Here is a 56,553-nt window from a genome sequence, read left to right on the forward strand (position 1 = left end):
GGCGCGTCGCAAGACGAAGTCCGCGCGCAGGTCCCATCCGCCGTATGGGACTACATTGTTCAACATCATTTGTATCAACGGTAATCATGGAAATTCAAAAGCTTCAACGCGCGATCATCGACGGTCTCGAAGACGTCAAGGCGCAAGACATCAAAGTGTTCAACACCACTCACCTGACGTCGCTGTTCGACCGCGTGGTCGTGGCGAGCGGCACGTCGAACCGGCAGACCAAGGCGCTTGCCAACAGCGTGCGCGAGCGGGTGAAGGAAGCCGGTGGCGACATCATCAGCACGGAAGGCGAAGAGATCGGCGAATGGGTGCTGGTCGACTGCGGCGACGCGGTCGTCCATATTCTGCAACCGGCGCTGCGCCAGTACTACAACCTCGAAGAAGTCTGGGGCGACAAACCCGTGCGCGTGAAACTGAGCAAGCCGAGCATGTTCGGCGGCGCGAACGTCGAAGCCGACGAGGACGAAGACGAGGAAGATGCCGCACCGGCCGTCAAGCGTCCCGCCCGCAAGATCGCGCGCAAGCAGGCCTAAAGCGCAGCGCGTCGATGAAGCTCGTCATTCTCGCAGTCGGACACAAGATGCCCGACTGGATCACGAATGGCTTCGACGAATACGCGAAGCGCATGCCGCCCGAATTGCGCATCGAGCTCAAAGAGATCAAGCCCGAGCAGCGCTCGTCCGGCCGCAATGCCGAAAGCGTGATGACTGCCGAGAAGCAGCGAATAGAAGCCGCCCTGCCGAAGAACGCCCGCGTGATTGCGCTCGATGAACGCGGCCGCGACTGGACCACGATGCAACTCGCGAACGCCCTGCCCGCCTGGCAACAGGACGGCCGCGATGTCGCGTTCGTGATCGGCGGCGCAGACGGCCTCGCGCCCGAAGTGAAGGCGCGCGCCGAACTCATGCTGCGTATCTCGAGTCTCACGCTGCCGCACGGCATGGTCCGCGTGCTGCTTGCCGAACAGCTTTACCGTGCGTGGAGCATCACGCAGAATCATCCTTATCATCGCGCGTAACGGCAGATGCCCTGATATTCCGTGGTGGTGTCGAAGGCCGGCGCGCTTGTCGAGACCCGCTATCGAATGTCTACTTATCCCTTCGTCTATCTTGCGTCTCAAAGCCCGCGCCGCCAGGAGTTGCTGCGGCAACTGGGCGTGCGGTTCGAACTCCTCTTGCCTCGTCCCGATGAAGACGCCGAAGCGCTCGAAGCCGAGCTGCCCGGCGAAGCAGCGCATGCCTATGTTCAGCGTGTCTGCATGCTGAAGGCGCATGCGGCGCGCGCACGTCTCGTCGCGGGCGATCATGGGACAGCGCCCATTCTCGTCGCGGATACAACCGTGACCATCGACGGACAAATACTTGGCAAGCCCGCGCATGAAGAAGACGCGGTCGCGATGCTGACGAAGCTCGCGGGTCGCGAACATGAAGTGCTGACGGCACTGAGCGTCGTTGATGGCGATGGCGCATGTCACGCCGCGCTCTCGCGCTCGACGGTGCGTCTCGCGCCGGTCGACCGTGCTGCGCTGCAACGATACGCCGCGACGGGCGAGCCTTTGGGCAAGGCCGGCGCATATGGCATTCAAGGCCGCGCGGCAGCATTTATCGAGCGAATCGACGGGTCCTATTCGGGTATCATGGGTTTGCCCCTTTTCGAAACCGCAGCACTCTTGCGCGTGGCACGCGTCGAATTCTAAACAGGCCATGAACGAAGAAATCCTGATCAACGTCACACCGCAAGAAACCCGCGTCGCACTGGTGCAGCAAGCCGCCGTTCAGGAGCTTCACGTCGAACGCACGCTCTCGCGCGGCCGCGTCGGCAACGTCTATCTTGGCAAGGTCGTGCGCGTGTTGCCGGGCATGCAGTCGGCGTTCATCGACATTGGTCTGGAACGCGCCGCGTTTCTTCATGTTGCGGATATATGGCATCCGCGCGTGGCGGGCGAGCCGCATGGATCGTCGCCGCATGTGCCTATCGAGAAGATCGTCTTCGAAGGACAGGCGCTGATGGTGCAGGTCGTGAAGGACCCTATCGGCACGAAGGGCGCGCGGCTTTCCACGCAGGTGAGCATTGCGGGGCGCACGCTGGTTTATCTGCCGCAGGAACCGCATATCGGGATTTCCCAGAAGATCGAGAGCGAGACGGAGCGCGAAGCTATTCGCGCGCGTCTCACCGCCGTGCTGCCCGCCGATGAAAAAGGCGGCTATATCGTGCGGACGATTGCCGAAGATGCATCGAGTGAAGAGCTTGCCGCCGATGTCTCGTATCTGCGCAAGACCTGGGCGACGATAGTTGCTCAAGGGCAGCGCGTACCGCCGACCACTTTGCTCTATCAGGATCTAAATCTGGCGCAGCGCGTGTTGCGCGACTTCGTGAATGACGAGACCACGCGCATTCAAGTGGATTCGCGCGAGACGTATCAGATGCTGGCGGATTTTGCGGCGGAGTTCACGCCGGCGGTGGCATCGCGCGTGCATCACTACACGGGCGAGCGGCCGCTTTTCGACCTGTACAACATCGAGGCGGAAATTTTGCGGGCGCTGTCGCGGCGCGTCGATTTGAAGTCGGGCGGTTATCTGATGATCGATCAGACCGAGGCCATGACCACCATCGACGTGAATACGGGCGGCTATGTCGGCGCGCGCAATTTCGACGACACCATCTTCAAGACGAACCTCGAAGCGGCGCACACCATCGCGCGGCAATTGCGGTTGAGGAACCTGGGCGGAATCATCATCATCGATTTCATCGATATGGAGAACGTCGAGCATCGCGATCAGGTCCTGAGCGAATTGAAGCGCGCGCTGTCGCGGGATCGTACGCGCGTGACGGTCAATGGCTTTTCGCAACTCGGGCTCGTGGAGATGACGCGAAAGCGCACGCGGGAATCTCTTGCGCATGTGTTGTGCGAGCCGTGTCCCACTTGTCAGGGCAAGGGGCAGGTGAAGACGCCGCGAACCGTGTGTTATGACGTGTTGCGCGAGATCATGCGCGAATCGCGGCAGTTCAATCCGCGCGAATTTCGCGTGGTGGCTTCTCAGCAGGTGATCGATCTGTTTCTGGAAGAAGAGTCACAGCATCTGGCGATGTTGATGGACTTTATCGGCAAGCCGGTTTCGTTGCAGGTGGAGTCGAATTTGAGTCAGGAGCAGTATGACATTGTGTTGATGTAGGACTAACTCATACAACCTCTAAAGAAACACGCAGGGGCGCGCGTTCGAACCTTTTGTTCATCGACGCATAACTAAGCAACGAAAGGGCCGAATAGCGGCCCTTCGTCATTACGAAGCTTCATTCGAAGGCAGACCAGAATTTGTCGACATCGAAATCAGCGCCTTAATGGATGGCTGGTATGGTTTTCCAGACGACTGAGCCGAGCGGCTCTTCTGTATCGATGCTGCAAACAGCAAACAGCAAACAGCAAATAGCAAACAGGAGCGCTTGACGCTCCTGCAATTCCACCCTCAAAGATTCCCATCCAACCAGGCAATCCGCCGCGTGAGCCAATCTTTCAGATAAGCTACCTCACCCTGATAAGTACCCGTCACCACCGGATTCGGCCAAAGCTTCTTCCCAAGCACCGGCCATTTATCAAAGTTGCGCTTAGCTGCGCCATTTGCCTGAAGCGCCTGCGCGTTCTCATCGACATAACTCACGATCGTATCGATTTGCGATGCCTTCAGTTGATCCCACCGTGCCCGAACACGTGTCTCGAAGCTCGGATCGATCTGCTTCATGCGTGAAATCCACTGACCATTTGCAACCCACCATCCTTCCGGATACTGCGCGTCGGAAAAGTTAATGTTGCCCGCGCCAATGTCGAAGTCCCACAATGGCCCGAACTTCAATTTGCCGCCGGCATCCTTGTAGAGGTAGATGCTCGCAAAATCCCGCGCATCCTGATTCTTGAAAATCTCATTGACGAGATACCAGTCGATCAGCGAAGCGACATTGAAGTACTGCTCGTATTTTCCCGAATTGGAATACAACGCGTCTTCGGCCTGCTGCATATAGTTTTTGATAAAGGCGACCTGTGTGTCCGATGCCGAATCCGGACTGTCGATGCAAAGCGCAATGCCGTGCGTCGTGCGCCAGCAAACGTCTTCGTCCATGCGCTCGTTGATTTCGACCAGGAAGCCTGTGCTCTCGGGCGCGCCCGCGTTGTCACTATTGGCGATATTCACGCGGTTCTTGTCCACCCGCACCGACTCGACCACGTCATACACGCCCGCATACTGACCGTTGAGCGTGAGTTCGACGGGAACGTCATGCGGCGTCCACGCCATGCCAAAACGCCTACCGAGTTCGAACGCCGTGCGATTGCGCAAAAGCGTCTTGTCGAAGTAATTCGCGAGCAGAATCCAGTTCTTATCCTTCGGCAGCCCAAAAAAACTTGCCTTGCTGTCGAGTTTCAAGCGATATGGCTTCTTGTCCGCCGTCCACGTGCTGTTGCCATGGCCCTTGATGCTCGTCCTGCCTGTGAAGGGATCGACATCGTCCGGCCCGGTGATGCCGAGATCGGCGCCGAGATAAACATCTTTATCGACGATTGGAACACGGCCATCCGTATTAATGGACATGGCCGGCAGCGCGGCCGCGGTCGTTGCGCTCTTGCCCGACGGGTCCGTCGTACCCGTGGTATCCGTCGAATCTTTCGAGGGAGCGCTAGAGCCGCCGCCCGAGCAGGCAGCAAGAACGGTGCTGATGAGAACCACCGCAGCCATCGACGCAAGGCTCGGCCGGCTGCGCGTTTTTGCTTCTACAACGAACTGCAACATCATCTTCGCTTCTCTTTCAATGATCCGGTCCCACGGATTGGGCCGCGGATCATATCAAGGCTAATCGAAGCGTTTGTATCAATAGTTGACCGAAGTCGGGAACAAGCGCCGATGGTCAATAAGCCGATCAAGCCGGCTGCTGCTGATACTGAATCCGGTGCAGATGCGCATACAGTCCTTCCTTGCGCAACAGTTCGGCATGGCTGCCCTGCTCCGCAATTCGCCCGCCTTCCATGACGAGGATGCGGTCCGCGCGCTCGATGGTCGACAAGCGATGCGCGATCACGAGCGTCGTGCGTCCCTTCATCAGCGTTTCGAGCGCGGCCTGCACGTAGCGTTCCGATTCGGAATCAAGCGCCGATGTCGCCTCGTCCAGGATCAGGATCGGCGCGTCCTTGTAGATCGCGCGGGCAATCGCCAAACGCTGCCGCTGTCCACCGGACAAGCGCATTCCGTTGCCGCCGATCAAGGTATCCATGCCATCAGGCAGCGCCTGCACCATATCGATGAGATTCGCCGCCATCAGCGCCGAGAACACGCGGTCGCGATCGGGCTTCTGCCCATAAGCAACGTTCGCCGCAATGGAGTCGTTGAACAGCACGACATCCTGGCTCACCATCGCCATCTGGCCGCGCAGGTCGTGCAGGTCGTAGTCGGTGATCGGCACGCCATCGACGAGCACCTGCCCGCCGCGTGGATCGAAGAAGCGCGGCAGCAGATTCACGAGCGTGGTCTTGCCACTGCCTGACGGCCCCGCGAGCGCGACCATCTCGCCGGGCGCAACCTTGAACGACACGCGGTCGAGAATCATGCGGTCCAGCGAACCGTAGCTGAAAGTGACATCTTGAAACTCGACTTCGCCTTGCGCGCGTTCCAGACGCCGCCCGCCGCCCTTCGGCTCCTCGGGTTCGTCGATCAGGCCGAAGATCAGCTCCGCCGCCGTCATGCCACGCTGCATCGGCTGATTGATGTCAATCAGATGCTTGAGCGGCGAGATAACGAGCAACATGGACGTGACGAAGGCAACGAAGCCGCCTACCGTGGTCTGATCGTTGGTGGACTGCACGACCGCAATCGTGATGACCACCGCGAGCGCGATCGACGCAAGAAACTGCGTGAGCGGCTGCGCGAGGCCGCCGGAAACCTGCATGCGCATCGAGTAGCCGCGCAGGCGCTGGCTCATCTCCGTGAAGCGGTCCATTTCGTACGGTTCGCCGTTATGCACCTTGACGACCTTGTAGCCCGCGACGGTTTCCTCGACGACATAGGACAACTCGTTGGTCAGCGTCTGATGCTCGCGATTGAGCCGCCGCAATCGTCGGTTGATCTTGCTCACGAGCCAGCCGATCACCGGCAGGATGACCGCGACGATCAGCGTGAGCCGCCAGTTGAGGATGAACAGATAGCCGAGCAGAAAGACGACCGTGAGCGAATCGCGCACAAGCGTGACGACGACGCTCGATAGCACGCTCAGAATCTGGTTGACCTCGAACACGACTGCATTGATGACCGTGCTGGCCGTCTCGCGCTGAAAGAAGCCGGCGCTCGTGTGGATCATGCGCTCGAACATCTGCAGGCGAAGTTGCAGCAGGATCTTGTTCGACACGTACGACAGAAAATAGCCCGACGCATACTGCGCCGCGCCGCGTACGAGCGCGAGTCCGATCACCGCGGCCGGCACGAGCCATTTCGCGTGATCGCTGCTTTTGGAGCCAAAACCGTGGTCGAGCAACGGTTTGAGCAGCATCGGGATGCCGGCTTCGGTCGCGGCGACGATACCCATCGTGCCGAGCCCGAGCAACACCATGCCCATGAGCGGGCGGATGTAGGGCCACAGGCGCCGCATGACCGCGGTCGGCGACGAACTTTCCGCGCCGCCAATCGGCTTGCGCAAACTACCTTCTCGTTTCAAGAGCGTATCTCCACTTCGCCCGGCGCTTTCCAGCTCTTCCCGCGGCGCTCGTTGGTTACTTTTGTGATTTCTCGTCAGCCGGAGAATGAAACCGGCCGGCCCGAATTCAGCCGATCGGTCCGCGCCCCGGCTTGCCAAGCGGCTCGCGCGCGTCGTGCGTGATGACCGCAAGCAGCACGGCCCAGAAGAGCGCGATGAGCGACGTGCTCATCACGACTGTGAATACATCGATACTCAGTCCGAAGATGATAACCGACCCCGAGACCGCGATCCCGCAATACGCCGCCGTCGACACATCGGGATGCGGCGACTTCCGGTAGCGCAGGAAATACACGAGCGGCCCGAAATACAGCAACGCAAGACAGACCACGCCCGACGCGCCCAATTCCGCGATCGTCGAGAAAAACTCGCTGTGCGCGCGTTGATTGACGACGAGCGGCGATACCTCGCCGGCATCGGCCATGCCCTTGAGCGAATTCTTCAGATGTCCCTTGCCGACGCCGAAGACCGGATTCGCCTCGAACAGATGAATCGACGCGGTCCACAACTGCAGCCGCGCGCCGAGCGAACTGTCCGCCGCCGCGCCGTGCGACAGGCGCGCGATGTCGGAGCGCGTCGCCTGCACACGTTCACGGCCGATCGGCGAGGCGAGCAAGAGCGCCATCGCCAGAACGGCGACGCCGAGCGCGGTCAGCCAGTGACGAGGGTGTTTGATCCAGCCGAAATTGAGCAGGCACAGTACGAGAAAGAGCGGAATGGCAAGCCAGCCGCCGCGCGTGCCCGACAGATACGACGCGTAAATGCCGCCCACCAGTCCGAGCAGCTTCAGTGCAATGCCGAGGCGCTTCGCCAGCACGTTCGGATAACGATCCCAGCGGATCGACATCACCGAAAGAAAGCCGAGCAGGAGCGCGGTATTTCCGTAGGGAATCGGATTGGTGAAATCGTTGCCGAGGCGATCGAGTTCCGTCACCGTCATGTGGATGGCGCTGTCCACGGCCCAGAAACCCGCGCCGATGGCACCGAGCGCGCAGCCCCAGCCGAGCGCCTTCAGTTGCCGAATCGGCACGTTGACGAGCAGCAGGAAAATCGGCAACGCGAGTGCGAAGCGCGACATGCCGTCGAATTCGCGCGGCAGATAATAACCTTCGATGGCTTGCTGCAACGGCAGATAAACCATGAAGCACAGCATGGCCACCGTATAGAGCGGGAACGCATTGACGAGCAGACCGAGCCTCAGACGAAACGGCTTGCTGAACCCCGCGAAGAGCGCGATGGCAAGCAACACGAAGAAGCAGTAGCCCGTCCCTCCTCGCACGACGAGTGTGCTCGCGGGCGCCAGCAAGACCATGCTGGCGATCATGTAGCGCAGAGTTTTTTCCAAATCGATGAACCTTAAGCGGGATTGACCGGCCGGCCCGGTCGCCTATCCCCAAATCGCGGGTTATTATAGCCGCTGCCGTCTGGCATGAGATTCGCTCTCCGCGAGCGCGCAACGCCGTGGCCAAGACGCGCCGGGCCTTTGAAGCACTCAGAATCGTACATGTCAGGAATATCACAGCCAGAGCAGAACGCGCCGCTCGCGAGTCTCTTGCTCATTACCTTCAATCAGCAGGAAACCGTTGCCGACGCGATTGCCGGGGCGCTCGCGCAAACCTGGTCGCCGCTGGAAATCCTCATTTCCGACGATGCCTCCTCCGACGCCACTTACGCCGTCGCCGAGCGCTGTGTGCGCGAATATCGCGGGCCGCATACGGTGCGGCTGTATCGAAACGAGAAGAACACGGGTATCAGCGCGCATCTCAGTGCGCTCGCGGCGCGCGCATCGGGCGAGATGCTTTTTATCGCGGCGGGCGACGATATCTCGCGACCGGAACGCGTCACGCGCGTCATGGAAGTGTGGCTCGCAAGCGGCAAGCGCCACGACCTCATCGCGACCGACCTGCAAGACCTCGATGCCGAAGGCAATACGCACGACATCCTGCGCGTAACGGACCTCGACGACTATCGCAGCTTCGACGACTGGATGGAACGGCGGCCTCATCTGGTCGGCGCGGCGCATGCGTGGGCGCGGCGTCTCTTCGAGGAGTTCGGGCCGATCGCGCCCGGCATCTACGGCGAAGACCAGATCATGGCGTTTCGCGCGATCATGAGTCACGGCGCGCATACGCTGCACGAACCGCTCGTGCTGTACCGGCGCGGCGGGCTGTCGAGCAAGCGCAAATGGCGCACTCCGGCGGAATTCGTCGCGCGTATCAAGCTTGCGAATATCAACGGATCGGGCGAGACGCGTCAGCTCGAAAGCGACGCGGACAAGGTCGGCGTCGGCGCTCGGATGCGCGCGATGCTGGCGCGAAAGTCGGCGCGCGAGCGCTACGTGAGCGCCGTGTTCGGCGACGCGTCGTTGGCGCGCAAGGTCGCGTTGCTGGCTGGATCGAATGAAGTCAGTCCGGGATTTCGCATCAAGATGTTCGTGTATGCGACGTGCCCGTGGCTGCTTTCGCCGTTCTTCTTCGTGAAATGGCATTTGCGCGGCTAGGCTTTTCCAATCGAACATGACCACGACAAGAATCAGAGGCCGGACTCGGGCAACATGAAATCGCCAACGCTTGGCATCGCCATCATCACCTACAACGCGGCCGCGCGGCTCGCGCAATGTCTCGACTCGGTTTCGTTCGCGGATGACATCGTCATCGTCGATGGCGGCAGCACCGACGCCACCGTGGGTATCGCCCAGGCGCATCGCGCGCGCGTGATCGAAGCGCGCGACTGGCCCGGCTTCGGGCCGCAGAAGAATCGCGCGCTGGATGCGCTCGCCACCGACTGGGTCTTGTCTATCGATGCCGACGAAGTCGTGACGCCCGAACTCGCCGCATCGATTCGAGCCGCCGTCACTCGCCCGCAAGCGGATGTCTATTCGGTCGACCGGTTATCGAGTTTTTGCGGAACGTGGGTGAGACACAGCGGCTGGTATCCGGACTGGATTCCCCGGCTGTTCAAGCGGGGCGCGGCGCGCTTCTCGTCGGATCTCGTGCACGAGCGTCTGGTATTTTCCACGAACGAGCCCGCGATCAGGCTCAATGGCCGGCTGATGCACTACTCCTACGAAGACTTCGAGACCGTGCTGCGCAAGCTGGACGCTTATTCGACCGCTGGCGCCGTGCAGCGTCATGCGGCAGGCAAGCGCGGCGGTTTCGGGGTTGCGCTTACACGCGGCACGTGGGCTTTTTTGCGAACGTATTTTCTGCGCCGCGGTTTTCTCGATGGGCGCACGGGCTTCATGATCGCGCTCTTCAATGCGCAGACGGTGTATTACCGGTTCTTGAAGCTCGAGCATCTGAACGAGAGACGATAGGCGCCACGGCTTGGCTCAGCGGCTTCAACGACCGCCGCTGATTTCTTCCGCCAGCGCCAGCAGCGCATTCACATGCGACGCGACGCTCGCGTCATAACGAACGGCATTGCCGGATACGCGGCGTCGTGAAGCAATTGCCGCAGCGACGACGCGCCGCAGGTCGTCCGCATCGCCAGATTTGAAAACGTGCTTGGCGCTTTCGTCGATGGCATCGCCACAGCCGATGCAGGCCGGAAAGATCACCGGCGTGCCGCACATGACCGATTCGATGCCCACGAGCCCAAACGGCTCGTAGCTCGACGCGAGAATGGTGAAGTCCGCCGCGCGATAAGCGTCCTCGATATTTTTCGCGTAGCCGATATAGCGCACGTTCGGCGCGCTCTTCTCGGGCGCGCGCCCGGCGACGGCGATCACGATCGGCAAGCCTGCGCCGCCGAGCGCCTTCTCGATCAGCGGCAAACCCTTGCGCTCGTGACTGCTCGAAGGAAAGAGCAGCACGATTTCGTTTTCCTTGAAACCGAACCGTTCGCGCAGACGGGCGCGCGAGGTTTCATCGGCTAAGGCGAAACGCGCGCCATCCACGGGCGGATAAAGCACGCGAATCTTCCGTTCGTCGATGCCGTAAAGCCCGCGAAGCTCGTTGCGCATCATGTCCGAGTGCGCGACGATCACGCGCGCGTCCCGATACTGCCTGCGTTCGAGCGCGATCTGCCGCGTATCCGACCGCTTTTCGCGACGCCCGGTTGCGCGCAGAAAGCCGATATGCGTGCCTCCGCAGATGGCAATCTCCGAGCCTTCCACGCGATTGCAGCCGATCAGCACGTCGACCCTGGCCTTATTGCGCGCGCGCTTGAGCGCCCACGAAAAATACACGTCGCGCAGCTTGCCCGGCAGAAACGACACCTTGATGCGATGCGCCTCGACGAGCTTGCTCTCCGGCAACGACGAGTCGATCTTGCGGGCAAAGAACGCAGGCTTTTGGCGGCCCTCGAAGCCGGCGGCGGCAAGACCGCGCACCAGGTCCATGGCGTAGCGTTCGAGCCCGCCGCTCAGTTTAAGCGCGTTCGCCGAGATGCCGATGCGCATCAGTAGACGATTTCGATTGCGCTGCCCGCGAACTCGCCGCGCAGCGCGGTAATGAGTTCGTCGGTGGGCTTGACGCGCCAGGCATCGCCGAGCCGCACTTCGCCTTCCGCATGCTCGCTGCGATAAACGATGCTCACGTTCAAGCCGTTCGGGATGGGTGCGGACTGGCGCTGCCTGCCGTTCTCGCGCGCGGGCGGCGCCACGGCCGCCGGCGCTTCCGCACCCGCCGCATGCGCTTCGAGCACGCGGCGCAGACGCAAGGAATCCGCGTTGCCGTTCATCTCGACCTTTACCGACTGCGCGTAGCGGCTGCGCGCGCGTTCGAGGTCCATCGCGGTATCGACGGTAAAGCGAATGCCGCCGGTGAAGGCGTCGTTACGCGCCTGACCTTGCACCACGAGCAACTCGTCTTCCTTGAAGAGCGCCTTGTTGGCTTCGAACTGCTCGTTGAACACGGTGACTTCGCACTGGCCGGTGCCGTCGTCGAGATTGACGATCAGCATCTTGCCGCGCTGGGTCATTTGCGTGCGCGTGGTCGAGATCACGCCCGCGACGAGCTTGTCGCGCCCTTCCTTCAGTTCGCCGATTTTTTGACGCACGAAGCGGCGCACTTCACCTTTGTAGGCGTCGAAAAGATGGCCCGACAGATAGAAACCGAGCGCGGTTTTTTCTTCCTGCAAGCGCTTCTTGTCGGACCACATGGGTTCATCGACGAGCTGATGCTTTTCGAGCGGCGCGTCGCCCATGTCGAAGAGACCGCCTTGCATGGCGTTGGCGGCGGCCTGATCGGCAGCTTCCATGGCGAGCGGCACGGAGGCCAGCAGTTGCGCGCGGTTCTCGTGCAGGCAGTCGAACGCGCCCGCGCGGATCAGCGCTTCGACCGTGCGGCGATTCACGACGCGCCGGTCGATCCGCTCGCAGAAGTCGAAGAGATCCGCAAACGGCCCATCTTCACGCGCACGCAGGATTTCTTCGATTGCGTTCTGGCCGCTGCCCTTCACCGCGCCCAGACCGTAGCGAATGGTCTTCGAGCGCTTGCCGTCCGCTTCGGCGACCGGTTCGAAGCGATACGCCGACTGGTTGATGTTCGGCGGCAGCACGGCCATGCCATTGCCGATGCAGTCCTCGAACAGAATCTTGACCTTGTCGGTGTCGTCCATGGCGAGCGACATATTGGCCGCCATGAATTCCGCCGGATGGTGCGCCTTCAGCCACGCCGTGTGATAAGCGAGCAACGCGTAAGCCGCCGCGTGCGACTTGTTGAAGCCGTAGCCCGCGAATTTCTCCATGAGGTCGAAGGTGTCGTCCGCCTTCTGCGCGGTGAGACCGTTCTTCGCCGCGCCTTCGCGGAACAACTCGCGATGCACGGCCATCTCTTCGGGCTTCTTCTTGCCCATCGCGCGACGCAGCAAGTCCGCGCCGCCGAGCGAATAGCCGCCGATGATCTGCGCCATCTGCATCACCTGCTCCTGATAGACCATGATGCCGTAGGTCTCCTTCAGGACGGGTTCGACGCGCGGGTCCGGATACTCGACGATCTCGCGCCCGTGCTTACGCGCGCAGAAGCTCGGAATCAGGTCCATCGGGCCCGGACGATACAGCGCCACCAGCGCGATGATGTCCTCGAAGCGGTCCGGCTGCGCGTCCTTCAGCATGCCCTGCATGCCGCGGCTTTCCAGCTGGAACACGGCGACGGTATTCGCTTTCTTGAGGATCGAAAACGAAGCAGGGTCGTCGAGCGGAACCTGCGAGAGATTCCAGTCTCTCTTCGAGGGATCGAGCCGGCGAATATAGCGCTCGGCCCAGTCCAGGATGGTGAGCGTGGTCAGGCCCAAAAAGTCGAACTTGACCAGACCGACGGCTTCCACGTCGTCCTTGTCGTACTGACTGACCACGCCGCCGTCTTCGCCCTGCGTGTAGAGCGGACAGAAATCGGTGAGCTTGCCCGGCGCGATCAGCACGCCGCCCGCGTGCATGCCGACGTTACGCGTGAGCCCTTCAACGCGCTGCGCGAGTTCGAGCAATTGATGCACTTCGTCTTCGTTGTCGAAGCGCTCCTGCAGGGTCGGCTCTTCCTTCATCGCGTCCGCGATGGTCACGTGCTTGCCCGGCTTGAACGGGATGAGCTTGGCGACGCCGTCGGTGAACATGTAGCCGAGATCGAGCACGCGGCCGATGTCGCGCACCGCCGCCTTCGCCGCCATGGTGCCGAAGGTGGCGATCTGCGAAACCGCATCCGCGCCATATTTCTGCTTCACGTACTGAATGACGCGGTCGCGCCCTTCCTGACAGAAGTCGATGTCGAAGTCGGGCATCGACACGCGTTCGGGATTCAGGAAGCGTTCGAACAGCAGGTTGTAGCGCAGCGGGTCGAGATCGGTAATGCCGAGCGCATAAGCGACGAGCGAGCCCGCGCCCGAACCGCGGCCGGGACCCACCGGAACGCCATTGTTCTTCGCCCACATGATGAAGTCGGCGACGATCAGGAAGTAGCCCGGAAAGCCCATCTTGATGATCGTGCCGCACTCGAATTCGAGCCGCGCGTAATAAGTCTCGCGCTGTGCCTCGCGTTCGGCTTCATCGGGATAAAGCTGCGCGAGCCGCACCTCGAGGCCTTCCTTCGACAGCTGCACGAGGTAGTCGTCGAGCGTGAGGCCGTCCGGCGTGGGGAAAAGCGGCAGTTTGGGCTTGCCGAGTTCGAGCGTGAGATTACAGCGCTTCGCAATTTGTACCGTATTGGCGAGCGCGGAAGGAATATCCGCGAAAAGCGCGCACATTTCGTCCTGCGTGCGGAAATACTGCTCGGTCGTGAAGCGCTTCTGACGACGCGGATTGGCGAGGATATCGCCTTCCGAAATGCACACGCGCGCTTCGTGCGCGGTGTAGTCGTCGGGCGTCATGAATTGCAGCGGATGCGTGGCGACCACAGGCAACCCGAGCTTTGCGGCGAGCGCGACGGCCTCCTGAAAATAAGCCTGTTCGCCCGGCTGACCGGCGCGCTGCAGTTCGATGTAGAACGCGTTCGGAAAGAGCGCCGACCAGCGTTCGGCGTTGCGTTGCGCGCTTGCCGCGTTGCCCGCCGCGAACGCCATGCCGATGTCGCCCTGCTGCGCGCCGGAAATGGCGAGCAGACCTTCAGCCAGCCCTTCTTCGAGCCATTCGACGAGCACTTCTGCGCGCCCGCGATATTGATTCGTCAGCCACGCGCGGCTCAACAGTTCGCACAGGTTGAGATAGCCGGTCTTGTCGCGCACGAGCAGGATCAGCCGCGAAGGCTTGTCGCGATCGGCGGGATTGGTGATCCAGACATCGCAGCCGGCAATGGGTTTGATGCCCTTGCTGCGCGCTTCCTTGTAGAAGCGCACGAGGCCGAACGCGTTGGCGAGATCGGTCAGCGCGAGTGCGCCCTGACCGTCTTTCGCGGCGGATTTGACGACGTCGTCCAGCCGCACGATGCCGTCGGCAATCGAGAACTCGGAGTGGACGCGAAGATGAACGAAGCGGGGATCTGACATGACGATATTGTACATGCGGCCCATCGCGAAAACGGCTAAGGGGCGCGCGTTAGCCGAACGGACAAGCCCTCGGCGATTCTCGAAATTGCGCTGGCGCAAACGGCGTGAACGCGGCGGCCCGCGCCTGCGAAAAGACCTGCGCCATTTGCGGGATAATACGGAGTTGCGCGGCGTCCCAGCATCCGCTTTTTGCCGCCATTTTTACCGGCTTTGCCGCGTTATCCGATCATGAGCATTCTGAACCTCTCCGCCTACAAATTCGTTTCCATCGACGACAGCGCCGCGTGGCGCCCGCTCGTCACCGAACGCTGCAACGCGCTTGGCCTGAAGGGAACGATTCTGCTCGCGCCGGAGGGCATCAACCTCTTCATCGCGGGGCCGGTCGCGGAGGTGCGCGAGTTCATCGATTACATTCGGGGCGACGCGCTCTTCGGCGACCGCTTCGCCGATCTGCAGTTCAAGGAAAGCCTCTCCGCAAAGCAACCGTTTCGCCGCATGCTGGTGAAACTCAAGCGCGAGATCATCACCATGAAGAAGCCCGCGATCAAGCCCGAACTCGGCCGCGCGCCCGCCGTCGATCCGGTGACGCTCAAGGCCTGGCTCGACCGTGGTCATGACGACGAAGGCCGTCCGGTCGTCATGCTCGACACGCGCAATGCCTTCGAAGTGGACGTCGGCACGTTCGACCACGCGCTCGACTACCGCATCACGAAATTCAGCGAGTTTCCCGAGGTGATCGAACAAAACCGTGCCGATCTGGAAGGCAAGACGGTGGTGTCGTTCTGCACGGGCGGAATTCGTTGCGAGAAGGCTGCGATTCACATGAAGGAAGTGGGCATCGATCACGTCTATCAACTCGAGGGCGGCATCCTCAAATACTTCGAGGAAGTGGGCGGCGCGCATTACTCGGGCGAATGTTTTGTGTTCGACTACCGCACGGCGCTCGATCCGAACCTGCAGCAGACCTCCACTTCGCAATGCTTCGGCTGCCGCGCGGTGGTCAGCGTGGAAGATCAGCAGTCGCCGTTGTACGTGCCGGGCGCCACTTGCCCCGCGTGTCATCCGGATGCGAAGGCCGCCTAAACCTTGAACAAGCCCTGTAGATGACTTACCGTGGCCGCTTCGCGCCCTCGCCTACCGGGCCGCTGCACGCGGGGTCGCTCGTCAGCGCGCTTGCCAGTTTTCTCGATGCGCGGGCGCATCGCGGTAGCTGGATCGTGCGAATAGAAGATGTCGATGCACCGCGTACGGTGGCTGGCGCGGCCGACGAGATTCTCGCAACGCTCGCGCATTTCGGCATGCATTCGGACGAACCGCCGGTCTGGCAAAGTCAACGCGACGCGGCTTATCAAGATGCATTCGAGCGCTTGCTTGCCGCCGGCTTCGTTTATCCCTGCGGCTGCACGCGACGCGAGATCGCCGACTCGCTCGTTCATGCGCATGCTCGTCACGCGACACTCGCTTATCCCGGTACTTGTCGAAGCGGCTTGCATGGCCGTCCCGCGCGCGCGTGGCGACTGCGCGTGCCGGACGGCGACGCGGCGCGCGTCGGTTTCGTGGATCGCTGGCAGGGAATACAAACGCAAGATCTTGCGGCCGAAGTCGGCGATTTTGCCTTGAAGCGTGCGGATGGGCTGTGGGCGTATCAACTGGCTGTCGTCGTCGACGACGCTTCAGCCGGCATTACGCATGTCGTGCGCGGCGCAGACCTGCTGGATTCGACCGCGCGGCAGATTTACCTGCAGCAATGTCTCGATGTGCCGACGCCGTCGTATCTGCATGTGCCTGTCGTCAGCAACGATGCGGGCGAAAAACTCAGCAAGCAGACGGGCGCGGCGCCGCTTGGTCGTGACGCGCCGCTGGATGCGTTGGTGCAGGCGGCGCGGCATTTGAGTATCGAAGTGGCCGCCGCCGGTTCGCTCGAGTCGTTTTATGCGGATGCGACCGCGCAGTGGGCGCGTCAGTTCGGGATTACTTAGCGGCATGCGTTCGCTTCTGAGGGGCGAATCGCTCGCGCCGCGTAAGCGTTCGACTGACGAGTGCGGTACGAGATTGGGTCTGTTGTCGCCTCAGAACGTTGGCTGCGGCCTTTAAGTGGTCAAGGAGCGGCACAAAAAAAAGCAACCTAACCGGTTGCCCTTTTCATCCCACACATACCGTGCTTAACGGTTCAACGGCAGTCGCAGAGACCACCGTTTCTTAGAGCTTCACGCGCCAACTCAAGTCGACTTACGCAACGCACCCAACCCGCCAAGCAACGCGGCCAACGGCTGCTTCGGCGCGCTCTTGCGCTCCGGCTCGACGCTTTCCTCATGCCGCTTCACCGCCGAGGGCGAGGGCTCGTAAGGCTTGAGGAAGAATTCGTCCACCGGCTGCTGACGCCCGCGCGGCCGATCATACGACGACCCCGACGTGCGCCGGCGCGGACCCGCTTCTTCCCGCGCGCCATGCCGATGTTCGCTGCGCTCCGGGCGGACCGGCCGCTCGTCGCGCCGCGCGCCTTCACGACGCACCGGCGTCGTTACTTCGAGCGTCATCACTTCGAGCGGACGCTTGATCAGCTTTTCGATGTCGGCAAGCTGCTTGCGTTCGTTCGCGCTGCACAGCGACAACGCGTCGCCCGACGCACCCGCGCGCCCCGTGCGACCGATACGGTGCACGTAATCTTCCGCGCTGAACGGCAAGTCGAAGTTGATGACCGCCGGCAATTCGGCGATATCGAGCCCGCGCGCGGCCACGTCGGTTGCGACGAGCGCTTCGATCTCGCCGCGCTTGAACGCGTCGAGCGCCTGCATGCGCTCGCCTTGCGTACGGTCGCCGTGAATCGCGGTGGCGACGATGCCATCACGTTCCAGCACGCGCGCCAACCGGCTCGCGCCGATCTTGCTGTTGCAGAACACGATGACCTGCTTCAATCCGCGCTGGCGGATCAGTTGCGCGACGGCGCCCGACTTGTCGCTCTCGTGCACTTCGAAGACGATCTGCCGCACGTTGGTCGCGGTGGAGTTGCTGCGCGCGACTTCGATGGTCTGCGGGTTGCGCAAATAAGTTGCCGCGAGCTTCTTGATTTCAGGCGAGAACGTCGCCGAAAACAGCAGCGTCTGACGCTCCTTAGGCAGCAGATTCAGAATGCGCTGCAGGTCCGGCAGAAAGCCCATGTCGAGCATGCGGTCGGCTTCGTCGAGGACGAGCATCTGCACCTGGCCGAGATTGAGCGTCTTTTGCTGAACGTGATCGAGCAGCCGTCCCGGCGTCGCGATGAGAATCTCCACGCCACGGCGCAACGCATCCGACTGCGGATTCATGTCGACGCCGCCGAACACCACCGTGCTGCGCAACGCAGTGTGCTTCGAGTAGGTCTGCACGTTGGCGGCGACCTGATCGGCAAGTTCGCGCGTGGGCGTAAGCATCAGCGCGCGCACGGGATGGCGGGCGGGCGAGGCGCTCGTATTGGCCATCGGCAAAAGACGCTGGATGATCGGCAGCGAAAAACTCGCGGTCTTGCCCGTGCCGGTCTGCGCCGCGCCCATCACATCGCGGCCCGCGAGCACGACGGGAATGGCCTGCTCCTGGATCGGCGTGGGCGTGGTATAGCCGGACTCGCTCACTGCCTTGAGGATGTCGGCGGCCAGGCCGAACTGATCGAACGTAGGCGCGGTGGACGGGTTCGTGGCGACGGAATCTGACATGGTGACTATTGGGCTTTCGCTAAAAATCCGCTTGAAGCGGTGCGTAAGCGGGCGTTCGGTCGATTACGCGTGAGTATTTCGGTGACGCGGAGGGTTGTCCGCGCAAGCATTTGTGCGCGGCGCTTGCCATGCACTTGAAGCGCGCCGGGCAGGAAAACGAGCGCCTGACGCAGATTCGGCCGATGGTCGCGGCCTGCGGAACGCCGCAGGTTCGGGCACAAGGCCCGCTGCGATGGAACACGGCTTCGATGACGCCTTCAAGGCGGCCGACGCACGCTCAAGTGGAAGGCCACGCGAGCCGATGCGAACCACGACGCTGCAGGGCAAAAATCTTAGCCGGAAAGCCGCACATTGTAGCATCCGGCGTCGATCCGCCCCTTTCCGCGCTTCATGCGACAGAGGCGCACGACGTAGGCCGCGCTTACTTGTTGTGCGCCTCGCAATCGGCCAGTAGCGGCGGCGAGTCCTTGGCCGCCATCTCGTCATAGAGATTGGCCTGCGGTCCCTTGGTCCACCACGTATATTGATCCGCGACGTATTTGGCCCCGGAACCCGCGATCACGTTGACGAACAGCAGTTTGCGGCCATCCACCGTCAATGCCGCGAAGCTCTGGTGATTGCGTGCGTTGGTGTATTGCACCGACACGCTCTTGCCATCCTTGCAGTCGTAGCGCGTGGTCTGCGTCGAGGCGGTCTGGATTTGCGGCACGGTGAGCGGCATCGCGCGCGCGGTCGTGGCAATCGTGGACGCCATAAGAAGCGCGGCCGAAAGTACGAGAGATCGTTTCATCATCGGGTCCGGAAATCGTGGGAAGCGGCTCGGCGAGCCTTGATGGATGGCCCGAAGATCATGGATCGATCACGTCCGCGCAGGCGTCCGTGGGCGCGGCCGCGACATGGCCGACCACCGGCACGATCTTCAAACCCGCTGACGCGATCCGGCACGGAGCCGCGGCCAGCCCGCAGCCCGAAAGTCCCGCGCACGCCACGATCAACGCGGCCATGATGATTCGCTTCACTATCTTCTCCCTGCCATTTGCAGGCGATGGTCAGCCCGGTCGACTCGATACGGGCTTTACTTTCGACGCCGCCAGCTTCGCGCGCTCACGCGCTTCGCCGGTATCGACGCCAGTAGCGAGCGCGACGCCCATGCGCCGTTTCGCGAAGCTCTCGGGCTTGCCGAAGAGGCGCAGATCCGCGCCCGGCACCGCAAGCGCTTCGGCCACGCCTTCGAAGGCGATACCCGCTTCGTCGAGGCCGCCGTAGATCACCGCCGATGCGCCCGGCGTTTGCAGCGCGGTATCGACGGGCAAGCCGAGAATGGCGCGCGCGTGCAGTTCGAACTCGGAGAAACGCTGCGTGGCGAGCGTCACGAGACCCGTGTCGTGTGGACGCGGACTGACTTCCGAAAACCATACGTCATCGCCGCGCACGAAGAGTTCCACGCCGAAGAGGCCGCGTCCGCCGAGCGCGGTCGTCACCTTTGCCGCGACATCGCGCGAGCGGGCGAGCGCGACGGCGCTCATCGCCTGCGGCTGCCAGGATTCGACGTAATCACCCGCCACCTGCACGTGGCCGATAGGCTCGCAGAAAAAGGTCGCCGTCTCGCCTGTCGCGGGGTCGGCCGCGCGCACGGTGAGTTGCGTGATTTCGTACTCGAAGTCGATGAACCCTTCCACGATCACGCGCCCGTGGTTCACGCGCCCGCCCGCCATCGCGTAGTTCCAGGCGGGCTCGACATCCGCGTCGCTTCCGAGCACGGATTGTCCCTTGCCCGAGGACGACATGACGGGCTTCACCACGCACGGAAAACCGATCTTCGCGATCGCCTCCTTCATCTCTTCGAGCGACTGCGCGAACGCGTACGGCGAGGTCGGCAAGCCAAGCGTCTCGGCGGCCAGGCGGCGAATGCCTTCGCGATTCATCGTCAATTGCGTGGCGCGCGCGGTCGGAATCACGGTGGCAATGCCAGCGGCTTCGATGTCGGCGAGCGCGTCGGTGGCGATTGCCTCGATCTCGGGCACGATCAGATGCGGCGACTCTTGCTCGACGAGCGCGCGCAGCGCCACGGCATCGGTCATGTCGATGACATGCGCCCGGTGCGCGACCTGATGCCCCGGCGCGTTCGCATAGCGATCCACCGCGATCACCTCGACGCCGAGCCGCTGCAACGCGATGATCACTTCCTTGCCGAGCTCGCCCGCGCCGAGCAACATCACGCGCGTGGCATGCGCCGAAAGCGGCGTGCCGATGCGGCGCTCGACGTCGGTCGCGGCATTCGTGCCGGTAGCGGGGTCGCGTTGCGAGTCGGTGTGCATGAGTGCTCCAGAAATCGGATTCGGTGGCGCCTGTTGCTCGAACATTCGATGAGGCGAGAATGGCCCGGATGTTAACACGCACCGCTTAGTGCAACAGCTCTGCCATTCGGTCTATTGACAGGCGCCAAGAGCAGTATGACAAGCGGTATCGCTGCTCAGTTGCAAGGCATTCGCGTGCTTTTCGAAGATCGTCGACGGGAGGAAAGCGCTGCCGATCATTTTGTTGCATCGAGCGCTGGACAAATCGTAGGACGAGTGCGATACCCTTACGGTTTCGCCAGTTTCAGGACTCCCCGATGCCCACGCACTTCATCCGCACACCGTCTTCGTCGCCGCTTTTTCGGGGAGCGCCGGCGTGGCTCACACGTGCATCGCGGCGCGCCGGTGTGCTGCTGCTCGCCACGGGTTTCATCGCCGGCTGCGCGCTCCCCAAGCATCCCGACACGAGCGCGCCGCCCACCGATCCCTACAATCCCGCCGCCACGCAATTGCTCGACGACACGCAATGGCAGCTCACGCGGTGGACCGATGCAAGTGGCAAGCCGCGTGCGCTTCCTCAGGACGCGGGCAGCGCGCAGCCCATCACGCTCGACTTTTCGACGGCGAGCGGCCATCGGCGCGCGAGCGGCTTTTCCGGTTGCAACCGCTTCGCGGGCGCCTATGACCTGAAAGACGGCAAGCTCACGTTCGGCCCGCTCGCCGGTACGCGCATGGCCTGCGTCTCCGGCACGGGCGGTGCGTTGGAGCAGCCGTATCTGGATGGACTCGCACATGTCGCCAGAAGCGGCGTTCAGATGAACCCGCCGCCAGCGTTGCAACTGACGCTCGCCGATGGACAGGTGCTCACGTTCGCGCCGCGGCCAAAGTAAGCGCGAGGTGTTGCGTGCTCGCGCCATACCTATCGGCGCACGCCGCAACCGTTAAACTGCCTGGTTGAACGCGCATGCGTCCGAAGCGGGCAGCGAGTCTGGTCCTGTCTTATACGTCTCACCCAACATTGGTTCTATCTCTAGCATGCAAATGGTAGTTCTCGGCTGGTTCGGTGCATCAGTCGTCTGGATCCTTCCACTCCTCTGGCGCATCGTGAAATCGGTGCTCCCGAGCGGCAGCGGACTGCGCGGCCCCGGCACGATCCGGCTGTGGGTCGGCTTCATCTGCGTATTGCTGTCGAGCAGCGTGCTCGAAGGCCTGCTTGCAAGTGGCGTCGAAACGCAGGCGAATATCAATCGCGGTGGTCGGGCGCTTGCCTTGCTTCTCGTCAATCTGGCTTATCCGGCTGGCGCGATTGCCGTTGCGGCCCTCGTGCTGGCAATGTTCGCGCCGTGGCTCGTCGAGTTCTCGTGGCGCTCGGTGCTGATCTGGTTCGATGAAGCGTTCGGCTTCGATTTGCCGAAGAGCTGGCTGACACCACCCGAAAAAAACGAGCGCGAGCTGCAGCCGAAGAAGGAACGCCGTGGGCGACGCGATGCATCCGGCTGGTTCGAGCGTCGTGCGCGCGACAAGACCAAGACGACGCGCGAGATCCCCGTGCGCGGCATCGGCGCGGATCGTTTCGATGCCTCGTCCGTGCGCGTGCCGCAGGATGAGCCCACGCTCGGTTTGCCGACCGGCAAGCAACGCGGACGCTATCGGCGGCCTACCGCGTGGCGTCCGCCTTCGATCGGCAAGAGCGGCGCGAATCGCGATCAGGCGTCGGCGAGAAATACCGCGTCGACCAACTATGCCGCCGTGCGTCTCAGCCGATCCGCGTTCGAAGCGGAAAGCGCGTCCGGTCGGCCGATGCCCATCGAGCCGGTCGCGCCCGGTGGATGGTTGAATCCGTCCACGCAGCCGCGTGCCTCGGTGTCGCCGGGGGCGCGGCCGGCACAAGGCGCGAATGGCACGACAGCGTCGGCGCGAACTTCCGCGGGAATGGCTGCGGCTTCTGCGTCGCGCAATACTGCCTCATCGGTTGCGGTCGAGCCGCGCGGGAATGTTTCTCGGGCGGGTGCGGCTCCGGCTGCATCGGCTGCACTGGCCCGGGGCGGCACCGCTTCAGTATCGGCAGGAGGCAATGCACGCGGTCCGACGCCCGCACAGAGTCGTGCGGGGCAGACTTCGCCTGGGCTCGTGCGGCGCGCGCCGCCCGCTCGTCCGACCGCAACACCGGCCACGCATGACTTTGCTGGGCGTTCGCTGCCAGCGCCCGCCGACGCGCTGGCGCGTTCGGCACTTCCGCCGCTCGAACCACCTCCGCCGCCCGAGTCCGTTCAGGCGACGCTGCGATCTATCGAGGAGAACGCCGCGTTATGGACGTCGCTCGCCGGAACGGGGCTCGCGCGTGAACCTGAAGCGATGGTGGCGGATATGGCCGCAGCGTCTGGCTCGCAAGTCACATCGCAATCTGCGAGCGACGCCGTGACGCGAGCGCCAACGAGTACGGAACCTGTCGACTTCTCTCCGAAGCCAGCGGACACGTTGATCGACGGCGGTCTGAACGCGAACGGCGCCATTTCAGACGATGCCACCTCCGTTGGGGCAAGCACGCTCGTTTTCTCACGCATGGGAGCCAACGTTGCGTCGCAAGCACCGGCAGCGGTTTCGTTGGACGCGCCCGCAACGCCCGCTACGCCACCGATTCATCGCGAGTTCACGCCGGAGCACGCCGAGCCTGACTTGGTCGAGCCAACGCGTCACACCGAAACGCCTGCACCGCCGTGGCTGGACGAGCCGTCATCGTCGCCGAGATACGAGCCACCTCCGCTGCCGTCGTTCCTGCCGATGGACGAGCCGCCGCCGCTCGTGGACGCATTCGGCGATGCTCGCGACCAGCCCGATCCGTCTGGTGCGGACTCCGTGCGAAACGCGACGGCATTGCCTCCCGACGACACATTCCGAAGCGCATCCACGTTGCCTGGCGACGAAACCGGCCAAAGCGCACCCGCGTTGCCGCGCGACGACACCGTGCGGCACGCGCCCGCGTCGCTTCGAGATGAATCGATCCAAAGCGCTTCGACGTCGCCCGTCCACGAGACCGCGCGCGAGGAAGCCTTCGACGCGCCGGAAAAGCCATCGAACATCGTGCGCTTCCCCATCGCCGTCCCGCTGCAAGAGGCCGAAGCCGAAGCGCCACCCGCCGCAACAACGTTGCCAGCAAGCGCCCCGCGCCCGCCGGTACGCGGTTTCGCGCCCACCGAATTCGAATTCCACGCGCCGCACGCATCCGCAGTTGAATTGCCCACGCTCGACCTGCTCGAACCCGCATCCGAAGACGCCGAACCAGTCTCCGAACAGCAACTCGCCGAAACCGGCCAGCTAATCGAACAACGGCTGCAGGAATTCAAGGTGCCCGTCACGGTCGTCGGCGCGTCCGCTGGCCCCGTCATCACGCGCTTCGAAGTGGACCCGGCGCTCGGCGTGCGCGGCAGTCAGATCGTCGGCCTCATGAAGGATCTATCGCGAGGCCTCGGTCTCACGTCGATCCGCGTCGTCGAAACGATTCCCGGCAAAACCTGCATGGGCCTCGAACTGCCGAACGCAAAACGCCAGATGATCCGTCTGTCCGAGATTCTCGAACAGGACGTGTACCGCGCGTCGAAGTCGAATCTCACCATCGCGATGGGCAAGGACATCGTCGGCAATCCGGTCGTCACCGACCTCGCCAAGGCGCCGCACATGCTGGTCGCGGGCACGACGGGCTCCGGCAAGTCGGTCGCGATCAACGCAATGATCCTTTCGCTGCTCTACAAGGCGACGCCTGAGGACGTGCGCCTCATCATGATCGACCCGAAGATGCTGGAACTGTCCGTCTACGAAGGCATTCCGCATCTGCTCGCACCCGTCGTCACCGACATGAAGCTCGCGTCGAACGCGCTCAACTGGTGTGTCGGCGAAATGGAAAAGCGCTACCGGCTGATGTCGGCGGTAGGCGTGCGCAATCTGCAGGGCTTCAATCAAAAGATCCGCGCCACCGAAGCGGCCGGCAAGAAGCTCACGAATCCATTTTCGCTGACGCCCGATGCACCCGAGCCGCTATCGACGCTGCCGCTCATCGTCGTGATCATCGACGAACTGGCCGACCTCATGATGGTCGCGGGCAAGCAAATCGAACAATTGATCGCGCGTCTTGCGCAGAAGGCGCGCGCGGCCGGCATCCACCTGATTCTCGCGACGCAGCGGCCTTCGGTCGATGTCATCACGGGTCTCATCAAGGCCAACATTCCGACGCGCGTGGCGTTTCAGGTGTCGTCCAAGATCGATTCGCGCACGATTCTCGATCAGATGGGCGCGGAATCGCTGCTCGGCGCAGGCGACATGCTGTTCCTGCCACCCGGCACCGGCTACCCGCAACGCATACACGGCGCGTTCGTCGCGGACGACGAAGTGCATCGCGTGGTCGAATATTTGAAGCAGTTTGGCGAGCCGGAATACGAGGAAGGCATTCTGTCCGGGCCGACGTCCGAAGGCGCGTCGCCAGACCTGTTCGGCGAAACGCCCGAGGCCGAAGCCGACCCGCTCTACGACGAAGCCGTCGCGTTCGTGTTGCGCACACGGCGCGCGTCGATTTCGTCGGTGCAGCGGCAACTGCGTATTGGCTATAACCGCGCGGCGCGGCTTGTCGAGCAGATGGAAACGGCCGGGCTCGTCTCCTCGATGGGCAGCAACGGCAATCGCGAAGTGCTCGCACCGCCGGGCCCGGCCGACTAAGCGTTTTTACCAGAGCCGCAAGCGGCGCAACAGGAAGATCGTGATGGCGGCGCATCCCGCCATCACGCCGACCACCACCCAGAACGAAGCAGGATTGTGCGTGCCCGGCAAGCCCGCGACGTTCATGCCGAAGATGCCCGTCACGAGCGTGGCGGGCAATAACAACGCGGACATGATCGCGAGCCACAAGAGCTTGCGGTTGATGTCCTCGGAGAGCAACGCGGCAATTTCGTCCTGCAAGAGTTTGGCGCGTTCGTAGAGTCCTTCGAGCCCGCCGCCCAATCCGTTGAGCACCTGAATGGCTTGCACGAGCGCTTCCATCGAGCGCGGTTCGGCCCATTCAAGCCGACGCGTCACGAGTTGCGTAAGCGCGTTACGCTCGGGGTCGATAAAGCGCTTGACCTCCACCAGCCGCCGCCGCACCACGCCGAGTTCGACGCGCCAGTTCGAATGGCCGCCTTCGAGCACGCCCTCTTCGACATCGTCGAGACGGTCGCCGATTTCATCGATACGGTCCGCGAAGGTCTCGTTGAGCGCGCGGATCAGACCCGCGAAAAGATCGACGGTATCGCGGAACATCGCGCCTTCGAGCACGGCATGACGCAGCCGGTCGGTCGACTGCAAGGGACGCGCGCGCACCGTAATCATGCGGTTGCGGTCGACGTAAAAGCGCAACGCGCCAGTCGCGCGAATCGCCTCGCGTGCGCCCGGCTCCGCGCCCGCGGGCGTCGCCGCGACGAGCTCCAAGTCGGCGACCACGCCGTACATGAAATTCGGTCCCATGTGCACGCGCGGGCGCTTGTCCTCGCCGTTCAGAAATTCGCGCGCGACATCGGGCATGGAACTCACGCCTTCGAGCCAGCCTTCGACGGTATCGTCGTTGGCCGAGAGATGGAGCCACGTCGGTCCGTCGCCCGTGATCGCATCGCGCGCTTCGTCCCACGAAAGCCGCAGCGCCTGGCCGCCCGCAAAGCGAAACGCGCTGATAAAGCCGGGCGGCGCCGCTTCGTTCTTGTCAGGTTGCGGGCCCGGTTCAGGACGCCCGGCGCGGCCGGAAGTGTAAGTCGTGTTCAATCTTGCTTTCCCTGCAATTTCCGTTGTCTTTCGATTTCATCAGGATACCTTTCGGTTCCAAATGCCAGGCTGCGCGAGCCGACGCAGCATCGTACTAGAACTCGTGGCGGACCCGGAAGAACACAACGCCGCCGTTGCCATCGGTTGCACGGGCCGCATGAGAAGCGCGAAGACCGTTCACAGAGATGAAACCGTGACGGCTTCGCGTGTCGGTCACGTGACGAAAGCCTGGAACGGACCATTGCCGCGATCGACAACGACACCGCGCAAACTTCTCAAGACGGCGAGACGAACTTGAAATCGACCGGCGAGCCGATAGAAACCCGCTTCGGGTCCGATGCCAGTTCGCCCGATGCCGGATCGCGCCGGAAGAAGAACGCGCTGTCGCTGTCCTGATTGCCGACGATGAGCCAGCGCCCGCTCGGGTCGATCGCGAACTCACGCGGCGTCTTGCCGAGCGTCGGATATCGTTTCAAGAGCTTGAGATGGCCGTTGTTCGGATCGACCGCGAACGCGACGAGCTCGTTCGCGTCGCCACGATTGGTCGCATACAGAAAGCGTCCATCGGGCGACAGATGCACCGCGCCGCCGCCGATCTTGCCTTTGAAGCCGGGCGCGGTCATCGGCACGCTCTGCGTTTCGCTGAGTTTGCCGTCGCGATAGTTAAAGACGAGCACCGACGCGTTCATTTCGGTCGTGAGATACGCATGCTTGCCGCCGGTATCGAAAATCAGATGCCGTGGGCCCGAACCAGCCTTGATCGGCGTGTAACGCGCATCGGTCGGACCGAACAGGCCGCGGCTGCCATCGGGCGTGTAGCGGTACGCGAACACCTTGTCGACGCCCAGGTCTTGCGTAAAGAGATATTTGCCATCGGGCGAGAACACGGTCGAGTGAACGTGCGAGTTGTCCTGCCGCCCTTTCACGGGCCCGTTGCCTTCGTGATGCACCGTCAGCACGGAGGTGCCGACGTGACCATCGGCGTTGATCGGAAACACCGCGAAGCTGCCGCCGGGATTGGCGGCCACCGAGTAATTGGCTGTCAGCAGATATTTGCCATCCGGCGAGAGCGCGAGGTAACACGGGTCGTTGCCATCCGCCGACACGCGGTTCAAAAAGCTCAACTGGCCGGTTGCGCGGTCGAAGCGAAACGCGCTGATGCCGCCGCGTTGCGAAGCCCGGCCGTTGTCGCCGGGCAGTTCGTTCACGGCATACACGTAATTGTGATCGCGACTCACGACGAGATACGACGGGTTCACCGTCTGCGCCGACGCGACGCGCGTCAGTTCGCCATTGCCGGTATCGAAGCGATAAACATAGATGCCTTCGCTCTTGCCGCCGCCCGTGTAAGTGCCGATGAGCAGATCGAGCACCTCGCCGCCCGATGAAACCGCAACGCCACTGGCGCCCGCGGCCGGCGTCGCGCTTGCGGGCGTCTGCGCCACGGCATGCGTGGCCGCGATCGACAGGATCAACGCGAAACCCCGGGCCCACCTACGCGGCTTGAATGAAGCCAAGAGCGAACTCGTGAGCGTATTCTGTAGCGGGCGCGGCACTTGCGACGTGCGTCTCGCCGCGACGGCGGACAACCGTTCCGGCAACGGATGGCTCGGGTGCATGAAAGCTCCTCATCGTCTTCTGATGCTTGTTATCGAGGGCGATGCGCGAACGGCTGCGGCATCGTCTGGCTGGCGTGGCGCGAGCAAGTTTTGCTCCCACCGTGCCACCGGGCAAACCGCAACAGGCTAAACCCAACCATTCGAACCAACAACAAAAAGGAGTTGCTGCGATGAACATTCACGTAAGCCTTGGGCCGCTGGTGTCGCTGATCGCCGGGATTCTCATCCTCGTGATGCCGCGACTGCTGAACTTCATCGTCGCGATCTATCTGATCGTGATTGGACTGATCGGGCTATTCGGCATGGGCTCGGCGCATTTCTGACGAACGCATGCGCGCGGCTTGAACCGCGCGCATGTCCTAGGACTGGACGCGAAAGTCTTCGCGTTTCAACCGTTGGCGAGTTGTTCCAGCCGCAGGCGGCCTTGCAAGGACAGCGCGCCTACCGCGACGCCCGCCGCGTCGAAGGAATAGCCGCTGAAGCAGCCGCGCTCGGTGAGAAAGACAGCGGCGGTTTCCATCGCGTTGCGCGACAAACCGAGATGCCCGGGATCGAGCGCGAGCAAAGTGTCGGGCTCGCTCAACCGGCTTGCTGCGGAAAGAATGGCGATGCAGTCAGCTTTCGACGGATTGTGCATGGTGTCCTGTTCCCCGAAATCACGAAGTGATGAACCGGTATGCGACGTGCGAAGCGTGAGACCGTGGTGCGAAAGAATGGTCGATGACAGCGCGACATGGTCCCGACGCGCAGTTGAACGACGCGACCTGAAGGCCGTTCGTAAGACTTCATTTAAACATTGGCCGATCGTTCCGGCAAGTTTTCATCGGCGAGTTACGCGGGCGTTTCCGCCAGCCCTGCGGGACGCGCCGTTGCCGCTGCGATAGAGGAGCGTTCGCCCGGTTTCCTGCTCACCGTGAACGAATGCGGCAGAATGCGGCCAGACCAAGGGTTTGCGTTTTGCGTCTTACATGTCTGTGTCGTTCTCATTCCAACCCTCGGCGCTCTCGGGCGCCGCCAGCAGGAAGATGTCCGCATGCCAGCATTGATCGAAGATTACGCCATGGTCGGCGACGGCCACACCGCAGCACTTATTTCCCGTGACGGTTCCGTAGACTGGCTCTGCTGGCCGCGCTTCGACTCAGCCTCGTGTTTTTCGGCGTTGCTCGGCACACCCGAACATGGCCGATGGCTGCTCGCGCCGGAAATGCCCGACGGTAAAGCGCCGGTCATCCGGCGTCGTTATCGCGAAGACACGCTGATCCTCGAAACCGACTTCGAGACGCCCGATGGCGCGGTGACGATCGTCGACTTCATGCCTTCGCGCAACGGTCATTCGGAACTGGTGCGCATCGTCGTGGGCAAACGCGGCTCGGTGCGCATGAAGATGGAACTGGTGCTGCGCTTCGACTATGGCTCGGCGATTCCGTGGGTCAGCCGTCTGCCCGACGCAAGCGGCATTCGCGCGATTGCAGGTCCCGATCTCGCCGTGCTGCGCACGCCCGTGGATCTCGTCGGCGAGAACATGCGCACGACCGCGTACTTCGACGTTGGCGCGGGCGAACGCGTGCCCTTTTCGCTGTGCTATTCGCAATCGCATTTGCGGCTGCCGCCCGCGCACGATCCACACACGCAACTCGCACGCACCGAAAATTACTGGCGCGAATGGTCTAGCCAAAGTGAACTCAAGGGCAAGTGGGCCAGCGCCATACGCCGTTCGCTCATTACGCTCAAGGCGCTGGCGTATGAGCCGACCGGTGGCATCGTTGCCGCGCCGACAACGTCGCTACCCGAACAGCTCGGTGGCACGCGCAACTGGGATTATCGCTATTGCTGGCTGCGCGACGCGACCATCACGCTGCTCGCGATGATGCGCGGCGGCTACTACGACGAAGCCCGCGCCTGGCGCGCGTGGCTGGGCCGCGTGATGGCGGGTTCGCCCGATCAGGTGCAGATCATGTACGGCATCGCGGGCGAGCGGCGTCTGCCCGAATACGAGATTCCCTGGCTGCCGGGCTACGAAGGCGCGCAACCGGTGCGCATCGGCAATGGCGCGGTCAATCAGTTGCAGCTCGACGTCTATGGCGAAGTGATGAACGCGTTGCATCTCGCGCGCGTCGGTGGCCTGCAAAGCGACGAAACCGCATGGTCGATCCAGTGCGCCATGCTTCAGCACCTGGACACCGTCTGGGAGATGCCCGACGAAGGCATCTGGGAAGTGCGCGGCGGCCGCAAGCACTTCACGTTCTCCAAGGTGATGGCGTGGGTGGCCTACGACCGCGCGATTCAATCGGCGGAAAAGTTCGATCTGGAAGGTCCGGTGGATCATTGGCGCGAGATGCGCGCGCGCGTGCATGCCGCCGTCTGCGCGAGAAGCTGGAATCCGCAAATCGATTCGTTCACGCAGACGTATGACGGCGATGCGCTCGATGCGAGCCTTCTTTTGATCCCATTGCTCGGCTTTTTGCCGCCCGATGATCCGCGAGTGGCCGGAACCGTACATGCAATCGAAACCACTCTGACGCACGATGGGCTGGTCAAGCGCTATCACACGACCGAAGTCGCCGATGGTCTGCCGCCTGGGGAAGGCACGTTTCTGGCTTGTAGCTTCTGGCTGGTCGACAACCTCGCGCTGCAAGGGCGGCTCGATGAGGCGCATCAGATGTTCGAGCGTCTCGTCGGCCTCGCCAACGACGTAGGCCTTCTGGCCGAGGAGTACGACACGATAGCGAAGCGCATGGTTGGCAACTTTCCGCAGGCCTTCACGCACGTGGCGCTGGTGCACACTGGCATGAATCTGATGCGGCACGAAGAAGAGATGGCCGAAGCGACGGGTCAACCTGCTGGCGACTCAAAAGACGGAAATCTCAAGGCAAATCCAGCGCTGGAAGCCGCGATGGCCAAGAAATAGGCAAAGTCGTGTTTGGAATACGAATGCCATGCAGTTAAGATTGGTGCAACGCACAAAATTTAACTGTTGCGCGTAGCGAAGCAAAAGCTGGTATTTTTAACCGTTTAGTGGAATCGTGCGTTTGCTGCGCAGAAAATTCTGCTTCGGCTCAAGCTCCGAGCCGGGCGTGTCGTTACATGCCCAGAAGTTGCCCAGTATCAAGCATCAGACGTTTGTAGTAAGGGAAGAGACAGTGCCTCGCGTGCGGCGACAGCCCGCCGCACGCGGGGATTATCGAGCGTCGTTGAGCCTGATCGCCGGAAGTCTTGCCGGGATCGACACGCAGACCGGTTTTTCACGGGGCAACCATGCTCTACCAAATCCACGAAGTTCAGCGGGCCATGTTGTCGCCCCTCACCGCCTGGGCCCAGGCCGCATCGAAGTCGTTTGTGAATCCGGCGAGCCCGCTTTCCTATGTTCCCGGCGCGAGCCGTTTTGCTGCCGGCTACGAATTGCTGTACCGGCTCGGCAAAGACTACGAAAAGCCGCAGTTCGACATTCACCAAATCGTGAAGGACGGCCATAACATTCCGATCGTCGAGCAGACGGTTGTCGAAAAGCCGTTTTGCCGTCTGCTGCGCTTCAAGCGCTTCGCCGACGACAGCGCCACCGTCACCAAGTTGAAGGAGCAGCCTATCGTGCTGGTGTGCGCGCCGCTTTCCGGGCACCATTCAACGCTCTTGCGTGATACCGTGAACACGCTTTTGCAAGACCATAAGGTGTACATCACCGACTGGTTGGACGCGCGCATGGTGCCGGTCGAAAATGGCGCGTTCCATCTGGACGATTACGTCGAATACATTCAGGAGTTCATCCGCCATATCGGTGCGAAGGACCTGCATGTCATTTCGGTGTGTCAGCCGACCGTGCCGGTGCTTGCCGCCATTTCGCTGATGGCGAGCCGCGGTGAAGACACGCCGCGCACCATGACCATGATGGGCGGCCCGATCGACGCGCGCCGCAGCCCGACATCGGTCAATTCGCTCGCCAACGAGCACTCGTACGAGTGGTTCGAGAACAACGTCATCTATACGGTGCCGGCGAATTATCCGGGCGTGGGCCGCAAGGTGTATCCGGGCTTTTTGCAACACGCGGGATTCGTCGCGATGAATCCAGAGCGCCACCTTACCGCGCACTGGGACTTCTATCAGAACCTTCTTCGCGGCGACGACGACGACGCCGAGCAGCATCGCCGTTTCTACGACGAGTACAACGCCGTGCTCGACATGGCCGCCGAGTATTACCTGGAGACCATCCGTATCGTGTTCCAGGAGTTCCGTCTTGCCGAAGGCACGTGGGACGTGAACGGCGAGCGCGTGCGCCCGCAAGACATCACGGCGACGGCCCTGTTCACCATTGAAGGCGAACTGGACGACATCTCCGGCAGCGGTCAGACACGCGCCGCGCACGATCTCTGCACGGGCATTCCCGCGCAGAATCAGCGGCACTTCACGGCGGAAAAAGCTGGTCACTACGGCATCTTCTCCGGACGCCGCTGGCGCACGATGGTGTATCCGCAACTGCGCGAGTTCATTCTCGAACACGACAAGGCGCCGAAGAAGGAAGCCGTGCCGGCCTGAGATTCAGTGACCGAGTTCGACTACGCGCCGCTTCATAGAACCGGTTCCGTAAAAGACGAAAAAGTCGCGCCCGTTTCCAGGCGCGACTTTTTATTGGCCGCGTGTCAGACGATTAACGACGCGTCAAAAACGCCAGCAGCAATTCCGTATTCATCCGCACCATTTGTTCGCGCTGCGACGTTTCGCTAAAGTCGAGTCCAAATGTGGCTTCGAGCGTAAATCGATTCGATACGATGTAGTAGCCGAGCCCCGACAGCGTGATATAGAACTTCAACGGGTCGACATCGTTTCGAAAAAGCCCCGCTTTCTGGCCGCGATCCAGAATTGCGGTGACCGTTTCGAGCATGGGCGAGATCAATTCGCGCGTGCGATTCGAGCTCTTGATGTATTTCGCCTCATGCAGGTTTTCATTGTTGATCAGCCTCAGCAATTCCGGATGATCACGGTAGTAATCCCAGACAAAATGGGCAAGGCGCGTGATGGCCTCGATGGGCGCCACGCCGTCGAGGTCGAGCGTGCGCTCGGCTTCCACCAGCGAGCCGAGGGCGTGCTCCAGCACTGCCGTGAAAAGCTGCTCCTTACTGCCGAAGTAGTAATAGAGCATGCGTTCATTGGTTTCGGCCCGGCGCGCGATCTGATCGACGCGCGCGCCGAACAGTCCTCCCGCTGCAAACTCTTCTGCAGCAGCCAGCAGGATACGGCGACGGGTGCCTTCAGGATCTCTTTTGATTTTCGGCTGATTCATGGTGGCATGATTCAGGAGCCGCGTTGTCCGGATGAGCGTCACGCGGCCCGCGTTTGGGTACATGACGTGAACGGGCGCTGCCCATGGTTATTGGGGAACACCGTCCTGCGGTCAAACGGTAAAGCGCTTTGATTATGCGCACATCGCCACGTCATTGGCAATTGGGATTAAGCGTTCGCAGCACGACTATTTGCGACTTCGGCGATAATGACGCCTAAACCCGAGCGCGTACCGTCGTCAAAAGCGGAATAAGCGCGCCGAATGCAGGCAGCGAGCAACCGTCATACGTGTTTGATTGTGGTCGAGCCGTTCTTGCGCTCCTCCCTGCCTCGACTCCCCAAGCCATATCGCGACCCCTTCGTGACCGTTATCGTTTCAAAGACGCTCGCCGAGCGCATTGAAGATTTGCTGCCGCAGACCCAGTGCACCAAGTGCGGCTATCCCGCCTGCCGGCCTTATGCGGAAGCCATCGCCGCGGGCGATGCAAACTACAACCAGTGCCCGCCAGGCGGCGCACAAGGCATCGCGCGGCTCGCTCGATTGCTCGACAAGCCCGTGATTGCGCTCGACACCACGCATGGCGTTGAACGTCCGCGTCCCGTTGCCGTGATCGACGAGAACGTGTGCATCGGTTGCACGCTTTGCATGCAGGCGTGCCCTGTCGATGCAATCGTCGGTGCGCCGAAGCAGATGCATACGGTCATCCCCGAACTGTGCACGGGTTGCGATCTATGCGTGCCGCCCTGCCCCGTCGATTGCATCGCGATGATTCCCGTGACCGGCGACGCCACCGGCTGGAATGCGTGGTCTCAACCGGAAGCCGACGCGGCGCGCGAGCGTCATGACCGGCGCGTGGCGCGCGACGAACGTGAGCGCGCGGCGGCCGAAGCGCGTGCATCGGCGCGTCGGGCGCAAGCGGCGGGATCTTCCGCACGGCCTGAAGCAGCCGCAAGCGCCGCCGCGCAAGCCGACGACCCCGAAGCCAGGAAACGCGCGATCATTCAGGCCGCGCTCGACCGCGCACGCAAGAAGAAGGAAGAGATGGCGCGCGCAGGCACCGGCCCGAAGAACACGGACAACGTGAGCCCCGCCGTGCAAGCGCAGATCGATGCCGCCGAGGAGCGCCGCCGGCGGCTCGCCATGCAGGAAGACGCGAACAACGATCCCCCGAACTCCCGATGAACGCCAAAAAGCGCCGCGCCATCTTCGAAACGTTGCAAAGCATCGACCCGGAACCGAAGACGGAGCTCGAATACACGACGCCATTCGAACTGTTGATCGCCGTGATGCTCTCGGCGCAAGCCACCGATGTCTCCGTCAACAAGGCGATGCGCAAGATGTTCCCCGTCGCCAACACGCCTGGGAAAGTGCTTGCGCTCGGCGAGGAAGGCGTGACGGACTATATCCGCACGATCGGGCTGTATCGGACCAAGGCGAAGAACGTGATCGCGACGTGCCGGATGTTGATCGAGCAACACGGCGGCGAAGTGCCCGACAATCGCGAGGCGCTCGAAGCGCTGCCAGGCGTCGGACGCAAGACAGCGAATGTCGTGCTGAATATTGCGTTTGGGCAAGCGACCATTGCCGTCGACACGCATATCTTTCGCGTCGCCAATCGGACGGGACTGGCGCCGGGCAAGGACGTGCGGGCGGTCGAAACCGCGCTGGAGAAGTATGTCCCGGTTGAATTTTTGCAGCACGCGCATCACTGGCTGATCCTGCATGGGCGATACGTCTGCAAGGCGCGCGTGCCGGAGTGCTGGCATTGCGCGATCGAGCCGCTTTGCGAATATCGGCCGAAGACGCCGGCGCCGGTGGTTTGAATCGCCGGGCAGCCAAGCGCCAATTGCCCCAGCGCTCAAGCAGAACTCCTACCCCTAGCTCTACAATAGCGGTCTGAATCCCGCAATCGAATCAATACCTTATGTTCAACCCTAGCCGCGACGAAGTTCGTCAGTTCTTCACCGAAACCTGGCGCAAGGAGCGCGCGAGCGAGATTCTCACGCCGCTCGAAAGCATGGCCGCCGACTGGATGCGCGAGCATCCGGAATATCACGACGCGCTCATCGATCCTGAAGCACAAGGCGCGGACTATTCACCCGATCGCGGCCAGAGCAACCCGTTTCTGCATCTGTCGATGCATCTTGCGATCACCGAACAGTTGTCGATCGATCAGCCGCCTGGCATTCGTCGAGCGCACGAGCGACTGGCCGCGCGGCTCGGTTCCACGCACGAGGCGCAGCACGCCATCATGGAATGCCTCGGGCAGGTGATCTGGGAAGCGCAGCGCAGCAACACGCCGCCAGATACCGACGCATACCTCGCGCTCATCGAGCGTCGAGCTTCAAAGGACTAACTTCGCCGGACTAAACATCTTCGAAGCCGCGCGACAAAGCAAAACACCCCGCTCGATGCGGGGTGTTTCGTTTGATGCGAACGAACCGAAGCGCGCTTACTTCTTCAGCACGAGGTTGCCATCGAGCGATTCGATATAAGCCGCGAGATCCTTCAGGTCGCTCTGCGACAGGTTCTGCACCTGCGCCGCCATGATGGCGTTGTTGCGGCCGAAATTCGGATTTCCGCCGCCAATCTGATACTGCCGGAGCGCCCAGTAGATATAGCTCGCATGCTGACCCGCGAGACGCGGATACTCGCCGCTCACTGGTTTATTGAGGTTAGGGCCGTGGCAGGCCGAGCAATTGTGGCTCTCGGACAGTGCCTTGCCGTTGCCGACGTCCGCCGCGTGCGCAACATTCAACGCCGCCATGCCGATGAGCGCCGCTGCCGCGCATGCCGCCTTGAAGCTTGTGTGGAGTGCCTGAGAGGGCATCATGAATTCTCCTGTGTCCATGCAATACCGGATTGCCGTATCGACGTCGGCGCATGAGTGCGCGCGCGTCGCATCGAGTCAAACGCTAAAAAGCACGGATCACTTGTCGGGATTGTTCTTCGATTGGGGAGTTTGCGCGGCGTAGTACGCGGCAATATCGGCGATGTCCTGATCGGACAAGGTAGTCGCGATGGCGCGCATGGTGTCGAAGTGGCGGTCGCCCTTCTTGTAGGCATGCAGCGCATTGGCGATGTACTGCGCGTTCTGACCGCCGAGCATGGGCACTTCATAAACTTCGGGATACGCCGTGCGATAGCCGGGTATGCCGTGGCAGCCGATGCACATCGCGACCTTGCCCTCAGCGGCCTTTGCGTTGCCCACGACGTCGGCCGACGCCTGGGTCGCGAAGCCGGCAAGACCCGACAGCGCTGCAATCACGGCACATTTGCCGACAAAATTGTTCATAGCTTCTAACCTAGCATGAGGGGAAATCCGGCGCGCTTCTACCGCCTGGGGCCAAGGCCGCGCCGAGCGCATCACAACCTTCTCGGGACTGTTTTCGCTATTTAGCCACGCAGGCCAAAAAAATCGGGCTAATTGTACCGCGCGACCTCCCCACCGTCCACAAGGGGAGATCGCGCGAAAGCCCTGCTGACAAGGGGAATCGGCTGAAAAGCAGCTAACCCGCCTGCGACAATTGGTCCCTGCACAAACATTCCGATTGACTTCGCCCGACTTCGGATGCAGGGCCGGCGCGCGTGCTCCGGCGTGCCTGAAGCGGCTCACACGATACCCCGGCAAGCCCCGATGCCAAAAGGTCTTCTGACTTATACTGGGATTTTTTTCCTCACCGGACTTCGTCATGCGTTTCGAAGGCTCATCGCAATACGTCGCGACCGACGACCTCAAACTCGCGGTGAACGCCGCGGTGACGCTGCAACGCCCGCTCCTCATCAAGGGTGAACCCGGCACCGGCAAGACCATGCTTGCCGAGGAAGTGGCAAGCGCGCTCGGCATGCCGCTCCTGCAATGGCATATCAAGTCGACCACCAAGGCCCAGCAAGGCCTCTACGAATACGACGCCGTCTCGCGCCTGCGCGACTCGCAACTCGGCGACGAGCGCGTGAAGGACATCCGCAACTACATCGTCAAGGGCGTGCTGTGGCAGGCCTTCGAAGCGGATCGACAGACGGTGCTCCTGATTGATGAGATCGACAAGGCCGATATCGAGTTTCCGAACGACCTGCTGCGCGAACTCGACCGCATGGAGTTCTATGTCTATGAGACGCGGGAACTCGTGAAGGCGCGGCATCGCCCGCTCGTCATCATCACGTCGAACAATGAGAAGGAACTGCCCGACGCGTTCCTGCGCCGCTGCTTCTTCCACTACATCAAGTTCCCGGATGCGCAGACGATGAAAGAAATCGTCGAAGTGCATTACCCGGACATCAAGCAGGAGCTGCTCGCCGCCGCGATGCAGAGTTTCTTCGAACTGCGCAACGTGTCGGGCCTGAAGAAAAAGCCGTCCACCTCCGAGCTGCTCGACTGGCTGAAGCTGCTTCTCGCCGACGACATCCCGCCTGAAGCGCTGCGCTCGACTGATCAGAAGCAGATCGTGCCGCCGCTGCACGGCGCGCTTCTGAAGAACGAACAGGACGTCGCGCTATTCGAGCGGCTTCTGTTCATGAACCGCAACAACCGCTAACCAAGCCCTGGAAAAAGAACGCATGAGCCGCTGGATCGAACCCGTCACGCTCGAAGGCGAGCACGTCAAGCTCGTGCCGCTCACCGTCGAACATGAAGCCGCGCTCACGGCCGCTGCTTCCGACGGCGAGTTGTGGAAACTCTGGTACACCTTCGTGCCCTCGCCCGACAAGACGCGCGCATATATCGACACGGCGCTCGACATGCGCGACCGTCTTGGCGCGCATCCCTTCGCGGTGATCGATGCGAAGACTGGCGATGTCGTCGGTTCCACGCGCTATTTCGCGGTCGACGAAACGCATCGGCGGCTGGAAATCGGCCATACGTGGTATGCAAAGCGCGTGCAGCGCACCGCGCTCAACACCGAAGCCAAGCTGCTCCTGCTCACGCATGCCTTCGAAAGGCTCGATGCCATCGCCGTCGAGTTCCGCACGCATTTCATGAATCACCGCTCGCGTGCAGCCATTGCGGGGCTTGGCGCGAAGCAAGACGGCATTCTGCGCAACCATCAGATAGGACGCGACGGCGTGTTGCGCGATACCGTCGTGTTCTCGATCATTCAGTCGGAATGGCCCGCGGTGCGCGCGCATCTGAAGTATCGGCTCGACCGCTGATTCACCTCGCTATGGAGAGCGCGCCATGCTGATCGACTTTTTCTACTCGCTGCGCGACGCGAAGCTGCCCGTCTCGGTCAAGGAATACCTGACCTTGCTCGAAGCGCTGAAGGCCCAGGTCATCTCGCCCTCGCTCGACGAGTTCTATTTCCTCGCGCGCATGGCGCTCGTCAAGGACGAGAAGTACTTCGACAAGTTCGACCGCGCGTTCGGCGCGTACTTTCATGGCATCACCGAGTTGCCCGACGAAGCCTTCGAGGTTCCGCTCGACTGGCTCAAGAAGCGGCTCGAACGCGATTTCACGCCGGAAGAGAAAAAGCGCATCGAGGCAATGGGCGGCATCGATAAACTGATGGAGCGCCTGAAGGAACTGCTCGACGAGCAAAAGGACCGCCACGAAGGCGGCAACAAGTGGATCGGCACGGGCGGCACGTCGCCATTCGGACATGGCGGATACAACCCGGAAGGCATCCGCATTGGCGGCGATTCGCCCGGCGAGCGCAGCGCGGTCAAGGTGTGGAACGAGCGCGCCTATGCCGATTACGACGATCAGGTGGAAATCGGCACGCGCAACATCAAGGTCGCCTTGCGACGCTTGCGCCGCTTCGCGCGCGAAGGCGCCGCGGACGAACTCGATTTGCCCGACACCATTCGCAGCACGGCAGCCAACGCCGGCTGGCTGGATTTGAAGATGGTGCCGGAGCGCCACAACAAAGTGAAAGTGCTGATGCTGCTCGATGTCGGCGGCTCCATGGACGATCACATCAAGCGCGTCGAAGAGCTTTTTTCGGCGGCGAAGGCCGAGTTCAAGCATCTCGAGTTCTTTTACTTCCACAACTGTGTGTACGACTATCTGTGGAAGAACAATCGGCGCCGGCATGCCGAACGCACGCCGACCTTCGACGTGCTGCACAAGTTCACGCCGGACTACAAGCTGATCTTCGTCGGCGACGCCACCATGAGTCCCTACGAAGTGCTGCAACCGGGCGGCTCGGTCGAATACAACAACGCCGAAGCCGGCGCGGTGTGGCTGCGGCGTCTTGCCGATCAGTTCCCGCATCATGCGTGGCTGAACCCGGAGCCCGAGCGGCTGTGGGAATATCGCCAGTCCGTTTCCGCAATCCGCCATGTCCTCGGCAACCGCATGTACGCGCTCACCATGGCAGGCCTCGAAAGCGCGATGCGCACGCTGTCCAAATAACCATCCACCACGCATGAACGTCTCTTCCTCCACGCCCGCCCCGCTTCGCCCGCTTGCCGATACCTCCCTTTCCGCCATCGTCGCCGGCTTCGTCGCGATGATGACCGGCTACACCAGTTCGCTCGTGCTGATGTTCCAGGCGGGCCAGGCCGCGCATCTGTCGGACGCGCAGATTTCGTCGTGGATCTGGGCGCTTTCCATCGGCATGGCGCTGTGCACGATCGGCTTGTCGCTGCGCTATCGCGCGCCTATCGTCGTCGCGTGGTCGACGCCGGGCGCGGCCTTGCTCATCTCGTCGCTGCCGAACGTGGCGTATGGCGAGGCCATCGGCGCGTTCATCGTGTGCGCGGCGCTCCTGACCGCGGTCGGCGTGACGGGCTGGTTCGACACGCTCATGAAGCGCATTCCGTCGGGCATCGCCGCAGCCTTGCTTGCGGGCATTCTGTTCGAAATCGGCATCGAGATTTTTCGAGCGGCGCAAATGCAGACGGCGCTCGTGCTGGTGATGTTCTTCACGTACCTCATCGCCAAGCGCCTGGCGCCGCGTTACGCCATTCCGGCGACGCTCATCGCCGGAATCGCCGTCGCGGGTTCGCTCGGACTGCTCGACTTTTCGCGCTTCCATGTGGCGCTCGCACACCCCGTTTTCACGATGCCGTCGTTCTCCGTCTCGGCAATCGTGAGCATCGGCATTCCGCTCTTCATCGTGGCGATGGCCTCGCAAAACGTGCCGGGCATCGCCGTCTTGCGCGCCGACGGCTACGACACGCCTTCCGCGCCGCTCATTTCGACCACCGGCATCGCTTCCTTGCTGCTCGCGCCGTTCGGCTCGCACGGCGTCAATCTCGCGGCGATCACAGCCGCCATCTGCACCGGCCGCGAAGCGCATGAAAATCGCGACAAGCGTTATACGGCGGCGGTCTGGTGCGGCGTCTTCTATCTCGTCGCGGGCACGTTCGGTGCGACCATCGCGGCGCTGTTCGCGGCGTTCCCGAAAGCGCTGGTCGTTTCGGTCGCGGCGCTCGCGCTTTTCGGTTCGATCATGAGCGGACTCGCCAACGCCATGCACGACGTGCGCCAGCGCGAACCAGCGCTCGTCGCGTTCATGGTGACGGCTTCCGGGCTGACCCTGCTGTCGATCGGCTCCGCATTCTGGGGTTTAATCGCGGGCGTCGTGACGCATCTGATCCTTAATGCGCGCCGGCCGAGCGCCTAAAATGACGGTATCGGCCGGCATTATCTGGCCGAGACATTGCAACTACTTCTGCATCACCGTCATGTCTCTGATCGACAAATTACTGGCGCGCGGCATCTCCGCCGGCGCGACAAAGCGCAAGACGATCGTTCGCGTCCTGCTCGACGACACCGGCACCGTCCAGGATGTCGTGCTCAAAAAAAGTTGCGGCGATACGGCCAAGGACGCGCGCGCCCTAAAGGAAGTACGCGCCATGCGCTTTCCACGCGGACAGATCGGTTCAGGCACGGTGCGGCGCTGGCACGAGCTGGCGTACAGCATCGAGTGACCGCGCTGTAAGGAACCGCGCCGTGCAGCTCCGGTCGAAGCCGGGCATGCCGCGTGCGCGCTTTCAAGCGTGAAACCCGTGCGCGGGACTAGAATGATGAAGTGAGAAATCAGGGGCGCGCCGCAGCCGAAGCATCGCATGCGGCGTCGCGTTCAAGGGCAAACCGCGGGCCACCGCAATTGACAAGGCGCACTGCGCCGACAACTCGACATGACATCCGCTCTCGACCAGCTCAAGCAATACACCACCGTCGTCGCCGATACCGGCGACTTCCAGCAATTCGTCGCGTTCAAGCCGCAGGACGCCACGACCAATCCGTCGCTGATCCTGAAGGCCGTGCAGAAGGACGACTACAAGCCGCTGCTCGAGAAGACCGTCAAGGAGCACAAGGACAAGCCGATGGGTCAGATCATCGACAATCTGCTCGTCGCGTTCGGCACCGAGATTCTGAAGATCATTCCGGGCCGTGTATCGACCGAAGTCGACGCACGCCTTTCGTTCGACACCAAAGGCTCGATCGACAAGGCACACGAAATCATCAAGCTGTACGACGCAGCGGGCATCTCGAAGGACCGCGTGCTGATCAAGCTGGCGTCCACGTGGGAAGGAATCCGCGCGGCCGAGGTGCTGCAAAAGGAAGGCATCCACTGCAACATGACGCTCTTGTTCTCGCTGGCGCAAGCCGTCGCGTGCGCGGAAGCCGGTGCGCAACTGATCTCGCCGTTCGTCGGCCGCATCTACGACTGGTACAAGAAGTCGGCGGGCGCCGAATGGGACGAAGCGAAAATGGGCGGCGCTAACGATCCGGGCGTGCAGTCGGTGCGCCGCATCTACGCGTACTACAAAAAGTTCGGCTACAAGACGGAAGTCATGGGCGCGAGTTTCCGCACAGTGAGCCAGATCACGGAACTCGCGGGTTGCGATCTTTTGACCATCAGCCCCGATCTCCTGAAGAAACTCGCCGACAGCGACGAGAAGGTTGAGCGCAAGCTCTCCGCGGATTCGGTCAAGAACGAGAACGTCGAGAAGATCAGCGTCGATGAGCCGACCTTCCGCTTCCTCGTCAACGACGACGCCATGGCCACCGAAAAACTCGCGGAAGGTATCCGCGCGTTCGCTGCCGATGCAATCAAGCTCGAAAAGCTGATTACCGCGCTTCAATAAGCCGGGCGCTTCCCCGCATGCAGTACAACAAAATGGCGCACTCACACTGCGCCATTTTGTTGTCATGGGTCAGTGTTTCTGTAAACGCACTATTCCCGTTTATTTTGACCTAAATTGACCTTTTCCCAGTTTCCATAAACGCGCGTTGCAATAGACTGCGAGGCTCTGAGGCAAAACGTAAGAGCTTAAAAAGTCAGTCATGCAACTCGATACTTATGTGTTCTTCAACGGCGACTGCGCGGACGCGCTCGCTCTGTACCAAACCGCACTCGGCGCGGAGATTCATGCGCTGATCCGCTTTCGCGACACGCCCGACAGCGCGAGCGTTCCGCCCGAATGGCAGGACAAGGTCATGCACGCGCTCTTCAGCGTGGGACCTAACGCCATCATGGTGTCGGACGGCCAGTTCGGTCAGCCGTCGAAGGCTTATCAGGGCTTCACGCTGTCCATCGCCGCCGACGACGCGGCTTCCGGCGAACGCATGTTCAACCAGCTCGTCGAAGGCGGCGAAGTGCTGACCCCGTGGCAGGCCACGTTCTTCACGGCAGGCTTCGGCATGCTGAAGGATCGTTTCGGCGTGCCCTGGCTCATCAACGTGGTCAATACCACCGAGGAAGCACCCGCGCAGGCGTGACAGCCCGCTCACTGAAGGCGCGAGACGAGCACAGTCAATCGTTGAGCGGCCGTGCGCCTTCTATGTTCCACTGCCGCTCGATCTCACTCAGTCGCAAGCGCAGGCGTTCCACCTGCTCCGCAAAACGCATCGCGAGCCAGTGCATGCCCTGCGTCGATAAATCCCTTTCGTTCGCTTCTCCTGGCATCGGCGTGAATACGGTCAGGTCCACGCTTCGGTGCAAAAGACCCACGCGCCCGAAACGCAGCGCGCGCGACATGCGCAGCAGCTTGTGCCGCGCCTCCTGCTCACGCGGCGTGCAGTCGATGCCGAAATTCTCCCCCGCCGACGAAGCCAGCATTTCCAGTGCCGCCAGGATCGAACGATGCAGGCGCTGAATCTCCTCTAGCCGCGCAATTGGCACATGTGTTTCCTTTGCGACCGATTCCATCAAGCCGCGCGCCTGCACGAGACGCTGGCTCATCGCGAGAAAGCGCCGCGTGGTTTCCTCGGGCAACAGCGGCTTGCCATCGAGCAATGCGCCGTAAAGCCGCGCGCATTCGCGCAGGTTGTCCGCCAGCCGATAGCGCCACGAATACGTTGCGTACTGCGGCAGCACGAACGAGAACGCCAGCGCGATGGCAATGCCGATCATCACATTGGCCGTGCGCCACAGCCCGACATCGAAGGAAAGATCGCCATGACCGGAGACGATGACCATTGTGATCGCGGTCAGCAGCGCGACATAGCCCGCCTTGCCAATTGCGTAGTAGGCGCACGCGCCCGCGAACAGGGACATTAGAAAGAAAAACAGCAGGAGCGAGCCGAACAGCGCATGCACGAGGATCAAAAAGAGGCCGATGCCCGCGCCGAGCGCCGTACCCAGTGCCCGTTCAACGGCTTTCTTGCGGATATTGCCGTAGTGCTGCAAGCCGCCGATCACGACCAGCAGCGACACCGACGCCCACACGCCATGCGGCACGTTGATGCCGGTCGTCACCAGAAACGAGGTTGCCATACCGAGCGCGACGCGCACCGCGTGGATCACGTTCGCATGCCGGTATCGAAAATACGGCGAAGCGAGCCCGTGCATGAGCCGCCTTGCCTGCATGCGCCGGGGTGACACGGAAGTCTGTAAGGGCATGGTCGCTCGTGGTCCGAAGTCGAAACGCCCGCAACAGCCGGAAGGCGGTTACGGGCGTTCAGGGTATCAAACGCGGAGGAATCGCGCGATCAACCTTCCACGATGTCCAGATAATCTTCCGGACGCGTACGGTCATCCGAACGTTTGAGGCCGAGCGCGCGTACCAGCAGGCTCACGACGATGGACACCACGAGATTGACGATCAACGCCCACACCGCCGCATAGCCCGGCACGGCGTAGCCGAACATATGCACGGTGAAGATCGAGCCCTTGAGTTGCAGCGATACGGCCATCCACGTACCCGTGCCGATACCCACCGCCCAGCCGATCAGCAAACCGCGATGATCCAGCACGCGCGTATAGAGACCGAGCACGAGCGCGGGAAGCGTCTGGATGATCCAGATGCCGCCGAGCAGTTGCAACTGGATGGCATAAGTGAGCGGCAGCGCGAGAATGAACACCACCGCGCCCACTTTCACGATCAGCGAGACGAGCTTGGCGACGTTGGTTTCCTGCTCGGGCGTCATCGACCGGTTGACGAACTCGCGATGCACATTGCGCGTGTAGAGGTTGGCCGCGGCGATCGACATGATCGCCGCGGGCACCAGCGCGCCGATGCCGATGGCCGCGAACGCCACGCCCACGAACCACGACGGGAAGTAATGCAGAAAGAGCGCCGGCACGGCGAAGTTCGCGCCGTAGGCCTTGAAGTACGACGCGTATTCCGGCATGTCCTTCACGCCCGAGGCAAGCGCCATGTAGCCGAGCAGCGCGAGCAGCCCGAGCACGAGCGAGTACGCGGGCAACAGTGCCATGTTGCGGCGAATGGTGTTGCCCGAGTTCGACGAAAGAATCGCCGTCACCGAGTGCGGATACAGGAACAGCGCGAGCGCCGAACCCACCGCGAGCGTCGCGTACGCGCTGTAGCCGTTGAGGCTCGCGGTATCGGGCGCCTTCAAGAGCAGCTTGGCGGGCGGCACGACCCCGAAGATGTGCCCGAAGCCGCCGAGCTGCGCGGGAATGATGATCATCGCGGCGATGATGGTGATGTAGATCAGCACGTCCTTCACCACGGCGATCATTGCGGGCGCGCGCAGGCCCGAGGTGTACGTGTAGGCCGCGAGAATCGCGAACGCGATGATGAGCGGCATGTCGCCGAGCAATCCTTGCGTCGAAAAGCCGAGCGCGCCGATCACCACTTCGATGCCCACGAGTTGCAACGCGATATACGGCATGGTCGCGACGATACCCGTCACGGCGATCGCCAGCGCGAGCATGCGGCTGTTGTAGCGTGCATGCACGAAGTCAGCGGCGGTTACGTAGCCGTGCCGCTTCGCGATACTCCACAGCTTCGGAAACACGACGAAGGCGAACGGATAGATCAGGATGGTGTAAGGCAGCGCGAAGAAGCCCGTCGCGCCCGCGCCGAACACGAGCGCCGGCACGGCCACGAAGGTGTACGCGGTGTAGAGATCGCCGCCGAGCAGGAACCACGTGACGACGGTTCCGAAGCGCCGGCCGCCCAAGCCCCATTCGTCGAGCTGGCCGAGATCGCCCTTGCGCCAGTGCGCGGCGATGAAGCCGAGAATCGTCACGCCGACGAAGAACAGGACGAAGACGAAAGTCGCGGTGAGATTCATCATCGCGGGGCTCCTTGTCGGGGCGTGGCACGACCCGAGGACAGCGCCTTGGTCTTCTTATAGACGACGGCCGTGATGACCGCGCTGATCAGCACCCACAGCAACTGATACCAGTAAAAAAACGGAAAGCCCCACAGAACCGGCTCGATCTTGTTGTAAAACGGCACCCAAACCACGCCGATCCACGGAAGGATCAGAAGCCAGAGCCAATGCTTGTTGCGTGGTTGTCCTGTGCCGGTCGCAGCTTCGTGAGCCATGACGGTCTCCCTATTGTTTTGAGCATTCGCTTTGGGCGCGGCCAGGCGAGGACGGTCGGTCGCTCGCTCGAAAGGCCGGTTGCCATCTTGCATGGCACGCCGCTGAAAGCGCCCCGAAATAACAGGAGGAGTATATGGACCGAAAAACGCGGGTCAAGCAGGGGGAATCCCGACTAATCCCCTGATAAGAAATGAGATCGTAAAATTCGCCGGGATCGCCTGCCTGGATTGGCTGGAGCGGATCCGGGGATCAGATGGCGAACGAACCGGTCATCGGCAGCTTCGCGATTTCGGCCAGGCCTTTTACCCACTTGCGCGCGGGCAGGCCGAGTTGCGCTTCGATCAGCCTGGCGCGGGCTTCGAGCGCGGCGAACGGCACGTCTAGCGCGGGACCGGCGAAGGCGAGCGCGATACGGTTGCCGTCGTGTACTTCCGGCAGCGCGATCACGCGATGGGCGAATGCCTCGTTCAGATGCCGCATGTTGCGCACGAAGCTCGGGTGATCGCCGAACAGGTTGATCGTGACGACGCCCGCATCCGGCGTGAGACACGCCCGGCACGCGCGATAGAACGACACGCTGTCGAGCACGGGACCGCGGGCGCTGGCGTCGTAGATATCGATCTGCAGCGCGCCGATGGTGCCGTGGTTCGCGCGGTCGTTGACGAACTCCCACGCGTCGCGTTCGGTGACGGTGAGGCGCGCGTCGTCGTACGGAAGCTCGAACATGGCGCGCGCGGCGATCACGACCGCCGGATTCAACTCGACCGCTTCGACTTGCGCGCGTTTCAGGAAGCGATAGCAGAACTTGGTGAGCGCGGCCGAGCCGAGCCCGAGTTGCACGATGCGCGCCGGCGTCTCGATGAAAAGCAGCCACGCCATCATCTGCTGCGCGTATTCGAGTTCGAGGTGATCGGGCTTTTTGATGCGCATCGCGCCCTGGATCCATTCAGTGCCGAAGTGCAGATAACGCACGCCGCCCTCTTCCGAGAACGTCACGGGCGTGAAGCGCGGCTTACGCGGCGCGTCGATGCGCGGCGCGTTGGCGAGATCGTCGTCATCGCCCTTGATGCGGCGGCGGTCTTGTTTCGCCGCGTCCTTGTTGCGGCCGAACGCGCGTGCTTCGGCGGATGCGCGCTTGATCAGATTCTTCATTGTGTGCTGAGAATGTCGCGCCAGACGCGCAGTTTTTGGTCGAACGAGAGCATAGCATTGGCCGCGCTCGACGAAGGCAGCACGAGCGTCGCGTAACCCGCGGCGCTCGCCTGCGCTTCGAAGCGGCCCGAAGTCTTGCCGTTGAAGCAGACTTTCCCGAGCGCGGGAAAGCGCGTGTGAAATGCGTCGAAGTCGTTCGCGGCGGCGTTGCGGATTGCGCTGTCGAGGCTGCCCTGGCGCTCGCATGCGGCAAGCACGTCCCATAAGCCGATCCGATGAGCAAGCAGGCGTTGCAGACGTTTCTCGTAGCTCAATTCATGCAGCGGTTCGCCGATCACCGCGCCCACGAGCCGCCAGAATTGATTGCGCGGATGCGCGTAGTACTGCGTCGCCGTCAGCGATGCGACGCCCGGGAAGCTGCCGAGAATCAGCGTATGCGTGGCGCGGTCGGCCACGGGCGCGAATCCGGTCAGCGTCATCGGGCTTTCTCGTCCGCGACGCGCTTCGCATGCGAACTCAGGTGCTCGAACGCCCGCGCATGCTCACGATGATGAACACCCCGCGGTCTTGCCGATTCCGCGAGCCGCGCCCAGAGCGCATCGAGCATGCATTCGGTGACCATGAGCGGCGCGCCGTAGCGCAGGAATACCGAGCGGCGCGCGTGCAGAGCATGTCCGGGCGGCGTTTCGCGCAAGGCCAGCGCATGCAGCGGATGCCGCGCGGTGACGACGCGGCTTGCGAGTACGGAACGGGACACGCTGCTGTCGCTGTAGAGAAGTTCGGCGAGCGGGCGGGTGCGCAGGCGGCGCATCGATTGCCAGATGCCCGTGCTGTGCGACAGCGCGACGATGCTGTGCGCGACTGCAACTGCGACGCCATCGACCTTCAACGCGACTTCGCGCGTCCACACCGGCGTGCGCGGCGTGACGCCGAGCGCTTGCCATTCGTCAAGCCACGGCGCGGCGACGCATTCGCGCGTCACTTCCACAGTGACTTGTCCTAGCGCGCGCAAGTGCGCGGTCAGGGAGCCGCCGCGTGTGAGCCAGTCTTTTTGATGCCTCGTAAGCGATGCGAGCGGCGCGCTGCGCCAATGGCGGTCGACGGGATCGGTGCAGGTCAGCATGGCGTTAATTATAAAACCGCGCTGGCCCTTCGGACAAATCGTATGGAATGGCGGCGCGCAACGCAGCACACTGAATTGCAGACCGTGGATTTCACGATCAGCGCATTTATAAAAGGATATCTAAATGTCTAAAAACACAAAGCAGACGTCGAACAAGGTGGCGCATTTGGCATCCGAGACGCTTCATGATCCGAAAGCATCGGAGATCAAAAAGAGTCTTGCCGCGTCGGCTCTATCACAGGCCCATAGCGCGAAGCAAACAAGCGGCGCGATGGAGCACAAGGCAAGCGAAGTGCTGAAAAGCGCGAAGTATTCGAAGGAAACGAAGACGCTGGCTGCTTCCGTGCTCGCCCAATCCAACAAGGAGCGCAAGTAAAAATACGCGCTGCCGGTCCGTTCCGGCAGCGCGCATCCAAAGGTCGAGCTTCACGCGCGCTAACGACAACGCTTCAGTCCGCTTCCGTGCCCGAGCGGGCCAAGAAGTCGTAGCCGCAAAAAAAGCGCGCCGCCGTTCACTCGGCGGCGCGTCCTTCACCTCAACAATTAACCCTCGACCTCAACGCGCCAACAACAACGCATTCGTCCGCTTCACGAAACTCGCCGGATCTTCCAGCGATCCGCCTTCGGCCAGCAACGCCTGATCGAACAGCAGATGACACCAATCCGCGAAATTCGCGCCATCGGTCTGCAGCGCCTTCACCAGCGGATGTTCCGGGTTCACTTCGAGAATCGGCTCCATCTTCGGTGCGTTCTGGCCCGCTGCCTTCAGCATGCGTTGCAGGTAGCCGCTCATGTCGCCTTCGTCGGCCACGAGACAGCTCGGCGAGTCGGTCAGGCGGAAGGTCAGGCGCACGTCCTTGGCCTTGCCTTCGAGCGCTTCCTTCATCTTCTCGACGAGCGGCTTGAATTCCTCGCCGACCTTTTCCTGCTGCTGCTTTTCCTCGTCGTTCAGCGCGCCCAGATCGAGGTCGCCACGCGCGACGCTCGCCAGCGGCTTGCCGTCGAATTCATTGAGGAAGGAGAGCATCCATTCGTCGACGCGATCCGTCAGCAACAGCACTTCCACGCCCTTCTTGCGAAACACTTCCAGATGCGGACTGTTCTTCGCGGCCTGCCAGCTGTCCGCGGTGACGTAATAGATCTTCGTCTGCTCGGGCTTCATGCGCGAGACGTAATCGGCGAGCGAGACGTTTTGCACGTCGGAGTCGTTATGCGTCGATGCAAAACGCACCAGCTTCGCGATGCGATCCCGGTTGCTGAAATCCTCGCCAATGCCTTCCTTCAGCACCTGACCGAATTCCTTCCAAAAATTCGTGTACTTTTCTCGGTCGGCGTCCTCGGTTGCTTCGGCCGACGACGATGCGATTTCTTCCAGCATCGACAGCACCCGCTTGCTCACGCCTTCGCGAATTGCCTTAACGTCGCGGCTTTCCTGCAGGATCTCGCGCGAGACGTTGAGCGGCAGATCGGCCGAATCGACCACGCCCTTCACGAAGCGCAAATACGCGGGCAGCAATTGCTCGGCATCGTCCATGATGAAGACGCGCTTCACGTAGAGCTTGAGGCCGCCGCGATGCTCACGGTTCCACAGATCGAACGGCGCGTGCTTCGGCACATACAGTAGTTGCGTGTATTCGCTGCGGCCTTCCACGCGGTTGTGCGTCCACGCGAGCGGGTCGTCGTGATCGTGCGAAATATGCTGGTAGAACTGCTTGTATTGCTCGTCGGTGATGTCGCTCTTGTTACGCGTCCACAGCGCGCTCGCCTGATTGACGGTCTCGTCTTCGTCCTTCTCGACCATCTCGCTCTTCTCGGCGTCCCATTCTTCCTTCTTCATGAGGATGGGCAGCGCGACGTGATCCGAATACTTCTGGATGATCGACTTGAGCTTGTGACTCGAAAGCAGTTCGTCCTCTTCCGGACGAAGATGCAGCGTGATGGTCGTGCCGCGTTGCGCGCGCTCGATATTCTCGACTTCGAACTCGCCTTCGCCCGCGCTCGTCCAGCGCACGCCTTCCGATGCCGGAAGACCGGCGCGGCGCGATTCCACCGTGATCTTGTCGGCGACGATGAAGCCCGAGTAAAAGCCCACGCCGAATTGTCCGATGAGCGCGGCGTCCTTTTGCTGGTCGCCGGAGAGCTTCGAGAAGAACTCTTTCGTGCCCGAGCGCGCGATCGTGCCCAGATTCGAGATGGCTTCTTCGCGGCTCATGCCAATGCCGTTGTCGTCGATGGTGACGGTGCGCGCCGCCTTGTCGAACGACACGCGGATACGCAGGTCCGGATCGTTCTCGTAGAGCGCGCTGTTTTCGATTGCCTCGAAGCGCAGCTTGTCTGCCGCGTCCGATGCGTTCGAGATCAGCTCGCGCAGGAAGATTTCCTTGTTGCTGTAGAGCGAATGAATCATCAGTTGCAGAAGCTGCTTCACTTCCGCCTGAAAGCTCATGGTTTCTTGCGCCATGGTCGAGTCCTCTGGTTGAGTTTTATAGATGCGGTTCGGAATGCGCGGCGTGCGATCTTAAGCCACTTGCATGGCATGCGCCGCGTACACGCGCAGAATTCGTCCGATATATGGGCGGGACGGGCTATTTCAAGGGCCGGTGAAAAGCCGGTTAGGATGACGCTTTAGCACGACCGATCGCCCGACCATGTTTCACACGCCGAAGCCCTTGATACGCGCACGGCCGCTCACGCCCGGTGAGATCGCGCTGGCGCGGTGCGTGTTCGGCGCTTCGATCGATTATTCGACGGTCCGCGTTCACGCTCGCGGCTATCTGCCGTTCGGACTGCAACCGCGACACACCGCGATGTCGCCGAACGGCAACCTCTATTTTCCACGCGCATGCTACCAGCACGACTTCTCCGCCTGCGACCTCGGTGAGCGCATGTGGTTCATCCACGAGATGACGCATGTGTGGCAGTTCCAGCTCGGCTATTGGGTGAGGCTGCGCGGGGCGATTCGTATCGGCCTGCCTTATCGCTATGCGCTCGCGGCCGACAAAGGTCTCGCGGACTACAACATGGAAGCGCAAGGCAACCTGCTTGCCGACTATTACGCGCTAAAGTTTTGCAGCGGACAGGCGTGGCTCTATGAGCGTCGGTATCGGTTGATGCCGGGTGCGCTTGCGCTCTTCGAACACGTGCTGGCGGGGTTTTTGAATGCGCCATCGGACCGGCGGCATTTGCCTCGTCTTCGGAATCGGCCGCATCGGGAGAGTTGACGTGCGGCTGGGGTGCGCGGTTTTCCACGACACCCATTCAGCCGAGCCGCTCGCCTAGGAACCCCGCCGCGCCGCCTTTTCCCGATGACTCGCCAGCAACTCCGGCAACGCCGGATCGCCGCAGTTGGCGATGTTGAAGCGCATCCACGTAGTGGGCGACTGATTCGGCGAAAACAGGCTGCCCGGCGTCAATAAAAAGCCGGCTTCGTGCCCCGCCGCCGCGAGACTTTCCGAATCGACACCCGTGTCGGCCCAAAGAAACATGCCGGCCGATGGCGTCGTGAACAGCTTCAGACCGGTCTTTTCCAGCATGCGGGCGGTCTTGTCACGCACGGCGTCGAGCCGCCCGCGCAGCCGTTCGACGTGCCGCCGGTAATGCCCTTCGGTCAATACCTTGTAAAGCACGCGTTCGTTGAGTTCGGGCGTCGTCATGCCGACGAGCATCTTCTGATCGGCGAGCGCCTTCGCCACTTCCGCCGATGCGGCGACATAGCCCACGCGCAGATTCGCGGCGAGCGTCTTCGAAAAGCTGCCGAGAAAAATTACGCGCTTGAGTTGATCGAGCGATGCAAGGCGCGTTGCCGGATACGAAGGCGCACACAGATCGCCGTAGATATCGTCCTCGATGACCATGAAGTCGTACTGCTGCGCGAGTTGCAGGATGCGGAACGCCTGCGCCGCCGTGAGCGACGTGCCGGTCGGGTTCTGCAGCACCGAGTTGATGATCAGCATCTTCGGCCGCCAGGTCGCGACGAGCGATTCGAGCGCGTCGAGATCGGGCCCATCCGGCGTGTACGGCATGCCGACGAGCCGCGCGCCCTGCGATGCGAAACGGCCGAACATCTGGAACCACGCGGGATCGCCGACGATCACCGCATCGCCCGGCTTGACGTAAAGGCGCGAAATCAGGTCGATGGCCTGCGTGATGCCCGACACCATTACGATCTGCTGCTCGGTCGCGCCGATCTCCAGTTCCGCGAGACGCGTCTGCAACTGCAGCCGCAGCGGCAGAAAACCATGCGGCGTGCCCATGCCGAGCATCTGCGCGCCGGACATGCGGCTCATCGAGCGCAGCGCGTTGGTGATGAGCTCGCCGTCGAGCCACCGGTTCGGCAGATAGCCGAGCCCCGGCCCCTTCTCGGGGCTCGAACTGTGCAGCATGTTGCGCAGAAGCCAGACCACGTCGATTGCGTTCTGCACGGGCGCCTGCTCCGGCGCCGGGCTCGCGACGGCAACGATACGGTCGCGCACGTAGAAGCCCGACCCGCGCCGCGAATCGAGATAGCCGTGCGCGACGAGCCGCTCATAAGCCTCGACCACGGTGAAGCGCGACACGCCTTTATCGACTGCCAACTTGCGGATGGACGGCATGCGCATGCCCGGCCGGAACACCCGTTCGTCGATGCGGCGGCGTCCCCACTGCACGAGCTGATCGACGAGCGTTAGCTGCGCGGCGTCGTGCGGAGCGGGAATCTGATCGAGCGGGACGGACATGCGGGCCTCCGTGGCGGATGTGCGGTTCAGGCGAAGTGTTCAATATGCTCAAAACTGTACAGAACAGTATTCCGCCGATTGTACCGTTACTGTTCTGGTGCCAGCAGCTACATTCTGCATTCGGGCTGCACTGGATGGCGCATCCTTTCCGTAACCGTGCGCTTCGGGCGGCGCGGGCGAGCGGTTATGCTATCGGCCCCTGTATTGACGCTTCGGGCTTGTGCCATGACCGCTCATCCGCTGAAACTCGACCATCTCGTGATCGCCGCGCGCACGCTTGCCGAGGGCGCGCAATTTATCGCCGCGAAGTTCGGCGTGGAGACCGCGCCCGGTGGCGCGCATCCGCTCATGCGCACGCACAACCGGCTCTTGAGCCTGTGGGGCGGCGCTTATATCGAAGTGATCGCAATCGATCCGGACGCGCCTTCGCCCGCCACATCGCGCCCGCGCCTCTTCGCGCTCGACGACCCGGCATTGCAGCGTCGCCTCGAAGACGGTCCGCAGCTCGTGCACTGGGTGCTTCGTGTGGATCGGCCGAAGTCGCTCGTGCGCTGGCAGGAGCAGTATCCGGAACGCATCGCGCCCGTGGTGGCAATGTCGCGCTCCGGCAATACGTGGGGGCTGACGGTGCCGGACGACGGCGCGTTCCCCGCGTGGCAAGGCGCGGGCGATGGCGTGTTGCCCGCGCTGATCCAATGGGATACGCCGCGTCATCCGAGCGATACGTTGCCGCAAACGGGCATTGCGCTGGCATCGCTCACGGGGTTTCATCCGAACGCGGATGCGGTGGCGCAACAGCTCGAATGGCTCGGCGCGGCGCATCTGATGCAAGTCGAGCCAACGCGTGGCGCGCCCGCTCTCGTCGCGCGTTTCGAGCTGCCAGATGGCTCGATGGTGACGCTCGGCGAATCGGCGGAATCGGTGGAGGCGGCGCGGCTTGCGAACGAGCAGGCGCGGCAGGCGGCAGGCAAGCGAAGGCGTGTGCGAGACAAGGCTGCGGCGGTTGCGCTGGATGGCGATTCGTCTGCCGAAGAAGGCGGTGCATCCAGCATGCAAAGCGATCCGCGCGAACTGCCAGCCGAGACGAATGAGCAAGCCACGGTCGATGCCGACGCCGCACCTACCGACGGCAACGACGACAACGACGACTAACAGCGAACCCAAGAGCCCGCCCCAAAGGAGACATGGAACGATGAGAACCCGCGAAACCGAAGGCATGTTGCTCGGCCTGATCGGCGTCGTCATCTTCAGCCTCACGCTGCCGATGACGCGCATCGTCGTGCAGGAAGTGCATCCGCTTCTGAACGGGCTCGGGCGCGCGCTCGTCGCCGCGCTGCCCGCCGCCTTGCTGCTTGCGTGGTGCCGCGAAAAGCGGCCGTCCTGGCCGCAGATCAAGAGCCTCGCGGTCGTGTCTCTTGGCGTGATCGTCGCGTTTCCGGTGTTTTCCGCCTGGGCGATGAAAACCGTCCCTGCGTCGCACGGCGCCGTGGTCAATGGCTTGCAGCCGCTGTGCGTCGCGATCTACGCCGCGTGGCTCTCGCACGAGCGGCCATCGAAACTCTTCTGGGTGAGCGCTATCGCGGGCAGCGCGATCGTCATCGCGTTCGCCTTGCAGACGGGCGGCGGCGGCGTGCAGGCAGGCGACCTTCTGATGCTCGTCGCGGTCGGCATCGGCGCGCTCGGCTATGCGGAAGGCGCGCGGCTCGCCAGACAGATGGGCGGATGGCAGGTGATCTGCTGGGCGCTCGTGCTATCGGCGCCCTTCCTCGTGCTGCCGGTCGGCTGGCTCGCGTGGGCGCATCACGCGGCTCATCCCGAGCCGCTCGCTTTACGCACGTGGCTCGCGTTCGGTTACGTGACGCTCTTCTCGCAGTTCATCGGCTTCTTCGCGTGGTACGCGGGTCTCGCGATGGGCGGCATCGCGCGCGTCGGACAAGTGCAATTACTGCAGATTTTCTTCACGATGGCATTCTCCGCGCTCTTCTTCGGTGAACAGGTAAGCGCGACGACGTGGCTCTACGCGACCGCCGTCATCGTGACAGTCGTGCTCGGGCGCAAGACGGCGGTGCGCGCGGCGCCGCTGCCCGTTGCGGCGGCAAGCCCGAACAGCGCAAGATAAGCACCCAGGCCGAAAGCCCGAGACCGTGCACGCAAGTTCGCTTGGGCGATAATCGACATTTCAGGCGGCCGTGCACTTTGCCGCCGGATTCAGGATCAGCTTCAGCCAGTTGTAGTCAACCCCGGAAACCCCAAGCGAGACATTCCATGAATCAAGCCGATCTGCGCGCCACGCCGTGGCAACTTTCCGAACGCGCCCGCAAGCTCACCAGCTCGGCGATTCGTGAAATCCTCAAAGTCACGGAGCGGCCCGAAGTCATTTCCTTCGCGGGCGGCCTGCACTCGCCGCAGACGTTTCCCGTCGAGGAAATGCGCGTCGCGTCCGAACGCATCTTGCGCGATCAGCCCGCCGCCGCGCTTCAGTACAGCGCGACCGAAGGCTACATGCCGCTGCGCGAATGGATCGCGGCGCGTTATTCGAAAGACGGCGTGACCATTCGTCCGACGCAGGTGCTCGTCACGACGGGCTCGCAGCAAGCGCTCGATCTGCTTGGCAAGACGCTCGTCGATCCCGGCAGCCGCGTGCTCGTCGAAACGCCGACTTATCTCGGCGCGCTGCAGTCCTTTTCGATGTTCGAGCCGCATTACGTGCAGATGCCGACGGACGAAGCCGGCCTCATCCCCGAAGGACTGAGCGCCGCGCTCACCGCCGATGCACGCCTGCTCTACGCACAGCCGAACTTCCAGAATCCGACGGGTCGCCGTCTGCCGCTGGAGCGCCGCCGCGCGCTCGCCGCGTTCGCGCAAAGCGCCGCGTTTCCGATCATCGAGGACGACCCCTACGGCGCGCTCGATTACGCCGGCGCTCCGCTGCCCACGCTGCTCTCGATGGCGCCCGATCACATCGTCCATCTGGGCTCGTTCTCGAAAGTGCTGGCGCCGGGTCTGCGTGTGGGCTACATCATCGCGCCCGAGGAACTGCACTTCAAACTCGTGCAGGCCAAGCAGGCAACCGATCTGCATACGCCGAGTCTCACGCAACGTATCGTTCATGAAGTCATCAAGGACGGCTTTCTCGATCGACATGTGCCGACCATCCGCGCGCTGTATCGCGACCAGTGTCAGGCCATGCTCGACGCGCTCGAACGTCACATGCCCGCCGGTGTCGAATGGAACCGGCCCGAAGGCGGCATGTTCGTGTGGGTGAAACTGCCGAAGCACATCGATTCGATGAAGCTGCTCGAACAGTCCATCGCGGAGAACGTGGCGTTCGTGCCGGGCGGTCCGTTCTTCGCCAACGACGCCGAGCACAACACGCTGCGTCTTTCGTTCGTGACGGTGCCGCCCGCGAAGATCGACGAAGGCGTCGCCAGGCTCGGCGCACTGCTGCGCGCGAGCGTCTGATCCACGCGCGGCGCTTCATTGGCGTCGCGCTTCAATTCACTCCAGGAGTCATCGATGGCATCCAACGTTTACGACAAGCTGAAGGAACTCGGTATCG

At 62.3% G+C, this 56,553-nt stretch carries 52 protein-coding genes and 1 pseudogene (2 of these 53 cut by a window edge); 30 read left to right on the forward strand and 23 right to left on the reverse strand.

The genetic code is table 11. From position 1 onward, the window contains the following. From ACYQ47_RS31010 to rng, 5 genes are all read left to right on the forward strand, one after another. A protein-coding gene (locus ACYQ47_RS31010) for a nicotinate-nucleotide adenylyltransferase (protein ID WP_459908575.1) crosses the window boundary here: on the forward strand, positions 1–84 show its 3' portion. The gene continues 621 nt to the left of window position 1, outside the view; 84 of the gene's 705 nt are visible here — the last part of the coding sequence; its start codon lies beyond the left edge, outside the window; the stop codon is at positions 82–84. 2 nt (positions 85–86) lie between these two features. After that, positions 87–542, forward strand: coding sequence for a ribosome silencing factor (rsfS, locus tag ACYQ47_RS31015; protein ID WP_459908577.1), 456 nt, complete (start codon positions 87–89; stop codon positions 540–542). A 14-nt stretch (positions 543–556) separates the two neighbouring features. Next, positions 557–1,027, forward strand: a complete 471-nt coding sequence (gene rlmH / locus ACYQ47_RS31020) for a 23S rRNA (pseudouridine(1915)-N(3))-methyltransferase RlmH (RefSeq protein WP_250525621.1) — start codon at positions 557–559, stop codon at positions 1,025–1,027. A 66-nt stretch (positions 1,028–1,093) separates the two neighbouring features. After that, entirely contained in the window at positions 1,094–1,705 is a 612-nt protein-coding gene (locus tag ACYQ47_RS31025; protein ID WP_459908579.1) for a Maf family protein, read from the forward strand. 7 nt (positions 1,706–1,712) lie between these two features. Then, the gene (rng, locus tag ACYQ47_RS31030) at positions 1,713–3,182 is read left to right on the forward strand and encodes a ribonuclease G (protein WP_250492108.1); all 1,470 of its coding nucleotides are present in this window, start codon (positions 1,713–1,715) and stop codon (positions 3,180–3,182) included. Positions 3,183–3,473: 291 nt separating this feature from the next. Here rng and ACYQ47_RS31035 read toward each other — a convergent pair whose 3' ends face one another. The 3 genes from ACYQ47_RS31035 to ACYQ47_RS31045 form a co-directional block, all read right to left on the reverse strand. After that, positions 3,474–4,790 (reverse strand): CotH kinase family protein, encoded by a 1,317-nt coding sequence (locus tag ACYQ47_RS31035; RefSeq protein WP_459908582.1) that lies wholly within the window; start codon positions 4,788–4,790, stop codon positions 3,474–3,476. A gap of 124 nt (positions 4,791–4,914) precedes the next feature. After that, a complete protein-coding gene (gene msbA, locus ACYQ47_RS31040; protein ID WP_459909393.1) occupies positions 4,915–6,633 on the reverse strand; it encodes a lipid A export permease/ATP-binding protein MsbA in 1,719 nt (572 codons plus the stop codon). A 172-nt stretch (positions 6,634–6,805) separates the two neighbouring features. Then, positions 6,806–8,083 carry an O-antigen ligase family protein gene (locus ACYQ47_RS31045; RefSeq protein ID WP_459908584.1) on the reverse strand — a complete coding sequence of 426 codons (1,278 nt, stop codon included), beginning with the start codon at positions 8,081–8,083 and terminating at the stop codon, positions 6,806–6,808. A gap of 159 nt (positions 8,084–8,242) precedes the next feature. Between ACYQ47_RS31045 and ACYQ47_RS31050 the strand changes: the two genes are divergently transcribed. Next, a complete protein-coding gene (locus ACYQ47_RS31050) occupies positions 8,243–9,238 on the forward strand; it encodes a glycosyltransferase family 2 protein (RefSeq protein WP_250525617.1) in 996 nt (331 codons plus the stop codon). Positions 9,239–9,292: 54 nt separating this feature from the next. Further along, the gene (locus ACYQ47_RS31055) at positions 9,293–10,054 is read left to right on the forward strand and encodes a glycosyltransferase family 2 protein (RefSeq protein ID WP_459908587.1); all 762 of its coding nucleotides are present in this window, start codon (positions 9,293–9,295) and stop codon (positions 10,052–10,054) included. A 24-nt stretch (positions 10,055–10,078) separates the two neighbouring features. Here the strand turns inward: ACYQ47_RS31055 and ACYQ47_RS31060 are convergent, their stop codons facing one another. Both ACYQ47_RS31060 and dnaE read right to left on the reverse strand, forming a co-directional pair. After that, positions 10,079–11,140 carry a glycosyltransferase family 4 protein gene (locus ACYQ47_RS31060; protein WP_309960979.1) on the reverse strand — a complete coding sequence of 354 codons (1,062 nt, stop codon included), beginning with the start codon at positions 11,138–11,140 and terminating at the stop codon, positions 10,079–10,081. Next, a complete protein-coding gene (gene dnaE, locus ACYQ47_RS31065; RefSeq protein ID WP_459908589.1) occupies positions 11,140–14,670 on the reverse strand; it encodes a DNA polymerase III subunit alpha in 3,531 nt (1,176 codons plus the stop codon). The genes ACYQ47_RS31060 and dnaE overlap by 1 nt, the downstream gene beginning before the upstream one ends. Positions 14,671–14,883: 213 nt before the next feature. On the opposite strand from dnaE, the gene ACYQ47_RS31070 reads away from it, so the two are divergent. Together ACYQ47_RS31070 and gluQRS are read left to right on the forward strand one after the other, a co-directional pair. Then, on the forward strand, positions 14,884–15,738 hold the full coding sequence (locus tag ACYQ47_RS31070) for a sulfurtransferase (RefSeq protein ID WP_250464190.1): 855 nt from the start codon (positions 14,884–14,886) through the stop codon (positions 15,736–15,738). 20 nt (positions 15,739–15,758) lie between these two features. Next, positions 15,759–16,634, forward strand: coding sequence for a tRNA glutamyl-Q(34) synthetase GluQRS (gluQRS, locus tag ACYQ47_RS31075; protein WP_459908592.1), 876 nt, complete (start codon positions 15,759–15,761; stop codon positions 16,632–16,634). A 240-nt stretch (positions 16,635–16,874) separates the two neighbouring features. Here the strand turns inward: gluQRS and ACYQ47_RS31080 are convergent, their stop codons facing one another. The 4 genes from ACYQ47_RS31080 to purT form a co-directional block, all read right to left on the reverse strand. Next, on the reverse strand, positions 16,875–18,344 hold the full coding sequence (locus ACYQ47_RS31080) for a DEAD/DEAH box helicase (RefSeq protein ID WP_244827521.1): 1,470 nt from the start codon (positions 18,342–18,344) through the stop codon (positions 16,875–16,877). Positions 18,345–18,765: 421 nt separating this feature from the next. After that, positions 18,766–19,137, reverse strand: coding sequence for an MliC family protein (locus ACYQ47_RS31085; protein ID WP_459908594.1), 372 nt, complete (start codon positions 19,135–19,137; stop codon positions 18,766–18,768). Between the two features lie 55 nt (positions 19,138–19,192). After that, positions 19,193–19,348 (reverse strand): DUF6726 family protein, encoded by a 156-nt coding sequence (locus ACYQ47_RS31090; RefSeq protein ID WP_309845184.1) that lies wholly within the window; start codon positions 19,346–19,348, stop codon positions 19,193–19,195. A gap of 45 nt (positions 19,349–19,393) precedes the next feature. Continuing rightward, the gene (gene purT, locus ACYQ47_RS31095; RefSeq protein WP_459908596.1) at positions 19,394–20,662 is read right to left on the reverse strand and encodes a formate-dependent phosphoribosylglycinamide formyltransferase; all 1,269 of its coding nucleotides are present in this window, start codon (positions 20,660–20,662) and stop codon (positions 19,394–19,396) included. 296 nt (positions 20,663–20,958) lie between these two features. On the opposite strand from purT, the gene ACYQ47_RS31100 reads away from it, so the two are divergent. Continuing rightward, on the forward strand, positions 20,959–21,531 hold the full coding sequence (locus tag ACYQ47_RS31100) for an META domain-containing protein (RefSeq protein ID WP_459908598.1): 573 nt from the start codon (positions 20,959–20,961) through the stop codon (positions 21,529–21,531). A gap of 145 nt (positions 21,532–21,676) precedes the next feature. Next, the gene (locus tag ACYQ47_RS31105) at positions 21,677–25,348 is read left to right on the forward strand and encodes a DNA translocase FtsK (protein WP_459908600.1); all 3,672 of its coding nucleotides are present in this window, start codon (positions 21,677–21,679) and stop codon (positions 25,346–25,348) included. Between the two features lie 6 nt (positions 25,349–25,354). Here the strand turns inward: ACYQ47_RS31105 and ACYQ47_RS31110 are convergent, their stop codons facing one another. Further along, positions 25,355–26,422: a transporter gene (locus ACYQ47_RS31110; RefSeq protein ID WP_244827518.1), complete on the reverse strand. Its 1,068-nt coding sequence runs from the start codon at positions 26,420–26,422 to the stop codon at positions 25,355–25,357. A 275-nt stretch (positions 26,423–26,697) separates the two neighbouring features. Beyond that, positions 26,698–28,041 (reverse strand): lactonase family protein, encoded by a 1,344-nt coding sequence (locus tag ACYQ47_RS31115; RefSeq protein ID WP_459908602.1) that lies wholly within the window; start codon positions 28,039–28,041, stop codon positions 26,698–26,700. A gap of 170 nt (positions 28,042–28,211) precedes the next feature. Between ACYQ47_RS31115 and ACYQ47_RS31120 the strand changes: the two genes are divergently transcribed. Then, on the forward strand, positions 28,212–28,364 hold the full coding sequence (locus ACYQ47_RS31120; protein ID WP_244827516.1) for a DUF3096 domain-containing protein: 153 nt from the start codon (positions 28,212–28,214) through the stop codon (positions 28,362–28,364). A gap of 65 nt (positions 28,365–28,429) precedes the next feature. On the opposite strand, the gene ACYQ47_RS31125 is transcribed toward ACYQ47_RS31120, so the two are convergent. Then, a complete protein-coding gene (locus ACYQ47_RS31125) occupies positions 28,430–28,678 on the reverse strand; it encodes a hypothetical protein (protein WP_250464178.1) in 249 nt (82 codons plus the stop codon). 396 nt (positions 28,679–29,074) lie between these two features. On the opposite strand from ACYQ47_RS31125, the gene ACYQ47_RS31130 reads away from it, so the two are divergent. Together ACYQ47_RS31130 and ACYQ47_RS31135 are read left to right on the forward strand one after the other, a co-directional pair. After that, positions 29,075–30,949 carry a glycoside hydrolase family 15 protein gene (locus ACYQ47_RS31130; RefSeq protein WP_459908605.1) on the forward strand — a complete coding sequence of 625 codons (1,875 nt, stop codon included), beginning with the start codon at positions 29,075–29,077 and terminating at the stop codon, positions 30,947–30,949. 347 nt (positions 30,950–31,296) lie between these two features. Beyond that, a complete protein-coding gene (locus ACYQ47_RS31135) occupies positions 31,297–32,568 on the forward strand; it encodes a polyhydroxyalkanoate depolymerase (RefSeq protein WP_459908607.1) in 1,272 nt (423 codons plus the stop codon). Between the two features lie 112 nt (positions 32,569–32,680). Here the strand turns inward: ACYQ47_RS31135 and ACYQ47_RS31140 are convergent, their stop codons facing one another. Further along, positions 32,681–33,313 (reverse strand): TetR family transcriptional regulator, encoded by a 633-nt coding sequence (locus ACYQ47_RS31140; protein ID WP_244828000.1) that lies wholly within the window; start codon positions 33,311–33,313, stop codon positions 32,681–32,683. Positions 33,314–33,673: 360 nt separating this feature from the next. Here ACYQ47_RS31140 and rsxB point away from each other — a divergent pair, with 360 nt between their 5' ends. The 3 genes from rsxB (at position 33,674) to ACYQ47_RS31155 (ending at position 35,669) form a co-directional block, all read left to right on the forward strand. Then, positions 33,674–34,495: an electron transport complex subunit RsxB gene (gene rsxB / locus ACYQ47_RS31145; protein WP_459908609.1), complete on the forward strand. Its 822-nt coding sequence runs from the start codon at positions 33,674–33,676 to the stop codon at positions 34,493–34,495. Then, positions 34,492–35,136 (forward strand): endonuclease III, encoded by a 645-nt coding sequence (gene nth / locus ACYQ47_RS31150; protein ID WP_244827511.1) that lies wholly within the window; start codon positions 34,492–34,494, stop codon positions 35,134–35,136. Before rsxB ends, nth begins: the two co-directional genes overlap by 4 nt. Positions 35,137–35,237: 101 nt before the next feature. After that, on the forward strand, positions 35,238–35,669 hold the full coding sequence (locus ACYQ47_RS31155) for a DUF1841 family protein (protein WP_250464171.1): 432 nt from the start codon (positions 35,238–35,240) through the stop codon (positions 35,667–35,669). A 96-nt stretch (positions 35,670–35,765) separates the two neighbouring features. On the opposite strand, the gene ACYQ47_RS31160 is transcribed toward ACYQ47_RS31155, so the two are convergent. Together ACYQ47_RS31160 and ACYQ47_RS31165 are read right to left on the reverse strand one after the other, a co-directional pair. Beyond that, positions 35,766–36,146 (reverse strand): c-type cytochrome, encoded by a 381-nt coding sequence (locus ACYQ47_RS31160; protein ID WP_244827509.1) that lies wholly within the window; start codon positions 36,144–36,146, stop codon positions 35,766–35,768. A 96-nt stretch (positions 36,147–36,242) separates the two neighbouring features. Next, positions 36,243–36,608, reverse strand: coding sequence for a c-type cytochrome (locus ACYQ47_RS31165; protein ID WP_061121774.1), 366 nt, complete (start codon positions 36,606–36,608; stop codon positions 36,243–36,245). Between the two features lie 397 nt (positions 36,609–37,005). On the opposite strand from ACYQ47_RS31165, the gene ACYQ47_RS31170 reads away from it, so the two are divergent. From ACYQ47_RS31170 to ACYQ47_RS31200, 7 genes are all read left to right on the forward strand, one after another. Next, on the forward strand, positions 37,006–37,848 hold the full coding sequence (locus ACYQ47_RS31170; protein WP_244827508.1) for an AAA family ATPase: 843 nt from the start codon (positions 37,006–37,008) through the stop codon (positions 37,846–37,848). Positions 37,849–37,870: 22 nt separating this feature from the next. After that, positions 37,871–38,461, forward strand: a complete 591-nt coding sequence (locus tag ACYQ47_RS31175) for a GNAT family N-acetyltransferase (protein ID WP_244827507.1) — start codon at positions 37,871–37,873, stop codon at positions 38,459–38,461. Positions 38,462–38,486: 25 nt separating this feature from the next. Beyond that, a complete protein-coding gene (locus ACYQ47_RS31180; RefSeq protein ID WP_250525606.1) occupies positions 38,487–39,662 on the forward strand; it encodes a vWA domain-containing protein in 1,176 nt (391 codons plus the stop codon). A 13-nt stretch (positions 39,663–39,675) separates the two neighbouring features. Next, positions 39,676–40,878 (forward strand): benzoate/H(+) symporter BenE family transporter, encoded by a 1,203-nt coding sequence (locus tag ACYQ47_RS31185; protein WP_459908615.1) that lies wholly within the window; start codon positions 39,676–39,678, stop codon positions 40,876–40,878. 1 nt (position 40,879) lies between these two features. Then, a complete protein-coding gene (locus ACYQ47_RS31190) occupies positions 40,880–41,185 on the forward strand; it encodes an energy transducer TonB family protein (protein WP_250464169.1) in 306 nt (101 codons plus the stop codon). Between the two features lie 210 nt (positions 41,186–41,395). Further along, positions 41,396–42,349 (forward strand): transaldolase, encoded by a 954-nt coding sequence (gene tal / locus ACYQ47_RS31195; RefSeq protein WP_244827503.1) that lies wholly within the window; start codon positions 41,396–41,398, stop codon positions 42,347–42,349. Between the two features lie 199 nt (positions 42,350–42,548). Beyond that, positions 42,549–42,983, forward strand: a complete 435-nt coding sequence (locus ACYQ47_RS31200) for a VOC family protein (protein WP_250464167.1) — start codon at positions 42,549–42,551, stop codon at positions 42,981–42,983. Positions 42,984–43,017: 34 nt separating this feature from the next. Here the strand turns inward: ACYQ47_RS31200 and ACYQ47_RS31205 are convergent, their stop codons facing one another. From ACYQ47_RS31205 to ACYQ47_RS31230, 6 genes are all read right to left on the reverse strand, one after another. Then, entirely contained in the window at positions 43,018–44,106 is a 1,089-nt protein-coding gene (locus tag ACYQ47_RS31205; RefSeq protein ID WP_459908618.1) for an FUSC family protein, read from the reverse strand. A gap of 89 nt (positions 44,107–44,195) precedes the next feature. Then, a complete protein-coding gene (gene mctP, locus ACYQ47_RS31210) occupies positions 44,196–45,746 on the reverse strand; it encodes a monocarboxylate uptake permease MctP (protein ID WP_244827999.1) in 1,551 nt (516 codons plus the stop codon). Beyond that, positions 45,746–46,003 (reverse strand): DUF3311 domain-containing protein, encoded by a 258-nt coding sequence (locus ACYQ47_RS31215; protein WP_244827500.1) that lies wholly within the window; start codon positions 46,001–46,003, stop codon positions 45,746–45,748. Before ACYQ47_RS31215 ends, mctP begins: the two co-directional genes overlap by 1 nt. 250 nt (positions 46,004–46,253) lie before the next feature. Beyond that, positions 46,254–47,156 (reverse strand): class I SAM-dependent methyltransferase, encoded by a 903-nt coding sequence (locus ACYQ47_RS31220; protein ID WP_459908621.1) that lies wholly within the window; start codon positions 47,154–47,156, stop codon positions 46,254–46,256. Continuing rightward, positions 47,153–47,635, reverse strand: coding sequence for a DNA-deoxyinosine glycosylase (locus tag ACYQ47_RS31225; protein ID WP_459908623.1), 483 nt, complete (start codon positions 47,633–47,635; stop codon positions 47,153–47,155). The genes ACYQ47_RS31220 and ACYQ47_RS31225 overlap by 4 nt, the downstream gene beginning before the upstream one ends. Continuing rightward, positions 47,632–48,279 carry a chorismate--pyruvate lyase family protein gene (locus ACYQ47_RS31230; RefSeq protein ID WP_459908625.1) on the reverse strand — a complete coding sequence of 216 codons (648 nt, stop codon included), beginning with the start codon at positions 48,277–48,279 and terminating at the stop codon, positions 47,632–47,634. The genes ACYQ47_RS31225 and ACYQ47_RS31230 overlap by 4 nt, the downstream gene beginning before the upstream one ends. A 124-nt stretch (positions 48,280–48,403) precedes the next feature. Here ACYQ47_RS31230 and ACYQ47_RS31235 point away from each other — a divergent pair, with 124 nt between their 5' ends. Continuing rightward, complete coding sequence (locus ACYQ47_RS31235; protein ID WP_244827497.1) at positions 48,404–48,655, forward strand: hypothetical protein; 252 nt, start codon at positions 48,404–48,406, stop codon at positions 48,653–48,655. A 180-nt stretch (positions 48,656–48,835) separates the two neighbouring features. Here ACYQ47_RS31235 and htpG read toward each other — a convergent pair whose 3' ends face one another. Continuing rightward, a complete protein-coding gene (gene htpG, locus ACYQ47_RS31240) occupies positions 48,836–50,740 on the reverse strand; it encodes a molecular chaperone HtpG (RefSeq protein ID WP_459908627.1) in 1,905 nt (634 codons plus the stop codon). 187 nt (positions 50,741–50,927) lie between these two features. On the opposite strand from htpG, the gene ACYQ47_RS31245 reads away from it, so the two are divergent. Beyond that, positions 50,928–51,500 (forward strand): Rhs element Vgr protein, encoded by a 573-nt coding sequence (locus ACYQ47_RS31245; RefSeq protein ID WP_459908629.1) that lies wholly within the window; start codon positions 50,928–50,930, stop codon positions 51,498–51,500. 54 nt (positions 51,501–51,554) lie between these two features. Here ACYQ47_RS31245 and ACYQ47_RS31250 read toward each other — a convergent pair whose 3' ends face one another. Further along, positions 51,555–52,994 (reverse strand): aminotransferase-like domain-containing protein, encoded by a 1,440-nt coding sequence (locus ACYQ47_RS31250; protein WP_459908631.1) that lies wholly within the window; start codon positions 52,992–52,994, stop codon positions 51,555–51,557. A 225-nt stretch (positions 52,995–53,219) separates the two neighbouring features. Here ACYQ47_RS31250 and ACYQ47_RS31255 point away from each other — a divergent pair. The 4 genes and pseudogenes from ACYQ47_RS31255 to ACYQ47_RS31270 all read left to right on the forward strand — a co-directional run. Then, a pseudogene (locus ACYQ47_RS31255) lies at positions 53,220–53,882 on the forward strand (VOC family protein); the annotation flags it as partial. A gap of 304 nt (positions 53,883–54,186) precedes the next feature. Continuing rightward, the gene (locus ACYQ47_RS31260; RefSeq protein WP_244827493.1) at positions 54,187–55,113 is read left to right on the forward strand and encodes a DMT family transporter; all 927 of its coding nucleotides are present in this window, start codon (positions 54,187–54,189) and stop codon (positions 55,111–55,113) included. A 146-nt stretch (positions 55,114–55,259) separates the two neighbouring features. Beyond that, positions 55,260–56,456 (forward strand): aminotransferase-like domain-containing protein, encoded by a 1,197-nt coding sequence (locus tag ACYQ47_RS31265; protein WP_459908633.1) that lies wholly within the window; start codon positions 55,260–55,262, stop codon positions 56,454–56,456. Between the two features lie 54 nt (positions 56,457–56,510). After that, positions 56,511–56,553 carry the 5' portion of a RidA family protein gene (locus tag ACYQ47_RS31270; RefSeq protein ID WP_244827491.1) on the forward strand. 419 nt of this gene lie beyond the right edge of the window, so the window shows 43 of its 462 coding nt (coding positions 1–43); the start codon lies at positions 56,511–56,513; its stop codon lies beyond the right edge, outside the window.

The organism is Caballeronia sp. HLA56, assembly GCF_054655155.1.

What these genes read in the sequence shown, in the direction of transcription:
- rsfS (WP_459908577.1), top strand. Translation starts at nt 87, where the DNA reads ATGGAAATTCAAAAGCTTCAACGCGCGATCATCGACGGTCTCGAAGAC.
- rlmH (WP_250525621.1), top strand. Translation starts at nt 557, where the DNA reads ATGAAGCTCGTCATTCTCGCAGTCGGACACAAGATGCCCGACTGGATC.
- ACYQ47_RS31025 (WP_459908579.1), top strand. Translation starts at nt 1,094, where the DNA reads ATGTCTACTTATCCCTTCGTCTATCTTGCGTCTCAAAGCCCGCGCCGC.
- rng (WP_250492108.1), top strand. Translation starts at nt 1,713, where the DNA reads ATGAACGAAGAAATCCTGATCAACGTCACACCGCAAGAAACCCGCGTC.
- ACYQ47_RS31035 (WP_459908582.1), bottom strand. Translation starts at nt 4,790, where the DNA reads ATGATGTTGCAGTTCGTTGTAGAAGCAAAAACGCGCAGCCGGCCGAGC.
- msbA (WP_459909393.1), bottom strand. Translation starts at nt 6,633, where the DNA reads ATGCGGCGCCTGTGGCCCTACATCCGCCCGCTCATGGGCATGGTGTTG.
- ACYQ47_RS31050 (WP_250525617.1), top strand. Translation starts at nt 8,243, where the DNA reads ATGTCAGGAATATCACAGCCAGAGCAGAACGCGCCGCTCGCGAGTCTC.
- ACYQ47_RS31055 (WP_459908587.1), top strand. Translation starts at nt 9,293, where the DNA reads ATGAAATCGCCAACGCTTGGCATCGCCATCATCACCTACAACGCGGCC.
- ACYQ47_RS31060 (WP_309960979.1), bottom strand. Translation starts at nt 11,140, where the DNA reads ATGCGCATCGGCATCTCGGCGAACGCGCTTAAACTGAGCGGCGGGCTC.
- dnaE (WP_459908589.1), bottom strand. Translation starts at nt 14,670, where the DNA reads ATGTACAATATCGTCATGTCAGATCCCCGCTTCGTTCATCTTCGCGTC.
- ACYQ47_RS31070 (WP_250464190.1), top strand. Translation starts at nt 14,884, where the DNA reads ATGAGCATTCTGAACCTCTCCGCCTACAAATTCGTTTCCATCGACGAC.
- gluQRS (WP_459908592.1), top strand. Translation starts at nt 15,759, where the DNA reads ATGACTTACCGTGGCCGCTTCGCGCCCTCGCCTACCGGGCCGCTGCAC.
- ACYQ47_RS31080 (WP_244827521.1), bottom strand. Translation starts at nt 18,344, where the DNA reads ATGTCAGATTCCGTCGCCACGAACCCGTCCACCGCGCCTACGTTCGAT.
- ACYQ47_RS31085 (WP_459908594.1), bottom strand. Translation starts at nt 19,137, where the DNA reads ATGATGAAACGATCTCTCGTACTTTCGGCCGCGCTTCTTATGGCGTCC.
- ACYQ47_RS31090 (WP_309845184.1), bottom strand. Translation starts at nt 19,348, where the DNA reads ATGGCCGCGTTGATCGTGGCGTGCGCGGGACTTTCGGGCTGCGGGCTG.
- purT (WP_459908596.1), bottom strand. Translation starts at nt 20,662, where the DNA reads ATGCACACCGACTCGCAACGCGACCCCGCTACCGGCACGAATGCCGCG.
- ACYQ47_RS31100 (WP_459908598.1), top strand. Translation starts at nt 20,959, where the DNA reads ATGCCCACGCACTTCATCCGCACACCGTCTTCGTCGCCGCTTTTTCGG.
- ACYQ47_RS31105 (WP_459908600.1), top strand. Translation starts at nt 21,677, where the DNA reads ATGCAAATGGTAGTTCTCGGCTGGTTCGGTGCATCAGTCGTCTGGATC.
- ACYQ47_RS31115 (WP_459908602.1), bottom strand. Translation starts at nt 28,041, where the DNA reads ATGCACCCGAGCCATCCGTTGCCGGAACGGTTGTCCGCCGTCGCGGCG.
- ACYQ47_RS31120 (WP_244827516.1), top strand. Translation starts at nt 28,212, where the DNA reads ATGAACATTCACGTAAGCCTTGGGCCGCTGGTGTCGCTGATCGCCGGG.
- ACYQ47_RS31125 (WP_250464178.1), bottom strand. Translation starts at nt 28,678, where the DNA reads ATGCACAATCCGTCGAAAGCTGACTGCATCGCCATTCTTTCCGCAGCA.
- ACYQ47_RS31130 (WP_459908605.1), top strand. Translation starts at nt 29,075, where the DNA reads ATGCCAGCATTGATCGAAGATTACGCCATGGTCGGCGACGGCCACACC.
- ACYQ47_RS31135 (WP_459908607.1), top strand. Translation starts at nt 31,297, where the DNA reads ATGCTCTACCAAATCCACGAAGTTCAGCGGGCCATGTTGTCGCCCCTC.
- ACYQ47_RS31140 (WP_244828000.1), bottom strand. Translation starts at nt 33,313, where the DNA reads ATGAATCAGCCGAAAATCAAAAGAGATCCTGAAGGCACCCGTCGCCGT.
- nth (WP_244827511.1), top strand. Translation starts at nt 34,492, where the DNA reads ATGAACGCCAAAAAGCGCCGCGCCATCTTCGAAACGTTGCAAAGCATC.
- ACYQ47_RS31155 (WP_250464171.1), top strand. Translation starts at nt 35,238, where the DNA reads ATGTTCAACCCTAGCCGCGACGAAGTTCGTCAGTTCTTCACCGAAACC.
- ACYQ47_RS31160 (WP_244827509.1), bottom strand. Translation starts at nt 36,146, where the DNA reads ATGATGCCCTCTCAGGCACTCCACACAAGCTTCAAGGCGGCATGCGCG.
- ACYQ47_RS31165 (WP_061121774.1), bottom strand. Translation starts at nt 36,608, where the DNA reads ATGAACAATTTTGTCGGCAAATGTGCCGTGATTGCAGCGCTGTCGGGT.
- ACYQ47_RS31170 (WP_244827508.1), top strand. Translation starts at nt 37,006, where the DNA reads ATGCGTTTCGAAGGCTCATCGCAATACGTCGCGACCGACGACCTCAAA.
- ACYQ47_RS31175 (WP_244827507.1), top strand. Translation starts at nt 37,871, where the DNA reads ATGAGCCGCTGGATCGAACCCGTCACGCTCGAAGGCGAGCACGTCAAG.
- ACYQ47_RS31180 (WP_250525606.1), top strand. Translation starts at nt 38,487, where the DNA reads ATGCTGATCGACTTTTTCTACTCGCTGCGCGACGCGAAGCTGCCCGTC.
- ACYQ47_RS31185 (WP_459908615.1), top strand. Translation starts at nt 39,676, where the DNA reads ATGAACGTCTCTTCCTCCACGCCCGCCCCGCTTCGCCCGCTTGCCGAT.
- ACYQ47_RS31190 (WP_250464169.1), top strand. Translation starts at nt 40,880, where the DNA reads ATGACGGTATCGGCCGGCATTATCTGGCCGAGACATTGCAACTACTTC.
- tal (WP_244827503.1), top strand. Translation starts at nt 41,396, where the DNA reads ATGACATCCGCTCTCGACCAGCTCAAGCAATACACCACCGTCGTCGCC.
- ACYQ47_RS31200 (WP_250464167.1), top strand. Translation starts at nt 42,549, where the DNA reads ATGCAACTCGATACTTATGTGTTCTTCAACGGCGACTGCGCGGACGCG.
- ACYQ47_RS31205 (WP_459908618.1), bottom strand. Translation starts at nt 44,106, where the DNA reads ATGCCCTTACAGACTTCCGTGTCACCCCGGCGCATGCAGGCAAGGCGG.
- mctP (WP_244827999.1), bottom strand. Translation starts at nt 45,746, where the DNA reads ATGAATCTCACCGCGACTTTCGTCTTCGTCCTGTTCTTCGTCGGCGTG.
- ACYQ47_RS31215 (WP_244827500.1), bottom strand. Translation starts at nt 46,003, where the DNA reads ATGGCTCACGAAGCTGCGACCGGCACAGGACAACCACGCAACAAGCAT.
- ACYQ47_RS31220 (WP_459908621.1), bottom strand. Translation starts at nt 47,156, where the DNA reads ATGAAGAATCTGATCAAGCGCGCATCCGCCGAAGCACGCGCGTTCGGC.
- ACYQ47_RS31225 (WP_459908623.1), bottom strand. Translation starts at nt 47,635, where the DNA reads ATGACGCTGACCGGATTCGCGCCCGTGGCCGACCGCGCCACGCATACG.
- ACYQ47_RS31230 (WP_459908625.1), bottom strand. Translation starts at nt 48,279, where the DNA reads ATGCTGACCTGCACCGATCCCGTCGACCGCCATTGGCGCAGCGCGCCG.
- ACYQ47_RS31235 (WP_244827497.1), top strand. Translation starts at nt 48,404, where the DNA reads ATGTCTAAAAACACAAAGCAGACGTCGAACAAGGTGGCGCATTTGGCA.
- htpG (WP_459908627.1), bottom strand. Translation starts at nt 50,740, where the DNA reads ATGGCGCAAGAAACCATGAGCTTTCAGGCGGAAGTGAAGCAGCTTCTG.
- ACYQ47_RS31245 (WP_459908629.1), top strand. Translation starts at nt 50,928, where the DNA reads ATGTTTCACACGCCGAAGCCCTTGATACGCGCACGGCCGCTCACGCCC.
- ACYQ47_RS31250 (WP_459908631.1), bottom strand. Translation starts at nt 52,994, where the DNA reads ATGTCCGTCCCGCTCGATCAGATTCCCGCTCCGCACGACGCCGCGCAG.
- ACYQ47_RS31260 (WP_244827493.1), top strand. Translation starts at nt 54,187, where the DNA reads ATGAGAACCCGCGAAACCGAAGGCATGTTGCTCGGCCTGATCGGCGTC.
- ACYQ47_RS31265 (WP_459908633.1), top strand. Translation starts at nt 55,260, where the DNA reads ATGAATCAAGCCGATCTGCGCGCCACGCCGTGGCAACTTTCCGAACGC.